Source organism: Streptomyces sp. NBC_01264 (assembly GCF_026340675.1).
GTDB lineage: Bacteria > Actinomycetota > Actinomycetes > Streptomycetales > Streptomycetaceae > Streptomyces.
Window position 1 is genome coordinate 6,364,754 of the sequence record NZ_JAPEOX010000001.1, and the last position, 55,368, is coordinate 6,420,121.

Genomic DNA, 55,368 nt, shown 5'->3' on the forward strand with positions numbered 1-55,368 from the left:
GCAGCATGGTGCTCTACCAGGGCAAGGTCGACTTCAGCTACAAGGGCGCGGGCTTCGCCGGCCGCGTCGTCGGCAACGCCACCGGCCAGGAGATGCAGCTGATGCGCTGCACCGGCCGCGGCCAGGTCTTCCTCGCGGAGAACGGCGCCCACCTGCACGCCATCGAGCTCCAGGGCGACGGCATCTGCGTCTCCGCCGAGAACGTCCTCGCCTTCGACGAGTCGCTCCAGCACGAGATCCGCCGCATCGAGGGCCACGGCATCCCGGGCGGCGCGCTGTTCACGATGCAGTTCCAGGGCACCGGCACGGTGATCGTCAAGACGCACGGCGTGCCCGTCGTCCTGCCCGTCACCCCGACCACCTTCGCGGACAGCAACGCCATAGTCGCGTGGTCCTCGGCCGCCCAGGTGATCATCTCCAGCCAGGTCCGGCTGCGCCGAAACGCCTACCCCGGCCACAGCGGGGAGACCGTGAACCTCCAGTTCCGCGGCGCCCCCGGCAACTTCATCGTCGTCCAGCCGTACGAGGTCTGAGGGAGCCCCACATGAATGCCATGAACGCTATGAACCAGCAGCTCGCGGGCTACGCCCCGACCCCCGTCACGGCCCGTATGGAGAACCACGGCCGCGCGATGCTCAAGGTCGCCATGCAGAGCGGCCAGGACCTCTTCGCGCGCACCGGATCGATGGTCGCCTACGAGGGCTTCGTGCAGTACGAGCCCAACCCGCCGGCCGTCCGCCAGATGGCCTCGCAGTGGATCACCGGCGAGGGCGCCCCGCTGATGAAGTGCACGGGCGACGGCCTGCTCTACCTCGCCGACTACGGCGCGGACGTCGTCGTGATCAACCTCAACAACGACTCGCTCTCCGTCAACGGCACCAACCTGCTCGCCTTCGACGCCCACCTCCAGTGGGGCGTCGAGCGGGTCAAGGGCCTGGCCAAGTTCGCCGGACAGGGCCTGTTCAACGTGTCGGTCGCCGGCACCGGCTGGGTCGCGATCACCTCGCGCGGCACGCCGATGGTGGTCGACTGCGGCCGCGGCGAGGACGAGACGTACGTCGACCCCGACGCGCTCGTCGCCTGGTCCCCGAACCTCAAGGTCAAGGGCAAGCGCAGCTTCAAGGCCTCGTCGATGATCGGCCGGGGCAGCGGGGAGGCCTACCAGATGGCCTTCTCCGGCCAGGGCATCGTCGTCGTACAGCCCAGCGAGGACAGCACCGACCGGCTCCGGGCCCGGGGCTGAGGGGGAGAAGACACACCATGCAGAGCTCACTTTTCGCCCACGCCGAGGCGCAGTCCCAGGAGCGGTACGCCGTCCAGAACCCGCAGCTGCTGCGGGTCTCGCTGAGCGGCTCCGACGACGTGCTCGCCCGCAAGGGCGCGATGGTCGCCTACCAGGGGATCATCGACTTCGACGGCGAGTACCAGAGCACCACCCAGCGCAATGCCCGCGCCCGCACCGGTGAGGGCCTCGACCTGATGCGCTGCTCCGGACAGGGCACGGTCTACCTGGCCAACCTGGCGCAGTACGTCCACGTCGTCGACGTGGACCAGGAAGGCCTCACGGTCGACAGCAGCTACGTGCTGGCCCTGGACTCCACCCTGCACACCGAGACCATCGCGGTGGACAGCCAGTACGGGATCTCCGGCTCCGGCAAGTACCAGCTCAACATCACCGGCCGCGGCAAGGTCGCGCTGATGACCTCCGGGCAGCCGCTGATGATGCAGGTCACGCCCGACAAGTACGTCAACGCCGACGCGGACGCCATCGTCGCCTGGTCCACCTCGCTGCGCGTGCAGATGCAGGCCCAGACGCACTCCACCGGCGTCTGGCGGCGGCGCGGCAACACGGGCGAGGGCTGGGAGCTGAGCTTCCTCGGCACCGGTTTCGCCCTGGTCCAGCCCAGCGAGGCGCTCCCGCCGCAGAACGCCCAGATCGGGCAGGGCGCGGCCGCGCAGTTCGGCATGGGCCAGCACGGCGCCCACGCGCAGAACCAGAACAACGCCTGGAACTGATCCGGGTACGGACGGAAAAGGGGGGGGCCCCGCATCGGCGGGGTCGCCCCTTACTCCTGTTCCCGCGGGCTCAGAGCCGAGCCAGGGTCGCCTCCAGCAGCCGCACCACCGAGGTGTCGGCCACCTCCGCCACCTCGGCGTACGGGAACCAGCGCAGGTCCAGCGACTCGTCGCTGATCGCTTCGAGGGCGCCGGCGGGCGCCAGCACCGCGTACTGCACGTCCAGGTGCCAGTTGCACGGAGCCGGGATCGGGTGCCGGTCCAGGCGCACCGGGCCACCGGGCACCAGGGTCAGCCCGGCGGTGATGCCGGACTCCTCACGGGCCTCTCGCAGGGCAGCCTCGGCGAGGGTGGCGTCATCCGGCTCGCAGTGCCCGCCCATCTGGAGCCACATGCCGAGCTTCTTGTGCAGGGTCAGCAGGACGCGCTCGCGCTCCGGGTCGATCACCAGCGCGCTGCCGGTGACGTGGCCCGCCTCGCAGGGCTTGTAGACCCCGTCCGGATGGGCCGCGAGGTGCTCCAGGTAGACGTCGCGCAGCTCGGGCTGGCCCTCGTACCCCTTGAGTACGAGGACCGCGTCTTCGTGCAGGCTCACTTCTTGTCGTCGCCGTTCTCGTCGGACTCGTTCTCGTTCTGGCTGTCGTCCCGCTCGTGCTTCTGGGCGGCCTCGCCGAGCATCTTGTCGATCTCGGAGAAGTCCAGCTGCTCGCGGTGCACGAACCCGTCCGGGTCGTCCAGGTCGGAAGCGGTCGGCAGCATGTCCGGGTGCTCCCACAGCCCGTCGCGACCGTCCACGCCACGCGCGTCGGTGAGCGAGGCCCACAGCCGGGAGGCGTCGCGCAGCCGGCGCGGCCGCAGCTCCAGCCCGATCAGCGTCGCGAAGGTCTGCTCCGCCGGGCCGCCCGAGGCGCGCCGCCGGCGCATGGTCTCGCGCATGGCATCGGCCGAGGTCAGCCGGGGCTTGGCCGCCTCGTGGACGACCGCGTCCACCCAGCCCTCGACCAGCGCGAGCGCCGTCTCCAGACGGGCCAGCGCGGCCTTCTGCTCGGGGGTGTCCTGCGGCTGGAACATGCCGCCCTGGAGGGCTTCCTGAAGCTGCTCCGGGTTCGACGGGTCGAGCTGGCCGACCACGTCCTCCAGCTTCGAGGTGTCGACCTTGATGCCCCGCGCGTACCCCTCGACCGCGCCGAAGAGGTGCGAGCGCAGCCACGGCACGTGCGCGAAGAGCCGCGCGTGGGCGGCCTCGCGCAGCGCCAGGTACAGCCGCACCTCGTCGGAGGAGACGCCCAGGTCCTTGCCGAAGCTCTCGATGTTCAGCGGCAGCAGGGCGGCCTTGCCGGCCGGGCCCAGCGGCAGGCCGACGTCGGTGGAGCCCACGACCTCGCCCGCGAGGGTGCCCACGGCCTGGCCGATCTGCTGGCCGAACATGGCCCCGCCCATGGAGCGCATCATGCCGAGCAGCGGGCCCGCCATGGCCTGCATCTCCTCGGGCAGGACGCTGCCCATGGCCGCGCCGACGCGCTCGGCGACCGGGTCGACGAGCTCCTTCCACACCGGCAGGGTCGCCTCGACCCATTCGGCGCGGCTCCACGCCACGGCCGTGGCGGCGCCCGACGGCAGCGAGGTGACGTCGTCGAGCCAGTGGTCGGCGAGGCGCACGGCCTCCTCGACCGCCGACTTCTCGGCGATGCCCACGCTGGCGTCCTTGACCCCGTCCGAGGTGCCCTGGGCCACGGTCTGGCGGGCGATGTCCTTGGCCATGTCCCAGTTGACCGGACCGCCCTCGTAGCTCAGCATCTGGCCGAGCTGCTGGAAGGCGGCGCCGAGGTCGTTCGGGTTCATGGAACCGAACATCGCGGCGAAGGGGTTGTCGGCGTCGCCCGGGCCACCGGAGCCACCGGGCAGGCCCGTGCCGAACCCGAACGGAATCGGGCCGCCCTGACCGCCCTGACCGCCCTGATTGCCCTTCTTCTTGCCCTCGTCGCCGTTGTCTGGCTCCTCGGGCGGAAGGCCGAATCCGAATGGGGTGTCGCTCACGGGTTTCCTCGGCTCGTAGGGCCGCCGGCGGGAGCCGGCGGGCAATGGGTCGACAACACCACCCAGCGTAGACACCAGACCCGCTTCCGGGCTCGGTGCTCCGCCGACTCCTGGGCTGCGGCAGGATGGACATCGACTGGTGGGTGCGCGCCACGGCGCGTCCCTACTGAAGACAACCGCTGGAGACGCCTGGTGAGTTCCCCAGATCCGCACGCTTTGGACGAGCAGGGCCCGGAAAACCGCCCTGAGCACGGCGAGGACGCCCAGGGCGTTCGCCGGACGCGAAACCCGGGCGGTTCCGCGCGCCGAGGCCCCGTGATCGCCGTGACCGGCGCCGCCTCGGGAGTCGGGGCGGCCCTGGTGACCAGGCTGGCCGCGTCCGAGGAGGTCAAGCAGGTCGTCGCGATCGACGAGCGGCGCGGGGACTGCACCGACGCGCAGTGGCACCTCCTGGACGTACGGGACCCCGCGATCGCGGAGAAGCTGCGCGGCGCGGACGTCGTGGTGCACCTGGCCCTCGACCTCGACCTGGAGACGGACCCGGCGGCCCGTACGGCGTACAACGTGCGGGGGACCCAGACCGTGCTCACCGCCGCCGCGGCGGCCGGAGTGCACCGGGCCGTGCTCTGCACCTCGGCCATGGTCTACGGGGCCCTGCCGGACAACGACATCCCGCTCTCCGAGGACGCCGAGCTGCGCGCCACCGCCGAGGCGACCGGAGTCGGCGACCTGCTGGAGATCGAGCGACTGGGCCGCCGGGCGCCGCGCGCGCACCCCGGCCTGAACGTCACCGTGGTCCGCCCGGCGGTCCTGGTCGGCGGTACGGACACCGCGCTGACCCGCTACTTCGAGTCCCCGCGCCTGCTGGTGGTGGCGGGCTCCCGCCCGACCTGGCAGTTCTGCCACGTCGAGGACCTGGTCAGCGCGCTGGAGTACGCGGCCCTGGAGAAGGTCGAAGGAGAGCTGGCGGTCGGCTGCGAGGGCTGGCTCGAACAGGAGGAGGTCGAGGAGCTGAGCGGGATCCGCCGCATGGAGCTCCCGTCGGCCGTGGCCCTGGGCGCGGCGGCCAGACTGCACCGCATCGGCCTCACCCCCTCACCGGCGGGGGACCTCGCGTACACGATGCACCCGTGGGTGGTCAGCGTCAGCCGGCTGCACGCGGCGGGGTGGCGGCCGCGCTGGAGCAACGAGGAGGTGCTGGCGGAGCTCCTCCAGGAGGTCGCGGGCCGGCACACCGTGGCGGGGCGCCGACTGGGACGCAAGGACGCGACGGCCGCGGGGGCGGCGGGAGCCACGGTCGCGCTGCTCGGCGCCGCCGCGGCGATCCGCGCCGCGCGCCGGCGCCGGGGCATCTGACCCGGGCGGGGTCGGGGCGCGGCCCCCGGTGCGGCGCCGTTCCCGGGGGCGCCGCCCCGGACCCCCGCTCCTCAAACGCCGGAGGGGCTGGGTTTCGCCGGTTTCTGTAGGAGGCTCCCAAGGGGGCCGGTGGGGCCCTGGTGAAACTGCTATTCCGCCGGGTCGGCGGCTAGGGCACGATGGAAGGTATGGCACCGCACTTCGACCACCCCGGCGAGCACGCCGCTCCGGACCCGATCCGGCTGCTCGAAATCCGTGAGACCCCGCTCTCGATCGACGAGGTCTTCCGGGCCGTCGGCGACGACGCGTCGGGCGGCACGACGCTCTTCGTCGGCACGGTGCGCAACCACGACAGCGGGGCGGACGTCGACCAGCTCGGCTACTCCTGCCACCCCTCGGCCGAGGCGGAGATGCGCCGCGTCGCCGAACGCGTCGTGGAGAAGTACCCCGTCCGCGCCCTCGCCGCCGTCCACCGCATCGGCGACCTGGCCGTCGGCGACCTCGCGGTGATCGTCGCCGTCTCCTGCCCACACCGCGGCGAGGCCTTCGAGGCCGCCCGCATGCTGATCGACGACCTCAAGCACGAGGTCCCGATCTGGAAGCACCAGACCTTCGCGGACGGCACGGAGGAGTGGGTCGGCGCCTGCTGACCCAGGGTCGGCGGGCAGGCCTGCGGCACTGAGGAGTGGGTCGGCGCCTGCTGAGCCGGCGGCCGGGGTCCGCGCATTGCCCCGTTCGGACGCGCAACACGCCCTCGATTTGCGTAACCCCCTCCCGGGCAGCAGCGTTGAAGCCACCAACAACATGTACTTCGGGGTAGGGAGACACGCCCATGGCGTCTTTGGCGTGGTTGCTGATTCCACTGTTCGCCGCGATCGGGGCGGCGATATGGGGCAGCTGGGCGGCACGCGACCGCACGGCCGGCGACATATCCGAGCTCGCGGGCTACGCGCGGTTCCGCGAGGCCATGGGCCAGAGCGGGCCGGGCGCGGTGAAGGCGGACGCGGACGCACAGCGCAAGAAGGACACCGTGGACTCCGTCTGACGCGGTGCCGGGCCCCCGTACGGACCGGCCCCGGAGGCCGCTCGTCAGGGCCGTCACGTACTGTCGATCCATGCCACGCCGCACTGCGACGATGCTCGCCTCCACCCTCATGCTCTTCGCGCTGCTCTGCGCGGGAGTGTTCATGAAGGCCCCGTACTCCGAGATGAGCCCGGGACCCACCGTGAACACGCTCGGGGACTCGCGCGGCGAGCCCGTCCTGAACATCTCGGGGCACAAGACGTACCCGACCACCGGGCACCTGAACATGACGACGGTCCGCGTCACCGGTGCGGATTACGACATGAACCTGCTGGAGGCCGTGTACGGGTGGGCCTCGGGCGACAACATCGTCGTACCGCACGAGAACCTGTATCCGGACGGCAAGACGGAGCAGGAGTCGACGCAGGAGAACGCCGAGGAGTTCAGCCAGTCGCAGGAGAGCGCCAAGGTGGCCGCCCTCAAGCAGATCGGCATCCCGGTCGCCGCCCGCGTGATCGTCGCCTCCGTGGTCAAGGACAGCCCCTCCGAGGGCAAGCTGCACGCCGGAGACGTCATCAAGGCCGTGGACGGGACCCCGGTCAAGGCCCCCGAGGACGTGGCCAAGCTGGTCACCAAGCACAAGCCCGGCGAGCCGGTCGTGTTCACCATCGTGCCCGCCGCGGAAGCGGCCGAGGCCGAGAAGGCGCACCTCGAGCCCACCGGCACGACGAAGGTCACGATCGCCGGCAAGGCGGAGGGCGACGGTCACGCCGTCGTCGGCATCCGGGCCGGGACCGACCACACCTTCCCGTTCACCATCGACATCAAGCTCGCCGACGTCGGTGGCCCCAGCGCCGGCCTGATGTTCGCGCTCGGCATCGTCGACAAGCTCACCCCGGAGAACCTGACCGGCGGCAAGTTCATCGCCGGCACCGGAACCATCGACGACGCGGGCAAGGTCGGCCCGATCGGCGGCATCCAGATGAAGACCATCGGCGCCCGCCAGGCCGGCGCCCAGTACTTCCTGACGCCCGCCGAGAACTGCGCCGCCGCCGCGGGCGACGTGCCCGACGGGCTGACGCTCGTGAAGGTCTCCACCATCGACGACGCCGTGAAGGCGCTGGAGAAGATCAGCAAGGGGGACACGGCCGGGCTGACGCGGTGCAGCGCCAAGCCCTGACCGTTGGCCCGTCGGTCCCGGCCTAGTCGAGGAAGGTCGCGGCCAGCGCCTCGGCGAGCCCCGGCACCAGCGTCGCGCCGGTCAGCACCTCGTTCGCGGAGTCCTTGTCCCGCAGCCGTACGGCGGACTCCCGCGACCCGTCGCGCAGGACGCCCACGGTCAGCCGCACCTCCTGGCGCTCCGGGTGGCCGGCGACCCACTTGGCGAGCTGCTTGTCGGTGAGCCCCTCCGGTACGGAGGACTCCGCCGACGGCGGCAGCATCAGCCGCTCCACGGTCAGCGCGCAGCCGAGGATCGAGGCGGGCCAGGCGATCGTTCCCAGGAACTTGTCCAGCGGGGTCCCGGCCGGCACCTCGTCCTGCTCGATCGGGGTGAGCTGGTTCTTGCCCGTGTCGTCCTGGTCGAGGCCGAGCTGGCGGGCGACGCCAGGCGCCTCCTTGCGGAGCTTGGCCGTGTCGACCAGGGCGAAGAGCCGGGCGGGCTTGTCCCAGCCGAGGGTGGAGGCGTACTCGTCGATTTCGAGGACGGCACGGGTCAGCGGGCTTGCCGCCATAGGGGTGCCGGGGGACGGCGAAAGGTTGGACATGGGCAACATCCTGCCTCCTTTCCACCCGATACCGGGAACTGACTAAAGCCTCAGTAAGTTCCATGAGTGGGCCCTACGATCGGGGGCCCATGCTTTGAAAACTCATCGCATCACTTACACACAGCGACTTTCGAGGTGCGCACCTTGGCTTTCCAGATGCCGGACCGCGGCGGAGGCCCCTCCGGGCCACGGATGAGAGTCGGCCGCCCGTCCCGGCGCGCCCGGACTCTTCTGATGACCTTGGGCGTGCTTGCCGTCCTGGCCATGGCGTTCATCATGTTCGCCGGCTTCTGGACGGACTGGCTCTGGTTCCGCTCCGTCAACTACTCCACCGTCTTCACCACCACCCTGTGGACCAAGGTCGGCCTCTTCGCCGTCTTCGGCCTCCTCATGGCCGGTGCCGTCGGGCTGAACATCTGGCTGGCCCACCGGCTGCGGCCGCCGCTCAGCGCGATGTCGATGGAGCAGCAGAGCCTCGACCGCTACCGGATGACCGTAGCGCCGTACCGCAAGTGGCTGCTGCTCGGCATCTCCGCGCTGGTCGGCCTGATCGCGGGCGCCTCGGCGGCGGGCCAGTGGAAGACCTGGCTGATGTACGTGAACGGGGTGCCCTTCGGCACGAAGGACCCCCAGTTCAACCTGGACGTGTCGTTCTACACCTTCGACCTGCCCTGGTACCGCTTCCTGCTCGGCTTCGGCTTCGCCGCCGTCGTGCTCTCGGTGATCGCCGCCGCCGTCGTGCACTACCTCTACGGGGGACTACGGGTCACCAGCCCGGGTGCGCGGGCCACCGCCGCGGCGACCGGCCACCTGTCGGTGCTGCTCGGTCTCTTCGTCACGCTCAAGGCGGTCGCGTACTGGCTCGACCGGTACGGCCTCGCCGTGAAGTCCAGCGACTTCAAGGCCGCGGACAACTGGACCGGCCTGCGCTACGTCGACGCCAACGCGTACCTGCCGGCCAAGACGATCCTCGTCGCCATCGCGGCCATCTGCGCGGTGCTGTTCTTCGCGACGCTGTGGCGCCGCACCTGGCAGCTCCCGGTCATCGGCTTCGGCCTGATGGTGCTCTCGGCGATCCTGATCGGCGGGCTGTACCCGGCGATCGTGCAGAAGTTCCAGGTCCAGCCGAACGAGCAGGCCAAGGAATCCCCGTACGTCCAGAAGAACATCAAGGCGACGCGCGACGCCTACGGGGTCGCCGACGCCTCCGTCAAGGACTACCCGGGCCTGCCGGACCCCAAGGCGGACAAGAAGGCGCTCCGCCAGGAGGCCAACTCCACGGCGAGCATCCGCCTGCTCGACCCGAACATCGTGTCCCCGGCCTTCCAGCAGCTCCAGCAGAACAAGGGCTACTACGGTTTCCCGGCCACGCTGGCGGTCGACCGGTACAAGGGCCAGGACACGGTCATCGGGCTCCGTGAGATCAACCTCGCGGGCATCCCGAAGAACAACTGGATCAACGACCACTTCCGTTACACCCACGGATTCGGTGTGGTCGCGGCCAAGGGCACCGAGGTGACCTCGAACGGCGAGCCGCTGTTCACCGAGTCGGGCCTGCCCGCGCGGGGCGACCTCGGGGAGTACGAGCAGCGGATCTACTACGGCGAGCAGACGAAGCAGTACTCGATCGTCGGCGGGCCGCAGAAGGAGCTCGACTACGCCAACGACTCGGGCGAGAAGGAGACCACCTACAAGGGCGACAGCGGGGTGAGCCTGGGCAACCCGGTCAACCGGGCCGCGTACGCCCTGGCCTTCAGCGAGCCGCAGATCCTCTACTCCGGCGCCATCGGCGACGGTTCGAAGATCCTCTACAACCGCACGCCCAAGGAGCGGGTCGAGGCGGTCGCCCCGTGGCTGACGATCGACGGAGCCGTCTACCCGGCGGTGATCGACGGCCGGGTCCAGTGGATCGTGGACGCCTACACCACGACCAACGGCTACCCCTACGCGTCCCGCACGCAGCTCGGGGACAGCACGGCGGACTCGCTGACCAACTCCCAGCGTGCGGTGGTCGCGCAGGAGAACCAGGTCAACTACATCCGCAACTCGGTGAAGGCCACCGTCGACGCCTACGACGGCACGGTGAAGCTGTACCAGTGGGACGCCAAGGACCCGGTCCTCAAGACGTGGATGAAGGCCTTCCCCGGCACGGTGAAGGACAAGAAGGAGATCTCGCCGGCCCTGATGGAGCACCTGCGCTACCCGCAGGACCTCTTCAAGGTGCAGCGTGAGCTGCTGACCCGCTACCACGTCACGGACCCGCAGACCTTCCTCAGCGGCAGCGAGGTCTGGTCGGTCCCGGACGACCCGACCACCAAGGCGGGCACGGCGGTTCCGCCGTACTACCTCTCCATGAAGATGCCGGGCCAGAAGGACCCCAACCAGGCCTTCTCGCTCACCACGACGCTCACGCCGAACGGCAGGGACAACCTGAGCGCCTTCATGGCGGTCAACGCCGATCCCACCACCGCGGACTACGGGAAGATCCAGCTGCTGAAGCTGCCCACCCAGAACCCGGTGGACGGCCCGAAGCTCGTCCAGGCGAGATTCAACTCCAAGCCGGAGATCGCCCAGGAGATCAACATCCTGAGCCGGGGCGATTCCCAGGTGGAGTACGGCAACCTGCTCACGGTCCCGCTCGACAAGGGAATGCTCTACGTCGAGCCGGTGTACGTGCGCGGCGGCGGCCTCAAGTACCCGCTGCTGAAGAAGGTCCTGGTGACCTACGGGGACCAGACGGCCTTCGAGGACACGCTGGAGAAGGCGCTGAACGTGGTGTTCGGGGCCGAGTCGGCGACCACGCCGCCGACCACTCCGCCGGGCGACGGGACCACCACCCCGCCGCCGACCAGCCAGGACCCGACGGTCAAGGCGGCCCTCGCGGACGCGCAGAAGGCGGTCGACGACGCCGACAAGGCGCTCAAGGCCGGCGACTGGGCGGCGTACGGAAAGGCCCAGAGCGATCTGCAGGCCGCGCTGAAGCGGGCGATCGACGCCGAGGCGAAGGTGACGGCTCCGGCGCCCACCGGATAGCGGTAATGGTTCCACCCCGCGTCGTGCTACTGTTGGTTTACCGACGCGGGGTGGAGCAGCTCGGTAGCTCGCTGGGCTCATAACCCAGAGGTCGCAGGTTCAAATCCTGTCCCCGCTACTAAAGACGAAGGCCCGGATCCGATGGATCCGGGCCTTCGTCATGCCCAATCGAGTTTTTCGCCGACTCGGGGTCACTGGGGAGGGTGAGTTGGGGTGTGAGCGTGTTTGACTTGTCTCTCTGTGGGCATGTCGACAAAACGCTGTAGTGACCTCACTGACTGCGACATACCAGGTGTACGCGGGTAGCAGGTGATGCGACGATGGGATTTATGGGGGACAGGTCAACTCTGCTGGAGACAGGGCGGTTTGTGAGGGCGGACTCCGAATCGGAACCGGAGGCCGATGGGGCGGCTCAGGCCGTTGACGTGCAGACCGCGATGACCACGCGGGCGGCACGGACCACGGCCACGGCGCCGACCACGCCGGACGTATCGGACGTGTCAGCCGCGTCGGTCGCGTCAGCCGTGTCAGCCGTGTCAGTCGACGAGTTGTTCGACGACGCGGTCTTCGCGCTGACCGACGCGGCCAGCGATGCCGCGCTGGAGGCCCGGCACCGGGTCGCCGCCGACAAGGGGGACCCGGGCGCGATGAGCGTACTCGGGGCCCTCCTGCTGCGCCGCGGCGACCTCGCGGGAGCCGAGCCGTACCTGCGCGGGGCGACCGGCGCGGGCGACCGCGCGGCCGCCAACAACCTGGGCGTCCTGCTGCACCAGCGCGGCTACCCCGAGGAGGCCGCCGGCTGGTGGCGGGTGGCCGCCGTGGCCGGATCCGCTCCCGCCGCGCACGCCCTGGGCCGCCACTACCGCGAGCGGGGCGACGAGCCCGCCGCCGAGTACTGGATGCGCCAGGCGGCGGAATCCGGCCACGCCCTGGGGGCCTACGGCCTCGCCGACCTGCTGGAGCACCGCGGGGACAAGGGTGTCGAGCGGTGGTTCCGCGCTGCCGCGGAACAGGGGCACCGCGAGGCCGCGTACCGGTTGGCCCGGCACCTGCGCAAGGGCGACCCGGCCGAGGCCGAGCAGTGGTACCGGCAGGCCGCCGCGCGCGGCCACCGGCGCGCCGGGCTGCACCTGGGCGCGCTGCTGGAGGCCCGAGGGGAGCTCAAGGAAGCCGGACGCTGGTACCTCACCTCCGCCAAGCAGGGCGAGGCGCGGGCGGCCTGCGCCCTCGGCTTCCTGCTGCGCGACGCCGGCGACGAGGAGAACGCCGCCACCTGGTGGCTCCGCGCCGCGCAGGACGGCGACGGCAACGCGGCGAACGCGCTCGGCGCCCTGCACGCCGCGCGCGGCGAGACCCAGACGGCCGAGAAGTGGTACCGGGCCGCGATGGACGCGGGCGACCAGAACGGTGCGTACAACCTCGCGCTGCTCTGCGCCGCGCAGGAGCGGACCGGGCCGGCCGAGCAGTGGTACCGGCGCGCCGCGTACGCGGGACACCGCGAGGCGGCCAACGCGCTGGCCATCCTGCTGCTGCAGGGCGGTGACGCGGAGGGCGCCGAGCCGTGGTTCTCGAAGGCGGCGGAGGCGGGCAGCGTGGACGCCGCCTTCAACCTGGGGATCCTCTTCGCCAGCCGGGACGAGGACCGCACCGCCCTCAAGTGGTACGAGCGGGCGGCGTCGGCGGGACACACCGACGCGGCGCTCCAGGTCGGCATCGCGCTGGTCCGCGACGGCGAGGAGCGGGCGGCCGAGCGGCACCTGCGCTGCGCGGCCGGTGGCGGCAGCGCGGAGGCGGCCTTCCGGCTGGCCGCGCTGCTGGAGTCGCTGGCCCCGCCGCCGGAGCCGGTGGCCCTGGGCGAGCCGGTGGGCGGAGCCGAGCGCACCGAGAGCGAGGAGTGGTACGAGCGGGCCGCCGAGCTGGGGCACCGGCGTGCCCAGGTCCGGGTCGGCATGCTGGCCGCCGCGCGGGGCGAGCTGGGGGCCGCGGCGCGGTGGTACCGGGAGGCGGCGGAGGCCGGCTCCCGCAACGGCGCCTTCAATCTGGGGCTGCTGCTGGCGCGCGAGGGCAACGAGCCCGAGGCGGCGCTGTGGTGGACCCGGGCGGCGGTGGCGGGCCACGGCCGGGCGGCGCTGCGGCTCGGCCTGCTCGCGGCCCGGCAGGGAGACCTGACGGAGGGGCAGAAGTGGTGCGTGCGCGCCATGGAACTGGGCCCCGCGGAGGTCTCCGAGCGGGCGGCCCGGCTGCGCGAGGCGCTGGCCGAGGAGCTGTCCGCGTAGACCCCGGTTAACCGATTTGCATCTGCTCGCCGTGCTCGCGTAGAGTCAGGTTTACCGACGCGGGGTGGAGCAGCTCGGTAGCTCGCTGGGCTCATAACCCAGAGGTCGCAGGTTCAAATCCTGTCCCCGCTACTGAAGAACCGAAGGCTCGGATCCTCTGGATCCGGGCCTTCGGTCGTTTCGCACGCTGAATGCGAAGGCGAAGGCGAGAACGCAGAAGGCCGGGAGCTCGATGAGCTCCCGGCCTTCTGCGTGGACTCGGTTCGTTACGCCCCGGCGCAGTTCGGGCACACGCCGCGGTACGTGACCTCGACCGTGGACACCGTGAAGCCGAAGCGCTCCGTGTCCGGCAGGTCGGCCAGCGGGTTGCCCGCCGGGTGCACGTCGCGGATCGCCCCGCACTGTGCGCACACCAGGTGCTGGTGGGGGCGGTGGGCGTTCGGGTCGTACCGCTTGGCGCGCCGGTCCGTGGAAACCTCCAGGACCTCGCCCAGGGTGACGAGCTCGCCCAGCGTGTTGTAGACGGTCGCGCGAGAGATCTCCGGCAGCCTGTCCACGGCGCGCGCGTGCACCTCGTCGGCCGTCAGGTGAACGTGGTCACCGTCGAGCACCTCGGCCACGACGCGCCGCTGTGCGGTCATGCGCCATCCGCGTCCGCGAAGTCGTTCCAGCAGGTCACTCATGTACGCAGCCTAACAGCGAGGGGATTCGGTGTAACTCCCGAATCAGTGTCGACTTGGATGCTTACTTGACTTAGACAAAGTCCATCGTAGGATCGGTTACGTTAGGGCGCAGGACAGGTTTGCAGCAAATTTACGCAGGAGGCACAGTGACGACGCAGGGACCGCTCACCACGGAGGCCGGAGCTCCGGTAGCTGACAACCAGAACAGCGAGACCGCCGGCATCGGCGGCCCCGCCCTGGTCCAGGACCAGCTGCTGCTGGAGAAGCTCGCGCACTTCAACCGCGAGCGCATCCCGGAGCGCGTGGTGCACGCCCGTGGCGCCGGTGCGTACGGCACGTTCACGCTGACCCGCGACGTCTCGCAGTGGACCCGGGCGAAGTTCCTGTCCGAGGTCGGCAAGGAGACCGAGACCTTCCTGCGCTTCTCCACCGTCGCCGGCAACCTCGGCTCCGCCGACGCCGTGCGCGACCCCCGCGGCTGGGCGCTGAAGTTCTACACCGAAGAGGGCAACTACGACCTCGTCGGCAACAACACCCCGGTGTTCTTCATCAAGGACGCCATCAAGTTCCCCGACTTCATCCACACCCAGAAGCGCGACCCGTACACGGGCTCGCAGGAGGCGGACAACGTCTGGGACTTCTGGGGTCTGTCGCCCGAGTCCACCCACCAGGTGACCTGGCTGTTCGGTGACCGCGGCATCCCGGCGTCCTACCGCCACATGAACGGCTACGGCTCGCACACGTTCCAGTGGAACAACGAGGCCGGCGAGGTCTTCTGGGTCAAGTACCACTTCAAGACCGACCAGGGCATCAAGAACCTCACCCAGGCCGAGGCCAACCAGCTCGCCGGCGAGGACCCCGACTCGCACCAGCGCGACCTGCGCGAGTCCATCGAGCGCGGCGAGTTCCCGTCCTGGACCGTGCAGGTCCAGATCATGCCGGCGGCCGAGGCGGCCGAGTACCGCTTCAACCCGTTCGACCTCACCAAGGTGTGGCCGCACGAGGACTACCCGCCGATCGAGATCGGCAAGCTGGAGCTCAACCGCAACCCGGAGAACGTCTTCGCCGAGGTCGAGCAGTCGATCTTCTCCCCGGCGCACTTCGTCCCCGGCATCGGTCCGTCCCCGGACAAGATGCTCCAGGGCCGTCTCTTCGGCTACGGCGACGCCCACCGCTACCGCGTCGGCATCAACGCCGACCACCTGCCGGTGAACCGTCCGCACGCCACCGAGGCGCGCACCAACTCCCGTGACGGCTACCTGTACGACGGCCGCCACAAGGGTGCGAAGAACTACGAGCCGAACAGCTTCGGCGGCCCGCACCAGACGGACCGTCCGCTGTGGCAGCCGGTCGCGCTGACGGGCGGCACGGGCAACCACGCGGCGCCCGTCCACTCCGAGGACAACGACTTCGTCCAGGCGGGCAACCTCTACCGCCTGTACTCGGAGGACGAGAAGACCCGTCTGGTCGAGAACCTCTCCGGCTTCATCGCCAAGGTCTCCCGCGACGACATCGTCGAGCGTGCGATCAACAACTTCCGCCAGGCGGACGGTGACTTCGGCAAGCGTCTCGAGGCCGCGGTCCAGGCCCTCCGCGCCTGACACCCCTTTGCGGCTAAACCGCCGCCGCTCTCGCGGATGTGGTTGCTCGCCGTAGGGGCATCTCAATTGATGGTTGCTCGCCGAAACAGGAGGGCCGGATTCCCGTCAGGGGGTCCGGCCCTCCCGGCGTTCAGCTCGCCAGCTCGGCCGTGCGGCGCCGGCTCGGGGCCCAGCAGCGGATGACATCGCGTACGGACACGATGCCCACCGGGCCGCCGTGCTCCAGGACGATCAGATGACGGAAGCCGCCGTGGGCCATCGCCTCGGCGGCTTCCTGCACGGTGGCGTCAGGGGTGCAGAAGACCACGTTGTTGGTGGTGTGCGCGCCCACGGACTCCCGGTCGGGATCGTGGCCCGCGCCGATCGAGTTGAGGATGTCGCGCTCGGTCAGGATGCCGATGCCGCTGTGTTCGGGATCGAGGACGACGGCGGCGCCGACGCGCCGGCCCGACATCAGGCAGGCCGCCTGCCGCAGGGTGTGAGTGGGGCCGAGGGTGAGGATCACGGTGCTCATGGCGTCACGGACGAGCATGAAGAGAGCCACCTCCTGGTGAGTCCCTCCGCTTGGGTGGGTGCGCACGCAGGGCCGCACTTAGAGAAGCCCTTCACAAGCGCACAAACGGAGGAGTCTCAGATTCCCACGCACACGGAGTGTCAGCAAGGAGGCGCGTAAGGCGCACATTCGGCACGGACGGGCGCAGGCCACCGGCGCGGCGGCGCGCACCCGTCCCGTGAACGTCAGCCGCGCGGGCGCAGCAGCTCCAGCATCTGTGCGTGCAGCAGCCCGTTGGAGGCCGCCGCGTTGCCGCCGTGCACGCCGTCCACCCCGTCGAGCGAGGTGAAGCGGCCGCCGGCCTCCTCCACCACGACCACCAGGGCCGCCATGTCCCACAGGTTCAGCTCCGGCTCGGCGCACAGGTCGAGCGAGCCCTCGGCGACCATCATGTACGGCCAGAAGTCGCCGTAGCCCCGGGTACGCCAGCACGCGCGGGTCAGGTCCAGGAAGCCGGACAGCCGCCCCTGCTCCTCCCAGCCGCTCAGCGAGGAGTAGGCGAAGGAGGCATCGGCGAGGCTCGCGACCTTGGAGACGCCGAGCGCGGTGGTCGCGCCGAGGGCGCCCCCGGTGAAGGCGCCCCGGCCGCGCGCCGCCCACCAGCGGCGGCCCAGCGCCGGCGCGGACACCACGCCGACGACGGGACGGAAGACGCCGTCGGCCTGCTCCTCCATGAGGGAGATCAGCGTCGCCCACACCGGAACGCCGCGCACGTAGTTCTTCGTACCGTCGATCGGGTCCACGACCCAGCGGCGCGGGCCGTCGCCCTTGAGGCCGTACTCCTCGCCCAGGATCGCGTCGGTGGGCCGCGAGGCGGCGATCCCGGCTCGGATGATCTCCTCGGTGGCGGTGTCCGCCTCGCTCACCGGGGTCATGTCGGGCTTGGTCTCGACCTTGAGGTCGAGGGCGCGGAACCGCTCCATCGTGGCGACGTCCGCCGCATCGGCGAGTTCGAGGGCAAGGCGCAGGTCATCGTCATACTCGGGCATGCCAGAACCCTACCGAGGAGGCCGGGGCGGCGGGGCGGGCGTCCACGGTGCGGCACGGGCGCCCTTGACAGGATCTGTCGGTCCGTCAACTCTGACGGAGATGCCGACCGGAGGCGTCACAGGGGAGGCGGCGGTGCCCACGGCCCGGGAGTCCTTGCTCGAAGCGGCGGGAGCGGCGCTCGTGGCGCGCCCGTGGCCCACCGTGCGGATGATCGACGTGGCGGCCGCCGCCGGGGTCTCGCGGCAGACCCTCTACAACGAGTTCGCGGGCAAGACGGGCCTGGGCCACGCCCTGGTCCGGCGGGACGCCGCCTGGTACCTGGAGGGGGTCGACCGGGCCCTGTCCGCCCCGGGCTCCGCGGCCGAGCGGCTGGCGGCGGTCGCGGAGTGGACCGTGCGCGCGGGCCGCGACCGCCCTCTCGTACGGGCCCTGCTGACGGGGTGCTGGAACGGCAACTTACCCGTCCCGGCCGGCCGCGGGGTCCGGCCGGGGCTGCCCGCGCTGGGGCCCGACGAGCTGATCCGCGGGGTCCGCGAGCGGGCCCGCGCCGCGTTCGGGGCGCAGGACGGGGCCGACGAAGGAGCCCAGCGGTGCGAGCTCGCCGTGCGGCTCGCGCTGTCCTACCTGATAGCCCCGGCCGAACCGCCGGGGACGGGCCGGGCCGGGCTGCTCCGGCTGCTCAGTGGGACGAGCCCGATCAGTGGGACGAGCCCGAGAGCTGGAGCCCGATGACGCCGAGGATCACCAGCGAGATCGAGACGAGCTTGAGGGTGGAGACCAGATCCCCGAGGAAGACCATCCCGTAGATCGCCGTACCGGCCGCCCCGATGCCGGTCCACACCGCGTAGGCCGGTCCCACGTCCAGCTTCTTCAGGGCCAGCGTCAGCAGACCGAAGCTGCCGAGCGCGAAGCACGCGAAGGCGATGGTCGGCCACAGCCGGGTGAAGCCGTGCGACAGCTTGAGGCAGACCGCGAACCCCGTTTCCAGGATCCCGGCGACCACGACCAGCAGCCACGCCATGGCGTATGCCTCCCCGCGTCATGTGACGCGCTCACGGGCCGGGCCCGAGCGTCACTTGGTGCGATTATGCATTTACCAGACATCGGGCGCGGCAAACCCCGCCGGTGCTTCACCCCTGGGATCAGTCGCCCTCGCGGCGCTCCCGCGTCTGCAGGAGCCGCCGCAGCGAGTACAGCCGCGCCGGATCCGCGTGGCCGTCCTCGACCCACTTGTCGAGCGCGCAGTCCGGCTCGTCGTGGCTGCACGCGCGCGGGCACCCCTCGGTCCCCGGCACCAGCTCCGGGAAGGCCAGGATGACCCGGGACGGGTCCACGTGGTGCAGGCCGAAGGACCGTACGCCCGGGGTGTCGATGACCCAGCCGTCCCCGCCCGGCAGCGGCAGCGCGAGCGCCGAGGTGGTGGTGTGCCGGCCGCGGCCGGTCACCGCGTTGACGACGCCGGTCGCGCGCTGGCGGCCCTCGGCGACCAGCGAGTTCACCAGCGTGGTCTTGCCGACGCCGGAATGTCCGACGAAGGCGGTGATCCGGCCGTTCAGGCGCTCGCGCACCCGCTCGGCCGCGTCGCCCGTCGCCAGCTCCTCGCGGTTGGTGACCACGTAGTTCAGGCCGAAGGTCGAGTAGATCTCCAGGATCTTGTCCGCGGAGGTCAGGTCGGACTTCGTGAGCACCAGCAGCGGTTCCAGCCCGGCGTCGTACGCGGCCACCAGGCAGCGGTCGATCATCCTGGGGCGCGGTTCCGGATCGGCCAGCGCCGTCACGATGGCCAGCTGGTCGGCGTTGGCGACGACGACGCGCTCGTACGGATCGTCGTCGTCGGCCGTGCGGCGCAGCACGGACTTGCGCGCCTCGATCCGCACGATGCGGGCGAGGGTGTCCTTCTTGCCGGACAGGTCACCGACGATCCAGACCCGGTCCCCGACCACCGCCGCCTTGCGGCCCAGCTCACGGGCCTTCATCGCGTGCACCGGACGGTCCTCGACCAGGCAGGTGAGCCGGCCGCGGTCCACGGTCAGGACGAATCCCTCGGCCGCGTCCTCGTGCTTGGGGCGGATGGTCGTACGCGGCCGGTTGCCCTTGGGGTTGGGCCGCTGGCGGATGTCGTCCTCGTCGGTGTGCTTCCCGTACCTGCGCATGACCGGCCCTACGCTCCCACGCCCGCCGGAGCCGCTTCGGCCCGGGCGAGCATGTCCGCCCACATCTTCGGGAAGTCCGGCAGGGTCTTCGCGGTCGTCGCCACGTTCTCGATGAGCACGCCCTCCACCGCCAGACCGATCACCGCGCCGGCCGTGGCCATCCGGTGGTCGTCGTACGTGTGGAACGTGCCGCCGTGCAGGGCGCGCGGCCGGATCCGCAGACCGTCCGCGGTCTCCGTGACATCGCCGCCCAGCCCGTTGATCTCCTTGGTGAGCGCCGCCAGCCGGTCCGTCTCGTGCAGCCGCAGGTGCGCGACTCCGCGCAGCACCGACTCCGAGTCGGCCAGCGCCGCGACCGCCGCGATGCCCGGGGTGAGTTCGCCGACCTCGCGCAGGTCCACGTCGATGCCGTGGATCTTGCCGGTGCCGGTGAAGACCAGGCCCGCGTCCGTCAGCTCGCAGGAGCCGCCCATCTCGGTGAAGATCCGGCGCAGCGCGTCACCGGGCTGGGTGGTGCGGCGCGGCCAGTCCGGGATGGTGACCGTGCCGCCGGTGATCAGGGCCGCCGCCATGAAGGGCTGCGCGTTGGACAGGTCCGGCTCCACGACCAGGTCGCGGCCGAGCAGGGCGCCGGGGGCGACCCGCCAGACGTTCTTCTCGCCGCCCGACTCGGGGGTGTCGACCTGGGCGCCCGCCGCGCGCAGCATCTCCACGGTCATCCGGATGTGCGGCATGGACGGCAGGTTGGTGCCCACGTGCCGGACCTCGACGCCCTGGTTGAAGCGCGGGGCGGAGAGCAGCAGCGCGGAGACGAACTGCGAGGAGTTGCTCGCGTCGATCTCGACGGTCCCGCCCTCCAGGGCCCCGCCGCCCTGGACGGTCAGCGGCAGCGCCCCGCGGCCGTCGTCGTCGATGCGGGCGCCGAGCGTGCGCAGCGCCGTGATGACCTGGCCGAGGGGGCGCTCGTAGGAGCGCGGGTCGCCGTCGAAGCGGATGTCGCCGGAGGCGAGGGTGGCGACGGGCGGGAGGAAGCGCATGACCGTGCCCGCGTTGCCGACGTCGACCGTGGCCGGTCCGTGCAACGCGGTCGGGATGACGCGCCAGGCCTCGCCGGCCTGGCCCTCGCCGGCGGAGCTGGAGGAAACCGTTTCCTCGATGCCGACGCCCAGCGCGCGCAGCGCGTCGGACATCAGCTGGGAGTCGCGCGAACGCAGCGGGCGGCGCACCCAGCCCGGCTCGGAGGCGAGCGCGGCGAGCACGAGGGCGCGGTTGGTGACCGATTTGGACCCGGGCACGGTGACGGTGGCCTGGACGGCGGTGTCGGCGAGCGGGGCGGGCCAGAGGGCGGGGAGCGCGGGGGTCTCGGTCATGGCCACCACTTTAGTGGCTTCCCATGGCCACAGATCTTGATCACCGGGGGAGTCTCGGCGGGCGGACGGCCGGGGGCCCGGGCCGGTCCGTGGGACGGCGGCGCCGGGGCAGCGGCCGGGCAGGGGCTGAGCTGCGGCCGGTCAGAGGGCGAGCAGCCAGCGGCCGCCGCCGATGAGCGAGCACAGCGCCACCACGTGGAAGAGCAGCAGCCACACCACCGGGTGCACATGGGTGAGCCGTCCGAGCTGGTCCGCGTCGGAGTCGGGCGCCGCGCCTCCCCGGCGCTTGGCCCCGAGCTCGAAGACCGGCCGGACGCCGCCGAGGAGCAGGAACCACACCACGGCGTAGGCGAAGACCGCCTGCACGTCCGCCGGGGCGAGCCAGGAGACCAGGACGAAGGTGGCGCCCGTGAGCACCACCGTCAGCAGCCCGTACGCGTTGCGGATCATCACCAGCACCGCCAGCAGCAGCGCGGTCGCCGCCCACAGCAGCAGGGTGATCCGGTGCGCGGAGAGCAGGGCCGCCCCGCCGAGACCGAGCAGGGAGGGCGCCGTGTACCCGGCGGCGGCCGTGAGGACCATGCCGAGGCCGGTGGGCTTGCCGCGGCTGACGGTGACCCCGCTGGTGTCCGAGTGCAGCCGGATCCCGTCCAGGCTGCGGCCGGTCAGCAGCGCCAGCAGGCCGTGGCCGCCCTCGTGCGCGATGGTGATCGCGTTGCGCGACAGCCGCCACACCGGCCGGGGGCCCACCGCGACGAGCGCCACCAGCCCCGTCGCGATCACCAGCCACTGGTCGGGCGCCGCCTGTATGCCGGTGAGCCGGTCCCAGAGGCCGGCCGCGGTGCTGGTGTTCATGAGGTGGCGGACTCCTTGTGGTGGCGATCGGGTGACATGGCAGTGTGGCAGCCATGTGCGGTAGGTATGCAGCGAGTCGTGGGCCGGAGGAGCTGGCCGAGGTCTTCGGGGTGGAGCGGTGGGAGCCGGAGGAGGTGCTGGCCCCGGACTGGAACGTGGCTCCGACGAAAGAGGTCCACGTGATCCTCGACCGTCCTCTGAAAGACGCTCCGAGCAGGCGTCCGGTTCGCCAGCTGAGGGTCCTGAAATGGGGACTGGTCCCGTCCTGGGCGCAGAACCCCGACGGCGCCGCCCGGATGATCAACGCCCGGTCCGAAACCATCGCCGAGAAGCCCTCCTTCCGCCGCCCCTTCGCGCAGCGCCGCTGCATCGTTCCCGCGGACGGCTACTACGAGTGGGTCACCGCCCACGACGAGCGGGAACTGGAGGTCGAGGGCAAGAGGAAGCGGGCGCGCAAGCAGCCCTACTTCGTCCTCCCCTCCGACGGCTCCGTCTTCGCCATGGCCGGGATATACGAGTTCTGGCGCGACCGGACCCTGCCCGACGAGCACCCGCTCGCCTGGTGGGCCACCTGCTCCGTGATCACCGCCGAGGCCGAGACCGGCCCGCTCGGCGTCGCCCCCGCCGAGGGACCGCGCTCGCTCGCCGACATCCACCCCCGGATGCCCCTGATGCTCACCCCGGACCGGTGGGACGCCTGGCTGGACCCGGCGCGGACCGACCCCGACGAGCTCCAGGCCCTGTTGGCCCCGCCGCCCGGCGGGCTGATGCGCGCCTATCCGGTGTCCACGGCCGCGAGCAACGTCCGCAACAACGGGCCCGAACTGCTGGCGGAACTGGACGGGCCGGAGGAGGGCACGCTCTTCTGACGGCCCGGGCGTCACCCGGGCGGCCGCCGCCGACCGGCATGATCGGGGCATGAGCAGCACGCGCGCCGAGCGCACCGAGACGATCGGCACCCCGGCGGGCGAGGCCCGCATCACCTGGCACCCGGCCCCGGCGGCCGGGGCCCGCCTGGTGCTCGCCCTGGGCCACGGAGCCGGCGGCGGGATCGAGGCCCGCGACCTCCGGGCCCTGGCCGCCGCCCTGCCCGCCCTGGGGATCACCGTGGCCCTGGCCGAGCAGCCCTGGCGGGTCGCCGGCAAGAAGGTCGCCGCCGCGCCCAAGGTGCTGGACGCGGGCTGGCACGCCCTGTGGCCCGCCTTCGCGGAGCCCGGGCTGCCCGTCGTCGCGGGCGGCCGCAGCGCCGGGGCCCGGGTGGCCTGCCGGACCGCAGCGGAGCTGGGCGCGGCCGGGGTGCTCGCGCTGGCCTTCCCGCTGCACCCGCCGGGCCGGCCGGAGAAGTCCCGGGCCGAGGAGCTGCTGGGCGCCGGGCGGCCGACGCTGGTGGTCCAGGGAGGCCGCGACGCCTTCGGGCGGCCGGAGGAGTTCCCGGCGCGGGGAGCGCGCGGAGCCTCGTACGAGCTGGTGGAGGTGGAGGGCGGGGACCACGGCTTCGCCGTGCCGAAGCGGACCGGTCCCACGCAGGAGGAGGCCCTGATGGTGATCACCGGGGCGGTGGCGGAGTGGCTCGGTCGGCTGCCGGTGTGACCTACGCCCCGGTCCCGTAGCGACTTTGGTCCGGAAACCGGGCCCCGCCGGGGAATGTGCCGCAGCGGCCCTCTGTTGTCCCGGATGTCGGTACGCACAGGAACACGTCGGAGGAGAGGCAACGCATGACCCAGGTCATCAGCCAGAACCGTCCGCAGGCCGCTGACCTGGACTGGACAGTGCTGCCCGCGCCCAAGCGCGGCACGGTTCGGGCGGCGGGCGACCGGGAAGGTCGACTATTCTCCGATTCGAGCGGGTCCGCTTTCGGAGTCGCCACGCAGTCGGAGGAGGTGGGTCCTGTCGCTGGGACCGACGAAGGCCACGCGGAGGAGACGACCCCGGAGCGCAATGCGCGCTTCGAGAGGGACGCCCTCGGCTACCTCGACCAGATGTACTCGGCCGCCCTGCGCATGACGCGCAATCCGGCCGACGCCGAGGACCTGGTCCAGGAGACGTACGCGAAGGCATACGCGTCCTTCCACCAGTTCCGCGAGGGCACCAACCTGAAGGCGTGGCTGTACCGCATTCTGACCAACACCTTCATCAACTCGTACCGCAAGAAGCAGCGCGAACCCCAGCGCAGTGCGGCCGAGGAGATCGAGGACTGGCAGCTCGCGCGCGCCGAGTCGCACATGTCGACGGGCTTGCGTTCCGCCGAGTCGCAGGCTCTCGATCACCTGCCCGATTCCGACGTGAAGGAAGCGCTCCAGGCCATTCCGGAGGAGTTCCGCATCGCGGTCTATCTTGCCGACGTAGAGGGCTTTGCGTACAAGGAGATCGCGGACATCATGGGTACACCCATCGGTACGGTCATGTCGCGACTGCACCGTGGACGCCGTCAACTCCGTGGAATGCTTGAGGACTACGCCCGTGAGCGCGGGCTCGTCCCGGCCGGCGCGGGGGAGTCGAACGACCTGAAAGGCTCGGGCTCATGAGCTGCGGAGACGCACACGAGACGGAGTGCTCGGAGGTCCTGGACCACCTTTATGAGTTCCTGGACCAGGAGATGCCCGACAGCGACTGCACGAAGTTCGAGGCGCACTTCGGCGAGTGCAATCCCTGTCTGGAGAAGTACGGCCTGGAGCAGGCCGTGAAGAAGCTGGTCAAGCGCTGCTGCGGCTCGGACGACGTGCCGACCGATCTGCGCTCGAAGGTGATGGGACGGATCGAGCTCATCCGTTCGGGGCAGGCCGTGCCGGATCATGACATCACGGCCGCCCCGCCCGAGCCGGCGGTCGCCGCCGAGCCCGTGCCGGGATCCGCGACGGGCTGAATGCCGAAAATCGGCCAGGTTCGCCGATGAAGTAGTGCCCGATTGAACAATCTTGAACGGCCGCCCCCGGAAGGCCACTTCCTTCACCCGAACGTGGTAATCCGGGGGCGTCCGCATGGCGCAATGCAAAAATGTGGCCCAGCTCGCTCCCGGCCCCACTTATTCTCCCCATTCGGTACTGGTTTGATTCGTACCTGACTTGCACGGCTCACGGGGGAGGAGAGCGCCATGCGGGTACTTCCGCCGTTGGCGCGCGCCTACGTACTGTGCGCCGTCCTCGCGGCCTGCTCGTGCATCGCCCCGGCCGTCGCCGGCTCCGCCACACCGTGGCCCTCCGTCGGCCTGCTCTCCGTGCTCTACCTCGGCTGCGAACTCGTCAAGGTCTGCCCGCTCATGGGCCGCCGGGTGCCCGAGGGACTCGGCTCCTTCTTCCCGGTGGTGCTGGCCGCCGTGTTCCTCCTGCCGCCGGCCGCCGCGGCCCTCGTCGCGCTCCCCGGCGGACTCGCCGGGACCGTGACGGCGCGGCCCGCCTGGGTGCGGCGCGTCTGGCACGGGGCGCAGCAGTCCATAGCCGCCTGGACCGCCGGGCAGGTCTACGGCCTGCTGGGCGGACCCGGGGCGCTGGGCACGGGCTCCTTCGGGGGGGCCGGACCGTCGGGCCCGGAGGAGGGGATCGCGGGAACGGCCGGACCGGCCGGACCGGCCGCCTGGGTCGCCGACTTCCCCTACGTGATGCTCCCCGCCGCCGCCGCGGCCGTCGCCTTCTGCCTGGTGCTGGCCGCCCTGGACGGCTGCATCCTGGCCGCCGCCGAACGCCGACCCGCCACCACCGCCTGGCGGGGCCTGCTGACCCGGTCCCTCGCCCCGCACTGCGTACACGGACTCGCCGGGCTGATGATGGCCGTGATGTGGCGCAGCCCGTACGGACTTCCGGCCGCACTGCTCGTCATGCTGCCGATGTACATCTCCTGCTGGGTCTTCGCCCAGTACCACCGCGAGCGCGCCGCCCACCAGGCCACCATCCGGGCGCTGGTCCAGGCCGTCGACATCAAGGACCGCTACACGCGCGGCCACAGCGAGCGGGTCGGACAGGCCTCGGCGATGATCGCCCGCGAACTCGGCATGGGCGAGGAACGCCTCGAAGTCGTCCGCATCGCCGGGATCCTGCACGACGTGGGCAAGCTCGGCGTCCCGACCCGGCTGCTGCGCAAAGACGGACCGCTGACCCCCGAAGAGCGCAGGATCATCGAACTCCACCCCGAGTACGGACACGAGATGGTGCGCGGCATCGGCTTCCTCGGAGAGGCCCGCGCGGCCATCCTGCACCACCACGAGCGCGTGGACGGCTCCGGCTACCCGTACGGGCTGACCGGGGAACAGATCCCGGTGCTCGCCCGGGTCGTGGCGGTCGCCGACGCCTTCGACGCCATGACCTCGACCCGCTCGTACAGCAGGGCCCGGCCGGTGCCGGTCGCCCTCGCCGAGCTGGAGCGGTGCGCGGGGGCCCAGTTCGACCCGGACATGGTGCGGGCGCTGGTCGAGGCGATCGGCCGCCAGGGCTGGCATCCGAAGGTGACCTCGGACGAGGACCTCCAGGTGATCCCGGCCGGCGCCGGTGCGTCCGCCGGCGAGTCCGCCGCCGGTGCGCAGGGGGCCGTACGGGAGCCCGTGCCCGCGGGCGCGGCGCTGACCGGACTGCCCGCGCAGGCAGCCCCGGGCACTGGCACGGGCACGGCCGCCGGGACGGCCAAGGCCGCGCCCCAGCCCCGCGGGGCCGGGAGCACGCTCCCCGGCGCCGGAACCGCGGATCCCTGCCACTGCGTGCCCGGGCCCGCCGCCGAGCCCGGAGCGGCCGGTCAGGGGGCCACGGGAACCCCGGGCTCCCCGTCGGCGCCCGCGGCGGGAGCCAACGCGTGAGGGGCTGGGCCGTCGGCGTCGTGCGCGGGGCCGCCGGGGTGCTGACCGTGGCCGCGCTCGGGCACACCGTGTGGAACGGCCTGACCGAACCGGGCATCGCCCTCGCCTTCGGCACCCTGATCACCATCGGCGAGCTCGCCCGCCGGGACAGCGGCGACGCCGCCCGGCAGCAGCCCGCGCCGCTCGGATCCGCGGGGGCGCTCGCGTACGCCCTGCTCGGGCAGAACGCCGGAGCCCCCACGCACCACGGGGTCCTGCAGATCGTCGCCGTGGTGGTCACCGCCGCGCTGCTCGGGATCGTCCCGCACATCGCCCGGGGCCACGGTCCCGCCCTCGACCACCTGGCCCGCCGGGTCCTCACCGTCACCTTCGCCGCCGTCTGCTTCCAGCCGCTCTACAACTCCGGGCAGCTGGAGCACACGGTCGGCCAGGGCCCGTACCTCGTGCTCTTCCTGGTCCTCGTCCTCGGGCTCACGGCCCTGTGCGACGCGGTCCTCGGCGCCGCCCTCGCCGGGGCCCGGACCGGCTGGCCGTTCGCCCCGCTGCTCCGCGACGAACTCCGCGCCCAGCTGGGCATCGGCGCCGCGATCTGCGCCACGGGCGTGGTCATGGCCCTCGGGGTCGCCGTCGCCGGGCTGTGGGCGGTGCCCGTCTTCAGCGTGCCGCTGCTCCTGACCCAGATGTCCTTCCACCGGATCACCGCCATCCGCACCACCTACCGCCAGACCATCACCTCCCTCGCCCGCGCCACCGAGATCGCCGGCTACACCCGGCCCGGCCACTCCCGCCGGGTCGCCGCGCTCAGCGTCGCCGTGGGGCGGGAGCTGGGCCTCTCCGAGCGGGAGATCACGGTGCTGGAGTACGCCGCCCTCATGCACGACATCGGCCAGCTCTCCCTCGTCGACCCGGTCCCGGCCGGGGCCACCGCCGAGCTGCCCGAGGCCGAGGCCCGCCGGATCGCCGGGCTCGGCGGGGAGGTGGCCCGCCAGACGGGGGTCCCGGCCGAGGTCGCGGTGGTGGTGGAGCTCCAGGCGGATCCGTACCGTGACCAGCCCGTCGCGGCCCGGATCGTGCGCGCGGTCAACGCGTACGACGATCTCGTCGGCGGTGCCCGTCACCCGGGCGGCTCACTGGAGGCCCTGGAGCGGCTGCGCCTGGGGACGGGGCACGACTTTCAGCCGGAGGTCGTGGAATGTCTCGCCAGGGTGCTCGCCCGGGGCGGACGTGCCAGAGTCGTACCCGCCCCACCTGGGTAACCCATGGGTAATGAGCGGCCGTCCGAGTGGGCATGGTTGGATGCCAGTGAGAGTGTTCCCAGCAGGAGTGTTCGCAGCAGGAGTGTCCCCAGCAAGAGTGTCCGGCAGGCGGGAATCGTGAGGATCTTCGGGAAGGTACGGCACCGGCCCTCCGCCTCGTGGCGGCAGGCCACCGACCGCGCGTTCACCTTGATCGGCGACGGTCGGTACGAGGACGCGGGCGCGCTCCTGACCAGAGCGGCGGACCTGGAACCCTGGCTGTCCGAGTCCTGGTTCAACCTGGCGCTGCTCCACAAGTTCCGCCACGACTGGGAGCAGGCGAGGGCCGCCGGGCTGCGCGCCGTGGCCCTGCTCGACCGGGAGACCGGCGCCCCGGACTGGTGGAACGTGGGCATCGCGGCGACGGCGCTGCAGGACTGGCCGCTGGCCCGCCGCGCCTGGCAGGCGTACGGGCTGAAGGTGCCCGGAGACCCGCACGGCGCGGGCGGCGGCGCCCATGCCAACGGCGAACCGGTCGGCATGGAGCTCGGCAGCGCGGCCGTACGGCTGTCGCCCGAGGGCGAGGCCGAGGTGGTCTGGGGCCGACGGCTGGACCCGGCCCGCATGGAGGTCCTGTCGATCCCGCTGCCCTCCTCGGGGCGGCGCTGGGGCGAGGTCGTCCTGCACGACGGGGTCCCGCACGGCGAGCGCGTCACCGCGGCCGGGCCCTCGTACCCCGTCTTCGACGAGATCGAGCTGTGGGCGCCCTCCCCGGTACCGACCTGGGTGGTGCTCCTGGAGGCGGCCACCGAGGCCGACCGCAACGCCCTGGAGCAGCTGGCCTCCGACGCCGGCTTCGCCGCGGAGGACTGGTCCTCCTCGGTGCGGCTGCTGTGCCGGACCTGCTCGGAGAGCGCGATGCCGAGCGGCGAGGGGGACGGCGAGCACCTGGACCCGCACGACCACAGCGAACCGGGTCATCCCGGCCCGCTGGGCCACCGTACGGCCGGGTCGGGATCCCTGTGGGTGCCCGAGCGGGAGTGCGGGATCGCGGCGCCGGCCGGCCTGGTGCGCGGGCTGCTCGACGGCTGGGTCGCGGACAGTCCGGACACCCGGGAGTGGCGGGATCTCGAAGAGGTCTGCTGAGCCGGGGCCGTAGTCTGTACCGGCACATCGGTGACTGGTGGACTTACGGAAGGCGTACGGCGGACATGGCGCAGCAGGAGAACGACGTGGTCGGGGTCGAGGCCGAGGTGAACGACGGGTACGTCGTGGACACCGAGGACTGTGAGGCGCGCGAGCTCGCCCACCGCGAGCGCGGCACCGCCCGCCCGATCACGGTGGTCGGCAACCCGGTCCTGCACCGGGAGTGCAAGGACGTCACCGAGTTCGGCGACGAGCTGGCGCAGCTGATCGACGACATGTTCGCCAGCCAGAAGGCCGCCGAGGGCGTGGGCCTCGCCGCGAACCAGATCGGCGTGGACGCCAAGGTCTTCGTCTACGACTGCCCGGACGACGACGGCAACCGCCACACGGGCGTGGTGGTCAACCCGAAGCTCGTCGAGCTGCCGGCCGCCGCCCGGATCCTGGACGACTCGAACGAGGGCTGCCTGTCGGTCCCGACCGCCTACGCCTCGCTGGCCCGCCCGGACTACGCCGAGGTGACCGGCCAGGACGCGCAGGGCAACCCGATCAAGGTGCGGGGCACCGGCTACTTCGCGCGCTGCCTCCAGCACGAGACCGACCACCTGTACGGCTACCTGTACATCGACCGGCTCTCCAAGCGGGACCGCAAGGACGCGCTGCGGCAGATGGAAGAGGGCACCCCGCGCTACGAGACGGTTCCGAACGCCTAGCCGTCCCGCCCCTTCCGTACGCTCGCGAAAGGCGCCCCGCTCCGGTCAGGAGCGGGGCGCCTTCCGTGTGAGCGGCGGGGCTAGTCCCAGCCGAAGTCGCTGCGGCGCGTCACGAGAGCCCCCTGTGTAGTCAGAACCTCCAAACCCTATCGAGAATGATCAAGGTCGGGGAGCCCTCCACCCCTCGGGCCGCCGGTGGGCCGTCAGGCCGCGTACGGTCCCCGGAACGTGCGGCGGAAGGCGTTCGGGGTGGTGCTCAGCGTCCGCAGGAAGTGGTGGCGCAGGGCGGCCGCCGTACCGAACCCGCAGCGCCCCGCGATCGCGTCGACCGTCTCGTCGGTGGTCTCCAGCAGCTCCTGAGCCAGCAGGACCCGCTGGCGCAGCACCCACTGGTACGGGGTGGTCCCCGTCTCCTGCAGGAAGCGCCGGGCGAAGGTCCGCGCGGACATGTGGGCCCGCTCCGCGAGCTGCTCGACGGTGATCTCCTCCTCCAGGTGGCGGGCCATCCAGCCGATCACCTCGCCCACCGTGTCGCAGGAGGTGCGGGGCAGCGGACGCTGGATGTACTGCGCCTGCCCGCCGTCCCGGTGCGGCGGTACGACCATCCGCCGGGCGATGGTGTTGGCCACCTCGGCGCCCTGCTCCTGGCGGACGAGGTGCAGGCACGCGTCGATCCCGGAGGCGGTGCCGGCCGAGGTGATCACCTGGCCCTCGTCCACGTAGAGCACGTCGGGGTCGACCCTGGCCCGCGGGAAGCGGCGGGCGAGGGCCGGGGCGTGCATCCAGTGCGTGGTGCAGCGCCGGTCGTCCAGCAGCCCGGCCGCGCCGAGCAGGAAGGCCCCGCTGCACACGCTCAGCACCCGGGCGCCCCGGTCCACGGCCCGCCGCAGGGCCTCCAGGATCGGCTCCGGGTACTCGCGGGTGGGGGCGTCGCGGTCGGCGGGCAGGCAGATCAGGTCCGCTTCCTCCAGCCGCTCGGGCCCGTGGGGGAGCGTGAGGCCGTAGTGGCCGTCGCCGACGGTGACCGGGTTCCCCTCCATCGCGCAGACGGCGAAATCGTAGGTCGGCAGGCCCATGGCGCTGCGGTCGATGCCGAAGACCTCGCAGAAGATGCCCATCTCGAAGGGGGCGACCCCGTTCACCACGGCCACGGCCACGTTGCTGAGGGAGGAAGGCTTCACCATGTCCCCAGTGTGGCAGTAATTCGCCCTTCCATGACAGTCCTGCCACTGTCCGGTTTCGGCCGCCCTGGCGAGAGTGGAGTCATGAACACCTTCCTCGACTACCTCGTCGTCCTGGCCGTCGCCGCCTTCCTGCTCGCCCCCGCCCTCTACGGAGCCCTGCGCGAACGCCGCCTCGACCGCCAGATCCGCGCGGCCCACGCGTCGGGGGCCGTCGCGGCGCCGGGAACGGCGAAGCGCCCCCGCCCGACGTCTTGGTCACCCAAGTCGATCTCCCCGTGGGCGGGGACGCTGTCACGCGGTGCACCGAGCGGTGCACCGAGCGGTGCACCGAGCGGTGCACCGAGCGGTGGTGCCGGCCGGACCTAGAAGTCCTCGTCCAGGTCGACCGTGCCCTCGACCGCGACCTGGTAGGCCGACGGGCGGCGCTCGAAGAAGTTCGTCAGTTCCTGGACGCCCTGGAGCTCCATGAAGGAGAACGGGTTCTGCGAGCCGTAGACCGGTGCGAAGCCGAGGCGGACCAGGCGCTGGTCCGCGACGCACTCCAGGTACTCGCGCATCGACTCGGTGTTCATTCCCGGCAGGCCGTCACCGCACAGGTCGCGGCCGAACTGCAGTTCCGCCTCGACGGCCTCCTTCAGCATGTCGACGACCTGCTGCTGGAGGGCGTCGTCGAAGAGCTCCGGCTCCTCCTTGCGGACGGTGTCCACGACCTCGAACGCGAAGTTCATGTGCATGGTTTCGTCCCGGAAGACCCAGTTCGTCCCCGTCGCCAGGCCGTGCAGGAGGCCGCGCGAGCGGAACCAGTACACGTACGCGAAGGCGCCGTAGAAGAACAGGCCCTCGATGCACGCCGCGAAGCAGATCAGGTTCAGCAGGAAGCGGCGCCGGTCGGCGGCCGTCTCCAGGCGGTCGATCTTCTCGACCGAGTCCATCCAGCGGAAGCAGAACTGCGCCTTCTCGCGGATCGACGGGATCTCCTCGACCGCGTCGAAGGCGGCCGCGCGGTCGTCCGGGTCGGGCAGATAGGTGTCGAGCAGCGTCAGATAGAACTGGACGTGCACGGCCTCCTCGAAGAGCTGGCGCGACAGGTACAGGCGCGCCTCCGGGGAGTTGATGTGCTTGTAGAGGGTCAGGACCAGGTTGTTCGAGACGATCGAGTCGCCCGTCGCGAAGAACGCGACCAGCCGGCCGATCATGTGCTGCTCGGACGGGGTCAGCTTCGCGAGGTCCGCGACGTCCGAGTGGAGGTCGACCTCCTCGACGGTCCAGGTGTTCTTGATCGCGTCCCGGTAGCGCTCGTAGAAGTCCGGGTAGCGCATGGGGCGCAGGGTCAGTTCGAAGCCCGGGTCGAGCAGGTTCTTGTTGGTGGAGCTCATTACTGGCAGGCCTCGCAGGACTCGGGGTTCTCAAGGGAGCAGGCCAGCGCGTCGGCGTCGACGGCCTGCGGGAGCGGGGTGGCGGCGGCCGGGACGGCGCTGCCGGACGCGGCGCGGGCGATCTTCGTCGCCGGGCGCGAGCGCAGGTAGTACGTGGTCTTCAGACCCTGCTTCCAGGCGTACGCGTACATCGAGCTGAGCTTGCCGATGGTGGGCGTCTCCAGGAACAGGTTCAGCGACTGCGACTGGTCGAGGAAGGGGGTGCGGGCGGCCGCCATGTCGATCAGTCCGCGCTGCGGGATCTCCCACGCCGTGCGGTACAGGTCGCGGACCTCCGCCGGGATCCAGCCGAAGCCCTGGACCGAGCCGGAGGATTCGCGCAGCGCCTCGCGGGTCTGGGCGTCCCAGACGCCGAGCCGCTTGAGCTCCTGCACCAGGTAGCCGTTGACCTGGAGGAACTCCCCGCTCAGGGTCTCGCGCTTGAAGAGGTTGGAGACCTGCGGCTCGATGCACTCGTACACGCCCGCGATGGAGGCGATGGTCGCCGTCGGGGCGATGGCGAGGAGGAGCGAGTTGCGCATCCCGGACTTCGCGACGCGGGCGCGCAGCGCGTCCCAGCGCTCCGGCCAGTTCAGCTCCACGTCGTAGTGGTCGGGGTGCAGGACGCCGCGAGCGGTGCGGGTCTGCTCCCACGCGGGGAGCGGGCCGCTGCGCTCGGCCAGGTCGCACGAGGCCTCGTACGCCGCGAGCATGATGCGCTCGGAGAGCTTGGTGGACAGGGCCTTCGCCTCGGGGGAGTCGAAGGGCAGCTTCAGCTGGAAGAAGACGTCCTGCAGGCCCATCGCGCCCAGGCCCACCGGACGCCAGCGGGCGTTGGAGCGGCCGGCCTGCTCGGTCGGGTAGAAGTTGATGTCCACGACGCGGTCCAGGAAGGTGACCGCGGTGCGGACGGTCTCGTCCAGCCGCTCCCAGTCGATCTCGCTGGATTCGGCCAGGACGAAGGCGCCGAGGTTGACCGAGCCGAGGTTGCAGACGGCCGTCTCGCCGTCGTTGGTGACCTCGATGATCTCGGTGCAGAGGTTCGAGGAGTGGACGACGGTGCCCGGCTCGGCGGTCTGGTTCGCCGTGCGGTTGGAGGCGTCCTTGAAGGTCATCCAGCCCTGGCCGGTCTGCGCGAGGGTGCGCATCATCCGGCCGTACAGGTCGCGGGCGGGCATGGTCTTGCGGGCCAGGCCCGACTCCTCGGCCTTGCGGTACGCGGCGTCGAACGCGTCGCCCCACAGGTCGACCAGCTCGGGGACGTCGGCCGGGGAGAACAGCGACCAGTCGGCGTCGGCGTTCACGCGGCGCATGAACTCGTCCGGCACCCAGTGGGCCAGGTTCAGGTTGTGCGTGCGGCGCTGGTCCTCGCCGGTGTTGTCGCGGAGCTCCAGGAACTCCTCGATGTCCGCGTGCCAGGTCTCCAGGTAGACCGCGGCGGCGCCCTTGCGGCGGCCGCCCTGGTTCACGGCGGCGACGGAGGCGTCCAGCGTCTTCAGGAACGGCACGATGCCGTTGGAGTGGCCGTTCGTGCCGCGGATCAGCGAACCGCGGGCGCGGATGCGGGAGTACGAGAGGCCGATGCCGCCGGCGTGCTTCGACAGGCGCGCGACCTGGTGGTAGCGGTCGTAGATCGAGTCCAGCTCGTCCAGCGGGGAGTCCAGCAGGTAGCAGGAGGACATCTGCGGGTGCCGGGTGCCGGAGTTGAAGAGGGTGGGGGAGGAGGGGAGGTAGTCGAGGCGGCTCATCAGCCGGTAGAGCGAGGCCACTTCCTCGACGGCCTGCACGCTCTCGTTCTCGGCGAGGCCGCAGGCCACGCGCAGCATGAAGTACTGCGGGGTCTCGATGACCTGGCGGGTGATCGGGTGGCGCAGCAGGTAGCGGCTGTGCAGGGTGCGCAGGCCGAAGAAGCCGAAGCGGTCGTCGGCGCCCTCGGCGAGCGCGTGCGCGACCAGCGCGTCGAGCCGGCTCGCGTGCAGGCGTACGAAGTCGGCGGTGCGGTCGGCGATCAGGCCCTCACGGTGGCCGACCTCGACCGACTCGGAGAAGGAGGCGGAGCCCTGGCCGGCGGCCTCGTCGCGGACGGCCAGCGTCAGCAGGCGCGCGGCGAGGCGGGAGTAGGCCGGGTCCTCGGAGATCAGCCCGGCGGCCGCCTCGGTGGCGAGCGTACGGAGCTCCGCCTCGTCGGCGGCGGCGCTGCGGCCGCGCAGCGCTGCGGCGGCGACCCGGCCGGGGTCGGTGTCGGGCAGGTCGGCGGTCAGCTCGGTGAGCGTGCGCAGGAGCGCGGCCCCCGGACCCTCATAGGCGGACGGGTCGGACTCGGCGCGCGGTGCGGAAGGCGCGATGGTCACGGGGGGAGCTCTCCCTCGCTCGGCTCCGGGAACACCTTTGGTGCGGGGCGCGAGGGGGCGCACGTGGGGAGCGCGTGCCTGGCAGGGCTGTGCGCATGCGCCACGTGGCGTCCACCGGCCCAACCGCGAGGCCCGGACGTGTCTGCACCCGGTTCGGTCGAGCCGGGCGCACTGTCGACAGGTCCTCGGACTTGCGGATGCACCGAGCGAGTCGGTGCATTTCATACCGTTGCGGGACAGTTCCGGATTCTCACCGGATTCCCCTGCGACGACAGCGAGCATGAGCATACATGTGGGGGCCGGTCCTTGCGTGAGCCCCCACATGTTGTGTCGCTCCCCGAGGCGGTCCGTGACTTACAGCTCCAGGCGGTACGTGAGCAGGGGCAGGCCCGGAACCGGGTACCAGTCCCGCTCCGGTGTCCGCACGAAGCCCAGCCGGTCGTAGATCCGGTGCGCCCCGAGCATCTTCTCCGTGGTCGACAGCACCAGATGGCCCACGCCCTGCAGCTCCCGGGCGCGGCTCACGCAGGCCCGTACGAGGGCTTCGCCCGCGCCGCGGCCGCGGGCGGCGGGGGAGACGGCCAGCATCCGGAACTCCGCCTCGCCGGGGCCCGCGATATCGCACAGCGGGCTGCCGGGAGGGGCGAAGGTCACACCGCCGAGCAGCGTGCCCTCGTACTCCGCGACGAGCACCTCGCCGTCGGGGGCCCGGCCGGCGACATCGCGCAGCCGGCTCAGGTAGGGGTCGTCCTCGGCGAAGTCCAGCAGTCCGTCGTCGAGGTAGGCCCGTGCGGTGATCTCGCCGAGCTCTTCGTATTCGGCGGGCGCCGCCGTCCTGATGATGATGTCCATGGCACCGAGTGTGCGTCAGGGCGCGAAAAGAGGCCGCCGCGTTCCGTCGGGTGGACGGCGTACGCGGCGGCCTCGGGGACCCACGGGTTCAGCAGCAGCGGAACCCTTCGCGCGGATCGCCCTCGCGGGCGTCCGTACGGGCCCGTTCGAAGGCCCGGCGCGACTGGACCGGCGCGTCCGGATCGTGCGTACGGGCGTGGGCGACGTAGCGGTCGTAGGCCGCCTCGCCCGAGAACTCCCGTACGAAGAACCGGGCGCGGCCCAGCACGTGGCGCAGGCGCGTCACGCGGGTTCCCGTACGGAGTCCTGCACGCGCCCCCCGCCCGAGTCGAGGCCGGCGGCGGCGAGTTCCGCGCGCTCCTCGGCGGTGGGGATCAGCCCGGCCGGGGCGATCAGCTTGGACTCGGTCCACGGGACCTCGGCCATGGTGACCGACTCCGGCGTGCGGATGGCCTTGAGGCAGGTCCGGGCCGCGTCGACGAGCACGATGATGATCAGCAGGGCGAAGAACACCGACAGCACGCCGTCCACCGTGGCGTTGGTGACCACGGTGTGCATCTCGTCCATGTTCTTGGCGGGCTTGAGGACCGTGCCCGCGTCGATCCCGTCCTGGTAGACGTCCCGCTGCGCGAAGAAGCCGATCTTCGGGTTGTCGGAGAAGATCTTCTGGTAGCTGGCGGTGAGCGTGACGGCCAGGTCCCAGGCCAGCGGAACGCCCGTCACCCAGGCCCACTTGAGCCGGCCGGACTTGATCAGCAGGGTGGTGCAGACGGCCAGGGCGACCGCCGCGAGCAGCTGGTTCGCGATGCCGAACAGCGGGAAGAGCTGGTTGATGCCGCCCAGCGGGTCCTTGACGCCGACCCAGAGGAAGTAGCCCCAGCCGCCGACGACGACCGCGCTGGCGAACCAGACGCCCGGCTTCCAGCTGATGTCCTTGAAGGACTTGTGCACGTTGCCGAGGGAGTCCTGGAGCATGAAGCGGCCCACGCGGGTGCCGGCGTCCACGGTCGTCAGGATGAACAGGGCCTCGAACATGATCGCGAAGTGGTACCAGAATGCCTTCATCGATCCGCCGCCGATCACGGCCGAGAAGATCTCCGACATTCCGAGTGCGAAGGTCGGCGCGCCGCCCGTACGGGACAGCAGGCTGGTCTCCTCCACGTCCTTCGCGGCCTGGGTGAGGGCCTCGGGGGAGATGGCGAAGCCGAAGTTCGTGACCGCCTGCGAGGCCGTCTCGACGGTGGCGCCGACGACTCCGCCGGGGGAGTTGATGGCGAAGTACAGGCCGGGATCGATGATGCAGGCCGCGATGATCGCCATGATGGCGACGAAGGACTCGGTCAGCATCGCGCCGTACCCGATGACCCGGACCTGGGTCTCCTTCTGGATCATCTTCGGGGTGGTGCCCGAGGAGACCAGGGAGTGGAAGCCCGACAGGGCGCCGCAGGCGATGGTGATGAAGACGAAGGGGAACATCGAGCCGGCGAAGACAGGGCCGTCGCCGCGCGAGGCGAACTCGGTGACCGTCGGCATCTTCAGCGTCGGCATGGCGATGACCACGCCCACGGCCAGCAGCCCGATGGTGCCCACCTTCATGAAGGTGGAGAGGTAGTCGCGCGGGGCGAGCAGCATCCACACCGGCAGGACGGACGCCACGAAGCCGTAGGCGATCATCCAGATGACCAGCGTCTCCTTCTCCAGGGTGAAGGTGTCCGCCAGCGAGGACTCGGCGACCCAGCCGCCCGCGACGATGGCGAGCAGCAGCAGCGCGACACCGACGACGGAGACCTCGGTGACCTTGCCCGGGCGCAGGACGCGCAGGTAGAAGCCCATGAAGAGGGCGATCGGGATGGTCATGCCGATGGAGAAGACGCCCCAGGGCGAGTGCGCCAGCGCGTTGACGATGACCAGGGCCAGCACGGCCAGCAGGATGATCATGATGGCGAAGACGCCGACCAGCGCGGCGGCGCCGCCGACCGGGCCGATCTCGTCCCGGGCCATCTGGCCGAGCGAACGGCCGTTGCGCCGGGTGGAGAAGAAGAGCGTGACCATGTCCTGGACGGCGCCCGCGAAGATCACGCCCACGACGATCCAGATGGTGCCGGGCAGGTAGCCCATCTGCGAGGCGAGTACGGGACCCACGAGCGGTCCGGCGCCGGCGATGGCGGCGAAGTGATGGCCGAAAAGCACGCGTCGGTCGGTCGGGTGGAAGTCGACACCGTTGTCGAGGCGTTCGGCGGGGGTGGCGCGGGTCTTGTCCACCTTCAGTACGCGGTGGGCGACGAAGCGCGCGTAGAAGCGGTAGCCGATCGCGTACGAGCCCAGGGCGGCGGCGAGCAGCCAGGCGGCGGAGATCTCCTCGCCGCGCGAGAGCGCCAGCACGCCCCAGCCGATGGCCCCCACGAGCCCCACCAGCACCCACACGGCCACGGCCTTGGGGGACATGCCCCCTGATGGAGAAGGCGAGCCCGGCGTGGTGCCCGGACTCGCCGCGTTCCGTACCGCCCCTGTGGTGTCCGGCTGTGTGGCTTCCGGTCCTGGTTCCGTCATGATCCGTCGTCCCCTCGTCGATCATCTGCGTAATGGCGCAGGGAATCTACGGGGGACCGCCCGCTGGACGTAACCCCCCGTCCGTATAGCGGAACGAGAGTCAACTACGAATCAGACGGCGGGACGCTGGAGTCGGGCGACGAACTTGTAACGATCGCCGCGGTATACGGAACGCACCCACTCGACGGGCTCCCCGTCGGTGTCCAGCGAATGGCGTGAAAGCAGCAGCATCGGCAGTCCGACGTCGGTGCCGAGCAGCCCGGCCTCCCGGGGAGTGGCCAGCGAGGTCTCGATGGTCTCCTCCGCTTCGGCGAGGCGCACGTCGTACACCTCGGCGAGGGCGGTGTAGAGGGAGGTGTACTTGACCAGCGAACGGCGCAGCGCGGGGAAGCGCTTGGCCGACAGGTGCGTGGTCTCGATGGCCATCGGTTCCCCGCTGGCCAGGCGGAGCCGCTCGATGCGCAGGACCCGCCCGCCAGTGGCGATCTTGAGGAGCCCGGCGAGGGTGTCGTCGGCCGTCACGTAGCCGATGTCCAGCAGCTGGGAGGTCGGCTCCAGTCCCTGGGCCCTCATGTCCTCGGTGTACGAGGAGAGTTGGAGCGGCTGGGAGACCTTCGGCTTGGCGACGAAGGTTCCCTTGCCCTGGATCCGTTCCAGCCGGCCCTCGACGACGAGCTCCTGGAGAGCCTGTCGCACCGTGGTGCGCGAGGTGTCGAACTCGGCCGCGAGCGTGCGCTCGGGGGGCACGGGTGTACCGGGTGGAAGGGTTTCGGTCATATCGAGCAAGTGGCGCTTGAGTCGGTAGTACTTGGGCACGCGTGCCGTGCGGGTGGCCGCCCCGCTGTCCGGCTCCGTGATCGCCCCTTCGGTGGCCATCGCCGCCCGCCTTCCCGACTCCAGTTTCGTTGCCGTCACCGGCTCCTCCGATATGTGCGGTCACATCGTGACACGGGAGGGAGGGCAGGCCTCCTCCCTCCCCCAGGTGTCGGTCCGATAACGGACCGAGCACCCGCTCATTAGACCCTTGACACCCCTAAAGGTCTAGGCCAAGCTCCAGCTACTGGTCTACACCAATATGGATCGGATCCCGGCCCCACGGGCAGTACTTGGTGCTTTTTGAGTCACCGCGGCGGGCAAGGGAAGTTGCAGGCAGCATCCCTGAGGAGGGTGGCGTGAAGCGCAAGCTCATCGTGGCGGTCAGTGTCGTTGGCATGATGGCCGGACTCGCGGCGTGCGGTAACGGCGACGACGGCAAGGCCAAGGCCGATGCGGGCCCCAAAGAGATCACCGTCTGGGTGATGGACGGCTCTGCGCCGAAGGCATGGATCGACGCGGTCAACGCGGAGTTCTCGGCCAAGCACCCCGGTGTCACGGTCAAGGTCGAGACGCAGCAGTGGAAGGGCATCCAGGAGAAGGTCACCACGGCCCTCTCCGAGGACACCCCGCCGGACGTCCTGGAACTCGGCAACACCCAGACCGCCGGTTACGCGGTCACCGGTGGCCTCGCCGAGCTGACCAAGGACAAGGCGAAGCTCGGTGCGGACGCCTGGGCGAAGGGCATGCTGGCCTCGGCCGAGATCGACGGCAAGCTCTACTCCGCTCCGTGGTACGCGGCCAACCGTGTCGTCGTCTACGACAAGAAGGCCTACGCGAAGGCCGGCGTCACCCCGCCGACCACCCGCGACGAGTGGGTCGCCGGTCTGGAGAAGCTGAAGGCGGCCGACCCGAAGTCGCAGCCGATCTACCTGCCCGGCCAGAGCTGGTACGTCCTCGCGGGCTTCGTCTGGGACGAGGGCGGCGACCTCGCCACCAAGGACGGCGACAAGTGGAAGGGTGGCCTCGCCACCCCGCAGGCCGCTTCCGCGATGGAGTTCTACAAGAAGCTCCAGTCCTTCTCCACCGCTCCGAAGGACAAGGACGAGGCCACCCCGCAGCAGTCCACCGACATCGTTCCCAAGGGCGGCGTCGCGTCCTGGATCGGTCTCGGCTGGGAGGCCGGCGGCGCGGAGAAGGCGCTGAAGGACGCGGGCAAGGAAGCCGACTTCGGCTACTTCCCGATCCCGGGCAAGACCGCCGACAAGCCGGGCACCGTCTTCCTCGGTGGCTCGAACCTGGCGATCGCCGAGCGTTCCAAGAACAAGGACCTCGCCAAGGAGTGGCTGGCCCTCGCCGCAGGCAAGGACCAGATGACCAAGTACGCCGCCGAGACCAAGGGCGCGCTGCTCCCGAACCAGGTGGGCGCGAACTTCGCCCCGCCCGCGGGCTCCTTCGCCGAGGCCATGGCCAAGGCCGGCGCCAACGGCAAGATCACCCCGGTGACCCCGGGCTGGGCGAACGTCGAGACCGAGCCCAACCCGATCAAGGACTTCATGACCAAGGTCCTGAACGGCACCGACCCGGCCAAGGCCGGCGCGGAAGCCGACACCGAGATCGCGAAGCGCATCAACAAGTAACACCAGGCGTCACCTGAAGTACCCGAAGTACCGCAGTACCAGTAGTGATCGCACCGGGGGGTGCGGCGGGCGCCCCGAGCGCCCGCCGCGCCCCCGGTCGCGCATTGACAGAAGTAAGCGCCGCCTGCTCCGAGCGGGGAAGCGGGTGCGGGTCGCCACAGTCAACCGCGAGGAAGCCAGACATGACCGTGCACTCCCAGGGAGCGGCGACCTCCGCTCCACAGGACGCACCACAGAAGTCCGTCGGGGTGGCCAAGACACCGCCGCCCGCCGGAGCCAAGGCAGCGTCCAAGTCTCCTCGCGGGGGCAGAAAGTCGCTCCCGGCAGGGTGGTGGCCCTACATCCTGGTCGGACCGGCCGTGCTCAGCATGGCCGTCCTGCTGCTGTATCCGCTGGTCAAGAACATCATCCTGTCGTTCCAGACCGTCGACAAGATCGAGTTCATCCAGCGGAAGGCGCCGTTCGCCGGCCTGGACAACTACACCCAGCTGCTGGGCGACTCGCAGTTCTGGACCGTCGTGGTCCGAAGCTTCGCCTTCACCGCCGCCAACGTCGCGCTGATCATGATCATCGGCAGCCTCATAGGCATCCTGCTGAACAAGCTCGGCAAGTGGATGCGCCTGGTCCTGTCGATGGCGCTGGTGATGGCCTGGGCCATGCCGATCGTCGCCTCCGTGACCGTCTTCCAGTGGCTGTTCGACGAGCAGTTCGGCGTCATGAACTGGCTGATGCGCACGCTCGGCTTCTCCGGCTACGACCAGCACAACTGGTTCGGGACCGGCTTCTCCACCCTCGTGATCGTGACGGTCCTGGTGGTCTGGGGCTCGATCCCCTTCGTCGCCCTCAACATGTACGCCGGTCTGACCACGGTCAGCAGCGAGCTGTACGAGGCCGCCCGGATGGACGGCGCCAACGGATGGCAGACCTTCTGGAAGGTCGTCTTCCCGAACCTGAAGTCGTTCTTCCTCGTCACCACGTTCCTCGAGGTGATCTGGGTCTTCAAGGCCTTCACCCAGGTGTACGCGATGAAGGCAGGCGGTCCCGACCGCGGCTCGGAGATCCTGCCCGTCTTCGCCTACGTCGAGGGTCAGAGCCAGTTCCACTACGGCCTGGCCGCGGCGATCTCCGTCCTGACGATCCTGATGCTCGTGATCGTCATGTCCTTCTACTTCCGTCTGATCCTGAAGCAGGAGGAGGAGCAGTGACCACGACCACCGCCCCGAAGCCCGCGACGTCCGCGAAGCCCGCCCAGGTGAAGAACCGCCGGCCGGTCCGCCCCGGCGCCGTCGCCAAGAACCTCGGCGCCCTGCTCCTGGCCGTCGTCTTCATCTTCCCCGTCTACTGGATGTTCTCCTCGGCGCTCAAGCCGTCCAGCGAGATCCTCTCCAAGGACCCCGTCTTCGTCTTCACCCCGACGCTGGACAACTTCACCAAGGCCACTGGCGTCGACCTGTTCTGGACCTACGTCACGAACAGCCTGATCGTCACCGTCGGCGCCGTCGCGCTGGCCCTGCTCGTCGCCCTCGCCGCGAGCTTCGCCATCGCCCGGATGAAGTTCAAGGGCCGCAAGGGCCTCGTCCTCGCCGTGATGCTGGCCCAGATGGCGCCCTGGGAGGTCATGGTCATCGCGATGTACATGATCGTCCGCGACGCCGAGATGCTGAACAACCTCGGCGTGCTGACCGCGATCTACTTCGTGATGGTCCTCCCCTTCACCATCTGGACCCTGCGCGGCTTCATCGCCGCCGTCCCGGTGACCCTGGAGGAAGCCGCCCAGATCGACGGCTGCACCCGCGGCCAGGCCTTCCGCAAGGTGATCTTCCCGCTGCTGGCCCCCGGCCTGATGTCCACCTCGCTCTTCGGCTTCATCACGGCCTGGAACGAGTTCGCGATGGTCCTGATCCTGCACAAGGACAAGACCGCGCAGACCCTGCCGCTGTGGCTCACCCAGTTCCAGACGGCCTTCGGCAACGACTGGGGCGCCACCATGGCCGCTTCCTCGCTCTTCGCGGTCCCGGTGCTGCTCATCTTCGTCTTCCTCCAGCGCAAGGCCGTCGGCGGCATGACCGCCGGCGCCGTGAAGGGATAACGGCCCATGACTGTCCTTGCGCACCGCACAGACACGCTCACCCGGGACGCCCTCGCGGTCCTCCAGCCCGGCTTCGAGGGCACCACCGCCCCCGCCTGGCTGCTCCGCCAGGTCGCCGAAGGCCTCACCGCCGTCGGCCTCTTCGGCCGCAACATCACCTCGCCCGAGCAGCTCGCCGCGCTGACCGCGCAGCTGCGCGGCGAGCGGGACGACGTCCTCGTCGCCATCGACGAGGAGGGCGGCGACGTCACCCGCCTGGAGGTCCGGGGCGGCTCCTCCTTCCCCGGCAACCTGGCCCTCGGCGCCGTGGACGACGTGGACCTGACCCGCGACGTCGCCCGTGAGCTGGGCCGCCGGCTCGCCGAGTGCGGGGTCAACCTCAACTGGGCCCCGTCCGCGGACGTCAACTCCAACCCGGACAACCCGGTCATCGGTGTACGGTCCTTCGGCGCCGACACCCACCTCACCGCCCGGCACACCGCCGCGTACGTCGAAGGCCTCCAGGCCGTCGGCGTCGCCGCCTGCACCAAGCACTTCCCGGGCCACGGCGACACCAACGTCGACTCGCACCACGCGCTGCCGCGCATCGACGTGGACCTCGAGACGCTGGCCGCGCGGGAACTCGTACCCTTCCGGGCCGCCATCGAGGCCGGCACCAAGGCCGTCATGAGCGCCCACATCCTGGTGCCCGCCCTGGACCCGACCCGCCCGGCCACGCTCAGCCCGCAGATCCTGACCGGTCTGCTGCGCAAGGAGCTCGGCTACGAGGGCCTCATCGTCACCGACGGCATGGAGATGCACGCCATCGCCGGGACGTACGGCATCGAGCGCGGCTCGGTGCTGGCCATCGCGGCCGGCGCCGACGCGATCTGCGTCGGCGGCGGGCTCGCCGACGAGGGCACCGTGCTGCGCCTGCGCGACGCGCTGGTCGCGGCCGTCCGCGAGGGCTCGCTCCCGGAGGAGCGCCTCGCCGAGGCCGCCGCCCGGGTCCGCTCGCTGGCCGAGTGGACCCGCCAGGTCCGCCGCGGCGCGCGGCCGGAGGGGAGCAGCGCGCCCGGCATCGGACTGGCGGCGGCCCGCAGGGCGGTGGTCGTGACGGGATCGCCCAAGGCGGCCGCCCCGGTGAACGCCCCGTACATCGCCACGCTCACCCCGGTGGCGAACATCGCCGTCGGCGACGAGACCCCGTGGGGGGTGGCCGGGGAGGTGTCCGCGCTGATCCCGGGCACCGACTCCGGCGTGTTCCCGCGGGGCTCGACCGCCGCCGACGTCCTGGCCGCCGCGGGGAGCCGTACCGTCGTCGCGGTGGTCCGCGACGCGCACCGCCACCCCTGGATGACCGAGGCCCTGGACGCGCTCGTCGCGGCGCGGCCGGAGACGATCGTGGTCGAGATGGGCCTGCCGCGGGCCGAGCCGCGGGGTGCGCTGCACATCGCGACGCACGGGGCCGCCCGGGTCTGCGGCAGGGCTGCCGCTGAGGTCATCGCCGGGGTGTGACGGCCCCCTGCGGCCCGGCTGCCGGGGCTCCGCCCCGGACCCCACGACTCAAACGCCGACGGGGCTGGACTTTCCAGCCCCGTCGGCGACTTGCGGCCCGGTACGCGATGAAGGGCCGGACTCCCCTGGGGGAGTCCGGCCCTTCATCGCGTACCGCTACGGCTTACAGACCCTGCCAGGCGGGCTTGTTGGCGTAGGTGTGGCGGAAGTAGTCCGCGAGCTTCAGCTTGGACGCGGCGGCCTCGTCCACGACCACCGTGGCGTGGCGGTGCAGCTGGAGCGCCGAGGCCGGTACGAGGGCGGACAGGGGGCCCTCGACGGTCTGCGCGACGGCCTCCGCCTTGCCCTCGCCGGTGGCCAGCAGGACCAGGTGGCGGGCGTCGAGGATGGTGCCGATGCCCTGGGTGATGACGTGGTGGGGCACCTGCTCTATGTCGTTGTCGAAGAAGCGCGCGTTGTCCACGCGGGTCTGCTCCGTCAGCGTCTTGATGCGGGTGCGGGAGGCGAGCGAGGAGCAGGGCTCGTTGAAGCCGATGTGCCCGTCCGTGCCGATGCCGAGGAGCTGGAGGTCCACGCCGCCGGCCGCGGCGAGCGCCCGGTCGTAGGCGTCGCAGGCGCCGACGATGTCCTCGGCCGAGCCGTCCGGGCCCATGAAGGAGGCCTCGGACAGGCCCAGCGGCTCCACGACCTCGCGCAGGACGACGGCGCGGTAGGACTCCGGGTGCCCGGCCGGCAGGCCGACGTACTCGTCGAGCTGGCAGACCCGCGCCTTGGAGGCGTCGACCTGACCGGCCTTGACCTTGGCGGCGAGCGCCTCGTAGATGGGCAGCGGGGTAGAGCCGGTCGCCACACCGAGCAGCGCGTCGGGCTTGCGGCGGACCAGGGCGGCCATGGCCTCCGCGATGAGCTCGCCGCCTGCCTTGGCGTCCGGGACGATGACAACTTCCACGCGGGGCCTGCCGATCTGGAGTGTGACGTTGTGGTATAGACCAATCTAGCAGAGGCGAGGCCCCGTTGCCGGGTCTTCGCGCACACTCCATGGTGGGCCGGATCGGCCGCTCCGGCCTCCCGGGCCGGCCCCGCGCGCTGCCGGGCGTCGCGGGTCCGGCAGGATCCGGAAGAGACGGCCTAGAGCAGCGAGAGCTGGAGTCCGCCGGTGACGGGGACGTGCTGGCCCGTGACCCAGCGGGAGTCCGGGGAGGCCAGGAAGGCGACCACGTCCGCCACCTCCTGCGGGGTGCCGAGCCGGCCGAAGACGGACCGGGAGGCGGCGTGTGCGCGGGCCGCCGGGTCCGCGAGCCAGGCCGCGTTCAGGTCGGTCTCCATGATCCCGGGACCCACCGAGTTCACCGTGATGTTCCGGGGCGCGAGTTCGGCGGCCAGCGAGACCGTCAGCGCGTTCACCGCGCCCTTGGCCATGACCGTGGCGAGGATCGCGGGCAGGGCGATGTCCGGGGTGCCGGTCACGTTCACGATCCGGCCGCCGTCCCGCAGCCGCTCCAGGCCGTGCCGGATCACGAAGAACGGCGCCTTCGCGTTGAGCGCGTGCACCCGGTCGTACGCCTCCTCGTCGGTGGAGCCGATGCCGGCGAAGGTGGCCCCGCCCGCGTTGTTCACCAGTACGTCGATCTTCTCGGTGGCCAGCGGGTGGGCCGCGTACGCCGCCCAGAGGGCCAATGCGCCGCCCGGGACGCCGAGGTCCGCCCCGACCGCGAAGGCGCGGCCCCCGGCCGCCTCGATGGCGCCCACGGTCTCCCCGGCCGCCGCCTCGTTGGATCCGTAGGCCACCGCGACCAGCGCCCCGTCGCGGGCGAGCCGCTCCGCGACGGCCCGCCCGATGCCCCGGCTGCCGCCCGTGACCAGTGCCGTCTTCCCCTTGAGCACGCCCATGGCGCGCCCCCCTTTCAATAATGGTCGCTACAGAAAGGACCGTATCAGATTTCATAGTGAGCGCTATAGAATGAGTGCATGGTGACCGGACAGCGCGGCAGGCCCCGCTCCTTCGACCGCGACGCGGCCCTCGACAAGGCGATGTTCGCCTTCTGGGAGCGCGGCTACGAGGCGACGTCGATCTCCGACCTGACCGCCTCGCTCGGGATCAGCGCCCCGAGCCTCTACGCGGCCTTCGGCGACAAGCGCAAGCTCTTCGACGAGGTCGTGGTGGTCTACGGAGGCCGCTACGGGGACTTCGCGGCCGTCGCCCTCGCCGAGGAGCCCACCGCCATGGCGGCGCTGGGGCGGATCCTGCACGAGGCGGCGGAGGTCTACACCGACCCCGCCCACCCGCCGGGCTGCATGGTGATCAGCGCGGCCGTCAACACCACCTCGGATGAGGTGGCACAGGCCCTGCGGGTGCGGCGCGAGGCCAACCTGGTGGCCTTCGAGAGCCGCATCCGGGCCGATGTCGCCGCGGGGGTCCTGCCGGCCGGTACGGATACGTGGGCGCTGGCGCGCTACGCCGGAGCGGTGCTGCAGGGGATGTCCCAGCAGTCGCGCGACGGCGCGGGCCGGGAGGAGCTGGAGGCGGTGGCGGAGCTCGCGATGCGGGCCTGGCCGCAGTAGGGGGGCGTCACCCCGGGGCACGTGTTCCTCTGGATGTGTTCCTCTGGGCCACGGTGCCGAACGGGACCCTCAGCCCGCCCGGCACCGTAGCCCGGAGTACTTACGGCCGTCGGGTGTGCGGTGCCCGACAGCCGGTGGGAGGTGACGCGCGGTCAGGGCAGAGCGCGCGGCTTACCTCGATCCGTCCTCCTGTGCGGGGAGGGCGGAAGCTTGACGCAATTGTGGACTAGACCAATCTGTTCTGTCCATCCAATGGCAGGACCCTGGTTCCCGTCACTTCCTCCAAGCGTACGCGGAAGCGGGGTCTCCTGGATACTCCGGAGTATCGCGCTGAGGAAAGTCATGGCCCGTACCCGGGGTACGCTCGCCACGTGCCCTCCATGAACGACCTCGTACGCCAGCACACCGCTCTCAGTGAAACCGACCTGGAGTGGCTCCACCTGCTGGTCTCGGAGTGGCAGCTGCTCTCCGACCTCTCCTTCGCGGACCTCGTGCTGTGGGTTCCCACCCTCGACGGCAGCCGCTACGTCTCGGTCGCGCAGATGCGCCCGAACACCGGCCCCACCTCGTACCAGGACGACATGGTCGGCCACCTGGTCCCGCGCGGCCGCCGCCCGCTGCTCGACGCCGCGCTCGACGAGGGCCGCATCGTGCGCGAGGGCGACCCGGAGTGGCGCGAGGAGGTGCCGGTGCGCGTCGAGTCGATCCCCGTGCGCCGCGAGGGCCGGGTCCTCGGAGTGATCGCACGCAATACCAATCTGCTCACTGTGCGTACACCCAGCCGGCTGGAGCTCACCTACCTCCAGTCCGCCTCCGACCTGGCCCAGATGATCGCGGCGGGCTCCTTCCCGTTCCCCGGCCAGCAGGTCGACATGGACGCCTCCCCGCGCGTCGGCGACGGCCTGATCCGGCTCGACGCCGAGGGCGTGGTGACGTACGCGTCCCCGAACGCGCTCTCCGCCTACCACCGGCTCGGGCTCGCCTCCGACCTGGTCGGCCAGCACCTGGGCACGATCACCTCCGAACTCGCGCCCTCCCGCGGCCCGGTGGACGAGGCCCTGGTCAAACTCGCCAGTGGCTGGGCCCCGCGCGAGACCGAGGCCGAGGGCAGCGGCGGGGTCATCCAGCTGCGGGCCATCCCGCTCAAGCCCAAGGGCACCCGGATCGGCTCGCTCGTCCTGTGCCGCGACGTCACGGAACTGCGCCGTCGCGAACGTGAATTGATCACCAAGGACGCGACGATCCGGGAGATCCACCACCGGGTCAAGAACAACCTCCAGACGGTGGCCGCGCTCCTGCGCCTGCAGGCCCGCCGAATGGATTCGCCGCAGGGGCGCGAGGCGCTGAACGAAGCCGTCCGCCGCGTCGGTTCGATCGCGATCGTGCACGAGACGCTGTCTCAGAACCTGGATGAGCGGGTCGAGTTCGACGAGATCGCCGACCGCGTGATCGCGATGGTCGCCGAGATCTCCCCGGGCAAGGTCGCCTGCCGGCGCACCGGCCGCTTCGGAATCCTGGACGCGGAGGTCGCCACCCCGCTGTCCATGGTGCTGACGGAGATCCTCCAGAACGCCCTGGAGCACGCCTTCACCCAGGGGGAGGGCGGCACCGTGGAGGTGTCGGCGGCCCGCTCGGGCAGTGGCCGGGACGACGCCCGGCTGCTGATCTCGGTGGTCGACGACGGCTGCGGTCTGCCCGAGGGGTTCGACCCCCAGCGGGCCGGCAACCTCGGGCTGCAGATCGTACGGACCCTGGTGGAGGGGGAGCTCGGCGGGACCTTCGACATGGTCGCGTCCGAGCCGCGCGGCACCAAGGTCGTCCTCGACATACCGGCCAGCCCGCAGAAGTAGCGCGCCGGTCCGGTCACTCAGGGTGATGTCATGGGGTGCTCGTCGGCCCCGGACAGCACTGAACCCCGTACCGAATGGTTTTCGGTACGGGGTTCAAGAGCACGTTGCTGAGCGCTTATATGGGTACTACGCGCTGCGGCTCGAGGCTCGAAAGTCGATGTCAGGCGGTTGCGTTGCGCGCCCGATTGCGAGCGGCGCGGCGCTTCATCGCGCGGCGCTCGTCCTCGCTGAGACCGCCCCAGACACCGGAGTCCTGACCGGACTCGAGCGCCCACTGCAGGCACTGCTCCATGACGGGGCAACGGCGGCAGACGGCCTTGGCTTCCTCGATCTGCAGCAGCGCAGGACCGGTGTTGCCGATGGGGAAGAAGAGTTCCGGGTCTTCCTCGCGGCAAACGGCGTTGTGACGCCAGTCCATGGCTGCTCCATCTCCTTGTATTGCGGGCAGGTTGCTTGTGAATGTGAACGCTTTCACGAATCCCTTCGTGAGGGAAGGGAGACCGCCCAGTTTGGGGGAAAACTCGCCCTGGGCTGCCGGAGATTCGTGGAAGGGTTCTGGCGGTCTGTGTGGGTGCCGGGTTCTGCGGGCTGTCCCGATCGCCATGAAGAGATTCGCAAACCTCGGACGGGGATACAACCCCTTCCGGAAAGTTTTTTTTGATTCGTCGGTGTCTACTAGGTCACAGCCCTACTTCCTAGGGGTGGACCGGCGTGTAAACGTTCGAGTGGAAGGACTTTCGGCCCTTCCACTCACACAATCACACGCAGTGCACGGCGTACGCCTGTGAACCGAACGCTGGTGCGCAACCCGAGGTGGTCTCCGTCCATCTGGAACGGAAGCGGCACCTTCGAATGCAAGGTGAAGTCCGTCAGATCGTGCAGAGACACCGCATGCTTGCCGTGCGGACCGCGCTCAGGAGTCGAGGTCAGGAGCTGTGTCGCGTAGCGGGCGACCGCCGGAGTTGACAAACGGTCCAGTGCCAATACGTCAAGCGCGGTATCGAACGACGCCTCCGGGGAGGCGTAGAGCGGCCGGTTGCCCAGGTATGTCCAGGGTGACGTGTTGCACACTATCGACAGCACCAGGTCCGTCACCGGATCCGCGCCGGGCCGCTCCAGCGTCACCGTGCCGTGCCGGCGGTTGGGCTCTTCCCAGAACTGGCGCATCAGCTGTCGCACGTACAGGGCATGGGTCGAACGTTTGCCCCGTTCCCGCTGCTGTTCCACCCGGCCCACGACACCCGCGTCGAAGCCGAAGCCCGCGCAGAAGGTGAACCAGCGCGCCGGGACCGACTCGTCCTCCGTGCCCGGGGTGCCGGCCGCGAGCCCGAGGCCGACCGTCCGTTCGCGCCGCTCGCGCAGTGCGTCCAGCAGGGCGCCGGTCGCCTCGACGGCGTCGTTGGGCAGCCCGAGCGCCCGGGCGAAGACATTGGTGGAGCCGCCGGGGACCACCGCGAGTCCGGGCAGCCGGTCCGGATCGGGTCCCTCGTGCAGCAGGCCGTTGACCACTTCGTTGACGGTGCCGTCACCGCCCAGGGCCACGACCAGGTCCACACCGGTCTCGGCGGCCCTGCGGCCCAGGTCCCGGGCGTGGCCGCGGTACTCGGTGGTGACCGCCTCCAGCTTCATCTCGCTGGCGAGCGCGTGGGTCAGGACGTCGCGCGTGCGCGCACTGGTCGTCGTCGCTGCTGGGTTGGCCACGAGGAGTGCACGCATGGGCGTCAGCCTACCGACCCGTCCGGACGCGTCTCATACTGGCCGTCCCCTTCGGTGCGGGAGGGGCGCCGCTACGCTGCTGGGGTGAGTACGAAGCCCAGCCCCACCGTGTCCGCCGTCCCCGTCCCGCTGCCCCGCCGGCTGACCGCGGCCGCCGCGCTGACCGCGCTGGAGGGGCTGGCCCTGGCCGGGCCCGGCGTGGCCGACCTCTACACGGCCGTCCTCGGCGGCGGCGACTCCCTGCAGGCCGCGACCGGCGGGGTCACCCTGCTCGTCCTGGCCGCGCTGCCGCTGGTCGCGGCGCGCGGGCTGCTCCTGCGCCGCCGCTGGAGCAGAGGCCCGGCGCTGATCACCCAGCTGATGTCGCTGCCGGTCGCCTGGATGCTGTGGGGCGCGGAAGGGGCGATGAAGGCCGCCGCCGTGGGCCTGGCCCTGGGCGCAGTGGCCGTCACCGCCCTCCTGGTGAACCCGAAGGCCACCGAGGCACTGGGCATCGGGCCCTCGGAGCAGGCCCGATAGCCCGTACGGCCAGCTCTTCCCGTCCCCGACTACTCCTCGACCAGGAGCTTTTCGCGGAGCTGGGCCAGGGTGCGGGCCAGCAGCCGGGAGACGTGCATCTGGGAGATGCCGACCTCCTGGGCGATCTGCGACTGGGTCATGTTGCCGAAGAACCGCAGCAGCAGGATCCGCTTCTCCCGCGGCGGCAGCCCTTCGAGCAGCGGCTTCAGGGACTCGCGGTACTCGACGCCCTCCAGCGCCTCGTCCTCCGAGCCCAGGGTGTCCGCGACCGCCGGCGACTCGTCGTCGGTGTCCGGGACGTCCAGCGAGAGCGTGCTGTAGGCGTTGGCCGATTCCAGCCCCTCCAGCACCTCCTCCTCGGAGATCCCCAGCCGTTCGGCCAGTTCGTGCACCGTGGGGGAGCGGCCGTGCTGCTGGGACAGTTCCGCCGTCGCCGTGGTCAGCGAGAGCCGCAGCTCCTGCAGGCGCCGGGGGACGCGTACCGCCCAGCCCTTGTCGCGGAAGTGGCGCTTGATCTCGCCGACCACCGTGGGCGTGGCGTACGTGGAGAACTCGACCCCGCGGTCCGGGTCGAAGCGGTCCACCGACTTGATCAGGCCGATGGTGGCGACCTGGGTCAGGTCGTCCAGCGGCTCGCCGCGGTTGCGGAAGCGCCGGGCCAGGTGCTCGACCAGGGGCAGGTGCATCCGTACGAGCCGGTTGCGCAGCTCCGCCTTCTCCGGCGAGCCGTCGGGCAGCTCCCGGAGCTCGATGAACAGGGCCCGCGCCCCGCTGCGGTCGCGCGGATCCGGCAGGGGAGCCGGAGCCGTGAACACCGGAGCCCGCAGGGCTTCGGCGGCCTCCACGGCCGGGGTTGCGTCCGCGGCCGGGGCCGCCGGCGGGGCCGTGGCAGCGGCCCCCGGTGGCTGGACCGGCAGTGTTTGGTCGTGCTGGTTCTCGCTCACAGGGCCCGCCCGTCGCTCCGCCGAGTCCAAAAAGCCGTTTTCCGCATCCGTGTCAGCCGGGTGCGGCCGGGCGTGCTGCTGCTCCGGAATGCCGCCGTCGACCTCATGTCGTGCCCGGGGCCGATCCCCGCCCCGCACCGGGACCTCCCCGCCGCTCACGCCGGGCCTGGTCCCGCGCCGCGCTGTTTGTAGAGGCTGATGCTCACCGTCTTGTTCTCCTCGACCGTGGCCTCGACCTTCCCGGCGAGCGCCGAGAGGACCGTCCACGCGAACGTGTCGCGCTCCGGGGCCCGGCCGTCGGTGGTCGGGGCGGAGACGGTCACCTCCAGCGAATCGTCCACCAACCGGAAGACGCAGCTGAGGACGGAGCCGGGCACGGCCTGCTGGAGCAGGATCGCGCAGGCCTCGTCCACCGCGATGCGGAGGTCCTCGATCTCGTCGAGGGTGAAGTCCAAACGTGCCGCGAGGCCGGCCGTGGCCGTCCGCAGCACAGACAGGTAGGCACCCGCAGCGGGCAGCCGGACTTCCACGAAGTCCTGGGTCCCGGGCTCGCCTGCGATCTGGGACACCCTCACCTCCAAGGTGGTACGAGCTCTGTTCGCCGGTGACGCTATCGCGATCCGGGCGATCGTGTCGCGGCACCCCTGTCGAAGGGTGCAGAACCCTTTTGAACTTAGCCGCACATGGCCGGCCGAAAGGCCGCACCTGCGACCAGTGACTGATGGTAAGCCCATGGGGACGCACAGTGGCTAGGGGTCTGCGGGCCCAAATCAGGGGAACCGGCGGAGGGTTGATCTACCCCGCTTCAGACGATCGAACCGTCGACAAAACACCAACGCCAGGTCTCGCCCGGTTCGAAGCTGCGCATCACCGGATGTCCGGTCTCCCGGTGGTGCGCCGTGGCGTGCCGGTGGGGGGAGGAGTCGCAGCAGCCGACGTGCCCGCACCCCAGGCACAGTCGGAGCTGGACGGGATGGCTTCCGTCCGCCAGACATTCGGGGCAGGTCTGGGCAAGCGGGGCCGGCTCGGGGCGCGGCAGTTCGGCAACGTGCGTGCACTCGCTCATGATGGCCAGCGTACTGAGGTACGGGCGCCCGGGATGACATGACTCAAGCGAGGATGATCTTCGATGGAGGTATTGCCGCTGGTGGCGTTGGTCGCCGGCTGTGCGGTCGTCGCGGGCCTGGCCCGCCGCACCCCGGTGCCCGCGCCACTGATGCTGGTCGCCGCCGGGCTGGCCGCGGCCTACGTGCCGGGCGTGCCCGAGTACGACCTGGACCCGCACATCGTGCTGCCGCTGCTGCTCCCGCCGCTGCTCTACACGGCCGCGGTGGACAGCTCGTACCTGGACCTGCGGGCGAACATCCGGCCCGTGGCGCTGCTCTCGGTGGGGTACGTGCTCTTCGCGACGCTCGTCGTGGGGTACGCGGCGTACCTGGCGGTGCCGGACCTCTCGCTGCCGGTGGCGCTGGTGCTGGGGGCGGTCATCGCCCCGCCCGACGCGGTCGCGGCGACGGCCATCGCCCGCAAGCTCGGGCTGCCGAACCGGATCACGACCATCCTCCAGGGTGAGTCCCTGGTCAACGACGCCACCGCGATCACCGCGTACAAGGTGGCGCTGGCGGCGGCGGTCGGGGCGAGCGCCGGCTGGGCGGGCGGGATCAGGGAGTTCCTGCTGGCCTCGGTGGGCGGCGTCGCGATGGGTCTGCTGCTGATGGTCCCGATCCACGTGCTGCGCAAGCGGCTGCGCGAACCCCTCCTGCAGAACACCCTGTCGCTGCTGATCCCCTTCGTGGCCTACGCGGCCGCCGAGCGGGTGCACGCGTCGGGAGTACTGGCGGTGGTGGTGGTCGCGCTCTACCTCGGACACCGCAACTGGCAGGTCGACTTCGCGACCCGGCTCCAGGAGGAGGCGGTCTGGAAGGTGGTCGCCTTCATCCTCGAATCGGTGGTCTTCGCGCTGATCGGACTCCAGCTGCCGGTGGTCCTGAAGGGGCTGGGGGAGTACGAGGGCCTGGCGGCGGCGGGCTACGCCGTGGTGGTGTTCCTCGTGGTGGTGGCGGCCCGCTTCGCGTGGGTGTTCCCGGCGACGTTCCTGCCGAGGCTCTCGCCGCGGATCCGGGCGCGCGAGCCGGAGACGAGCTGGAAGGCTCCGGTCGTCGTGGGATGGGCGGGCATGCGGGGCGTGGTCTCGCTGGCGATCGCCTTCTCCGTGCCGATGAGCGTGCCGCACCGGAACCTGATCCTGTTCCTGACCTTCACCACGGTGATCGGCACGCTGGTGGTCCAGGGCCTGACCCTGCCGCCGCTGATCCGGCTGCTGCGGCTGCCGGCCAAGGACGGCCACGCCGAGACCCTGGCCGAGGCCCAGGCCCAGAGCGAGGCCTCGCGGGCGGCGGAGGACCGCCTGACGGAACTCCTGGCCTCCCCGGCGAACGCCCTCCCGCCGCCGTTGGCGGACCGGCTGCGCACGGTGCTGGAGCGGCGGCGCAACGCCGTGTGGGAGCGGCTGGGGGAGGTCAACGCGGTGACGCGCGAGTCCGCGGACGACGTCTACCGCCGCCTGGCGGGGGAGATGATCGCGGCGGAACGCGAGGTCTTCGTCTCCCTGCGCGACGCCCGCCGCATCGACGACGAAATGCTCCGGGCCCTGTTGCGCCGTCTGGACCTGGAGGAGGCGGCGGCGTACCGGGAGGAGTCGGCGTAGCGAAGCCCCGGGGTCTGCGCGGTCCGGGCGGCGGGTCCGGGGAACGGTGGAAGGGCGGGTAGGGGGGGCAGCCCCGCAGGGCGGCCCCCGGCTACGGGCGACCCGTGACGACCGCTGCCAGGGTGGTGCCCCTGGGGAAGGCCCCCTCGCGGGTCAGGTCGAGCAGGGCCCACAGCAGCTTCGCCACGTAGATCCGCTCCACCGCCAGGCCGTGGCGGGACCCGAAGTCCGCAGCGAACCGCTCCAGCTCGGCGGGGACCCGGGCGTAGCCGCCGTGGGTGTAGCCCTCGGCCAGCGACCAGTGGCCCGCCGGACCGCCGAAGGCGGCCGTCTGGAGGGAACGTATCTCCGCCTCCAGGAAGCCGCCCCCGACCACCGGGACTCCCAGCGCCCGCCGGTCCGCGCCGAGTCCCGCGGCCAGCCCGGCCAGCGTGCCGCCGGTCCCGCAGGCCACGGCGGCCACGTCGCAGGCACCGCTCAGCTCGCGGCCCAGCTCGGCGCAGCCGTGCAGCGCGAGGGCGTTGCTGCCGCCCTCGGGGATCACGTAGGCCCCCTCGGCGCCCGCCAGCGCGGGCAGTGCGGCCTTGTCCCGGTAGGCCGACCGGGTGACGAAGTGGAGCCGCATGCCGTCCGCGGCGCACCGGGCCAGCGAGTCGTTCAGCGGCCGCCCCGCGAGCTCGTCGCCCCGTACGATCCCCACCGTCGCCAGCCCGAGCAGCCGGCCGGCCGCGGCGGTGGCCCGCAGGTGGTTGGAGTAGGCCCCGCCGAAGGTCACGAGCTCCGGGTACCCGCCCGCGACGGCGGCCCGCAGATTCGGCGCGAGCTTGCGCCACTTGTTGCCGGGCAGCTCCGGATGGACCAGGTCGTCCCGCTTGAGCAGCAGCCGTACGCCCTGCGCGGCGAACCGCTCGTCGCGGACCTCCCGCAGCGGCGAGGCAGGCCGGGGGCTCAGGATCGGGTCGGGGTCGACTGGGTGTTCCACCCGCCCATTGTGTGCCGCGGCCGGGGCGGGGCGCTTCGGGCCCTACTTCAGGTGCTCCTCGACGCGGGTGCGCATCGAGGCCATCGTGAACCCCTTCGGGTCGATCTTGCCCG

54 protein-coding genes, 2 tRNA genes and 1 riboswitch (2 of these 57 only partly in view) are annotated in these 55,368 nt (G+C 71.1%); of the genes, 30 read left to right on the forward strand and 26 right to left on the reverse strand.

Features of this window, described 5'->3' with window-relative positions:
* The 3 genes in view from OG435_RS29900 to OG435_RS29910 are tightly spaced (at most 29 nt apart) and all read left to right on the forward strand, a layout consistent with a single transcriptional unit that may run on beyond the window.
* Positions 1-533, forward strand: the 3' end of a protein-coding gene (locus OG435_RS29900; protein ID WP_266881037.1) for a TerD family protein. The gene continues 1,072 nt to the left of window position 1, outside the view; the window shows 533 of its 1,605 coding nt (coding positions 1,073-1,605); the start codon falls outside the window, past its left edge; it ends in the stop codon at positions 531-533.
* A gap of 29 nt (positions 534-562) precedes the next feature.
* Complete coding sequence (locus OG435_RS29905) at positions 563-1,243, forward strand: AIM24 family protein (protein ID WP_266882196.1); 681 nt, start codon at positions 563-565, stop codon at positions 1,241-1,243.
* Positions 1,244-1,260: 17 nt separating this feature from the next.
* On the forward strand, positions 1,261-2,016 hold the full coding sequence (locus OG435_RS29910) for an AIM24 family protein (RefSeq protein ID WP_266881038.1): 756 nt from the start codon (positions 1,261-1,263) through the stop codon (positions 2,014-2,016).
* A 70-nt stretch (positions 2,017-2,086) separates the two neighbouring features.
* On the opposite strand, the gene OG435_RS29915 is transcribed toward OG435_RS29910, so the two are convergent.
* Both OG435_RS29915 and OG435_RS29920 read right to left on the reverse strand, forming a co-directional pair.
* Complete coding sequence (locus tag OG435_RS29915) at positions 2,087-2,611, reverse strand: NUDIX hydrolase (RefSeq protein ID WP_266881039.1); 525 nt, start codon at positions 2,609-2,611, stop codon at positions 2,087-2,089.
* Positions 2,608-4,053 (reverse strand): zinc-dependent metalloprotease, encoded by a 1,446-nt coding sequence (locus OG435_RS29920; protein ID WP_266881040.1) that lies wholly within the window; start codon positions 4,051-4,053, stop codon positions 2,608-2,610. The genes OG435_RS29915 and OG435_RS29920 overlap by 4 nt, the downstream gene beginning before the upstream one ends.
* Before the next feature lie 192 nt (positions 4,054-4,245).
* On the opposite strand from OG435_RS29920, the gene OG435_RS29925 reads away from it, so the two are divergent.
* From OG435_RS29925 to OG435_RS29940, 4 genes are all read left to right on the forward strand, one after another.
* Positions 4,246-5,409 carry an SDR family oxidoreductase gene (locus OG435_RS29925; protein WP_430625713.1) on the forward strand — a complete coding sequence of 388 codons (1,164 nt, stop codon included), beginning with the start codon at positions 4,246-4,248 and terminating at the stop codon, positions 5,407-5,409.
* 188 nt (positions 5,410-5,597) lie between these two features.
* Positions 5,598-6,059, forward strand: a complete 462-nt coding sequence (locus tag OG435_RS29930; RefSeq protein ID WP_266881041.1) for a molybdenum cofactor biosynthesis protein MoaE — start codon at positions 5,598-5,600, stop codon at positions 6,057-6,059.
* A 182-nt stretch (positions 6,060-6,241) separates the two neighbouring features.
* Positions 6,242-6,454, forward strand: a complete 213-nt coding sequence (locus tag OG435_RS29935; RefSeq protein WP_266881042.1) for a hypothetical protein — start codon at positions 6,242-6,244, stop codon at positions 6,452-6,454.
* A gap of 70 nt (positions 6,455-6,524) precedes the next feature.
* Complete coding sequence (locus OG435_RS29940; RefSeq protein WP_266881043.1) at positions 6,525-7,613, forward strand: YlbL family protein; 1,089 nt, start codon at positions 6,525-6,527, stop codon at positions 7,611-7,613.
* A gap of 22 nt (positions 7,614-7,635) precedes the next feature.
* Here OG435_RS29940 and OG435_RS29945 read toward each other — a convergent pair whose 3' ends face one another.
* Positions 7,636-8,208, reverse strand: a complete 573-nt coding sequence (locus tag OG435_RS29945) for a PPA1309 family protein (protein ID WP_266881044.1) — start codon at positions 8,206-8,208, stop codon at positions 7,636-7,638.
* 147 nt (positions 8,209-8,355) lie between these two features.
* Here OG435_RS29945 and OG435_RS29950 point away from each other — a divergent pair, with 147 nt between their 5' ends.
* From OG435_RS29950 to OG435_RS29965, 4 genes are all read left to right on the forward strand, one after another.
* Entirely contained in the window at positions 8,356-11,232 is a 2,877-nt protein-coding gene (locus OG435_RS29950; protein ID WP_266882200.1) for a UPF0182 family protein, read from the forward strand.
* Between the two features lie 44 nt (positions 11,233-11,276).
* Positions 11,277-11,350: transfer RNA gene (locus OG435_RS29955), tRNA-Met, on the forward strand.
* Between the two features lie 202 nt (positions 11,351-11,552).
* Positions 11,553-13,508 (forward strand): tetratricopeptide repeat protein, encoded by a 1,956-nt coding sequence (locus OG435_RS29960; protein ID WP_266881046.1) that lies wholly within the window; start codon positions 11,553-11,555, stop codon positions 13,506-13,508.
* Positions 13,509-13,566: 58 nt separating this feature from the next.
* Positions 13,567-13,640, forward strand: a tRNA-Met gene (locus OG435_RS29965).
* A gap of 134 nt (positions 13,641-13,774) precedes the next feature.
* Here the strand turns inward: OG435_RS29965 and OG435_RS29970 are convergent.
* A complete protein-coding gene (locus OG435_RS29970) occupies positions 13,775-14,191 on the reverse strand; it encodes a Fur family transcriptional regulator (protein ID WP_266881047.1) in 417 nt (138 codons plus the stop codon).
* A gap of 146 nt (positions 14,192-14,337) precedes the next feature.
* Here OG435_RS29970 and OG435_RS29975 point away from each other — a divergent pair, with 146 nt between their 5' ends.
* A complete protein-coding gene (locus OG435_RS29975) occupies positions 14,338-15,792 on the forward strand; it encodes a catalase (protein ID WP_266881048.1) in 1,455 nt (484 codons plus the stop codon).
* Between the two features lie 130 nt (positions 15,793-15,922).
* Here the strand turns inward: OG435_RS29975 and OG435_RS29980 are convergent, their stop codons facing one another.
* Together OG435_RS29980 and hisN are read right to left on the reverse strand one after the other, a co-directional pair.
* Complete coding sequence (locus OG435_RS29980; RefSeq protein ID WP_266881049.1) at positions 15,923-16,324, reverse strand: CBS domain-containing protein; 402 nt, start codon at positions 16,322-16,324, stop codon at positions 15,923-15,925.
* A gap of 206 nt (positions 16,325-16,530) precedes the next feature.
* Positions 16,531-17,334 (reverse strand): histidinol-phosphatase, encoded by an 804-nt coding sequence (gene hisN, locus OG435_RS29985; RefSeq protein WP_266881050.1) that lies wholly within the window; start codon positions 17,332-17,334, stop codon positions 16,531-16,533.
* Between the two features lie 133 nt (positions 17,335-17,467).
* Here hisN and OG435_RS29990 point away from each other — a divergent pair, with 133 nt between their 5' ends.
* Positions 17,468-18,067 carry a TetR/AcrR family transcriptional regulator gene (locus OG435_RS29990; protein WP_266881051.1) on the forward strand — a complete coding sequence of 200 codons (600 nt, stop codon included), beginning with the start codon at positions 17,468-17,470 and terminating at the stop codon, positions 18,065-18,067.
* On the opposite strand, the gene OG435_RS29995 is transcribed toward OG435_RS29990, so the two are convergent.
* From OG435_RS29995 to OG435_RS30010, 4 genes are all read right to left on the reverse strand, one after another.
* The gene (locus tag OG435_RS29995; RefSeq protein ID WP_112447780.1) at positions 18,033-18,356 is read right to left on the reverse strand and encodes a DMT family transporter; all 324 of its coding nucleotides are present in this window, start codon (positions 18,354-18,356) and stop codon (positions 18,033-18,035) included. The two genes, OG435_RS29990 and OG435_RS29995, sit on opposite strands and share 35 nt — an antisense overlap.
* Before the next feature lie 121 nt (positions 18,357-18,477).
* Positions 18,478-19,488 (reverse strand): ribosome small subunit-dependent GTPase A, encoded by a 1,011-nt coding sequence (gene rsgA, locus OG435_RS30000; RefSeq protein ID WP_250750325.1) that lies wholly within the window; start codon positions 19,486-19,488, stop codon positions 18,478-18,480.
* Between the two features lie 8 nt (positions 19,489-19,496).
* Complete coding sequence (aroA, locus tag OG435_RS30005) at positions 19,497-20,858, reverse strand: 3-phosphoshikimate 1-carboxyvinyltransferase (protein ID WP_266881052.1); 1,362 nt, start codon at positions 20,856-20,858, stop codon at positions 19,497-19,499.
* 141 nt (positions 20,859-20,999) lie between these two features.
* A complete protein-coding gene (locus tag OG435_RS30010) occupies positions 21,000-21,713 on the reverse strand; it encodes a M50 family metallopeptidase (RefSeq protein ID WP_266881053.1) in 714 nt (237 codons plus the stop codon).
* A gap of 53 nt (positions 21,714-21,766) precedes the next feature.
* On the opposite strand from OG435_RS30010, the gene OG435_RS30015 reads away from it, so the two are divergent.
* The 8 genes from OG435_RS30015 (at position 21,767) to def (ending at position 29,584) form a co-directional block, all read left to right on the forward strand.
* Positions 21,767-22,582, forward strand: coding sequence for an SOS response-associated peptidase (locus OG435_RS30015; RefSeq protein WP_266881054.1), 816 nt, complete (start codon positions 21,767-21,769; stop codon positions 22,580-22,582).
* A 49-nt stretch (positions 22,583-22,631) separates the two neighbouring features.
* Positions 22,632-23,303 (forward strand): alpha/beta hydrolase family protein, encoded by a 672-nt coding sequence (locus OG435_RS30020; protein ID WP_266881055.1) that lies wholly within the window; start codon positions 22,632-22,634, stop codon positions 23,301-23,303.
* Between the two features lie 290 nt (positions 23,304-23,593).
* Complete coding sequence (locus tag OG435_RS30025) at positions 23,594-24,238, forward strand: sigma-70 family RNA polymerase sigma factor (protein WP_008741505.1); 645 nt, start codon at positions 23,594-23,596, stop codon at positions 24,236-24,238.
* Positions 24,235-24,576 (forward strand): mycothiol system anti-sigma-R factor, encoded by a 342-nt coding sequence (gene rsrA, locus OG435_RS30030; protein ID WP_266881056.1) that lies wholly within the window; start codon positions 24,235-24,237, stop codon positions 24,574-24,576. Before OG435_RS30025 ends, rsrA begins: the two co-directional genes overlap by 4 nt.
* A 228-nt stretch (positions 24,577-24,804) precedes the next feature.
* A complete protein-coding gene (locus OG435_RS30035) occupies positions 24,805-26,493 on the forward strand; it encodes an HD-GYP domain-containing protein (RefSeq protein ID WP_266881057.1) in 1,689 nt (562 codons plus the stop codon).
* A complete protein-coding gene (locus OG435_RS30040) occupies positions 26,490-27,749 on the forward strand; it encodes an HD-GYP domain-containing protein (protein ID WP_266881058.1) in 1,260 nt (419 codons plus the stop codon). Before OG435_RS30035 ends, OG435_RS30040 begins: the two co-directional genes overlap by 4 nt.
* Before the next feature lie 117 nt (positions 27,750-27,866).
* Positions 27,867-28,874 carry a tetratricopeptide repeat protein gene (locus OG435_RS30045; protein WP_266881059.1) on the forward strand — a complete coding sequence of 336 codons (1,008 nt, stop codon included), beginning with the start codon at positions 27,867-27,869 and terminating at the stop codon, positions 28,872-28,874.
* 65 nt (positions 28,875-28,939) lie between these two features.
* On the forward strand, positions 28,940-29,584 hold the full coding sequence (def, locus tag OG435_RS30050) for a peptide deformylase (protein ID WP_266881060.1): 645 nt from the start codon (positions 28,940-28,942) through the stop codon (positions 29,582-29,584).
* A 203-nt stretch (positions 29,585-29,787) separates the two neighbouring features.
* Here the strand turns inward: def and OG435_RS30055 are convergent, their stop codons facing one another.
* On the reverse strand, positions 29,788-30,768 hold the full coding sequence (locus OG435_RS30055) for a helix-turn-helix domain-containing protein (RefSeq protein WP_266881061.1): 981 nt from the start codon (positions 30,766-30,768) through the stop codon (positions 29,788-29,790).
* A gap of 81 nt (positions 30,769-30,849) precedes the next feature.
* Here OG435_RS30055 and OG435_RS30060 point away from each other — a divergent pair, with 81 nt between their 5' ends.
* Positions 30,850-31,134: a hypothetical protein gene (locus OG435_RS30060; protein ID WP_266881062.1), complete on the forward strand. Its 285-nt coding sequence runs from the start codon at positions 30,850-30,852 to the stop codon at positions 31,132-31,134.
* Here the strand turns inward: OG435_RS30060 and OG435_RS30065 are convergent.
* From OG435_RS30065 to OG435_RS30090, 6 genes are all read right to left on the reverse strand, one after another.
* A complete protein-coding gene (locus tag OG435_RS30065) occupies positions 31,131-32,144 on the reverse strand; it encodes a ribonucleotide-diphosphate reductase subunit beta (protein WP_266881063.1) in 1,014 nt (337 codons plus the stop codon). The genes OG435_RS30060 and OG435_RS30065 overlap by 4 nt on opposite strands.
* Positions 32,144-34,534: a ribonucleoside-diphosphate reductase subunit alpha gene (locus tag OG435_RS30070; RefSeq protein WP_266881064.1), complete on the reverse strand. Its 2,391-nt coding sequence runs from the start codon at positions 34,532-34,534 to the stop codon at positions 32,144-32,146. Before OG435_RS30070 ends, OG435_RS30065 begins: the two co-directional genes overlap by 1 nt.
* A 159-nt stretch (positions 34,535-34,693) precedes the next feature.
* A riboswitch (cobalamin riboswitch) is annotated at positions 34,694-34,822 on the reverse strand.
* 66 nt (positions 34,823-34,888) lie between these two features.
* Positions 34,889-35,386, reverse strand: a complete 498-nt coding sequence (locus tag OG435_RS30075; protein WP_266881065.1) for a GNAT family N-acetyltransferase — start codon at positions 35,384-35,386, stop codon at positions 34,889-34,891.
* An 88-nt stretch (positions 35,387-35,474) separates the two neighbouring features.
* Complete coding sequence (locus tag OG435_RS30080) at positions 35,475-35,672, reverse strand: YbdD/YjiX family protein (RefSeq protein ID WP_266881066.1); 198 nt, start codon at positions 35,670-35,672, stop codon at positions 35,475-35,477.
* The gene (locus OG435_RS30085) at positions 35,669-37,831 is read right to left on the reverse strand and encodes a carbon starvation CstA family protein (RefSeq protein WP_266881067.1); all 2,163 of its coding nucleotides are present in this window, start codon (positions 37,829-37,831) and stop codon (positions 35,669-35,671) included. Before OG435_RS30085 ends, OG435_RS30080 begins: the two co-directional genes overlap by 4 nt.
* Before the next feature lie 216 nt (positions 37,832-38,047).
* The gene (locus OG435_RS30090; protein WP_243336098.1) at positions 38,048-38,812 is read right to left on the reverse strand and encodes a GntR family transcriptional regulator; all 765 of its coding nucleotides are present in this window, start codon (positions 38,810-38,812) and stop codon (positions 38,048-38,050) included.
* Positions 38,813-39,108: 296 nt separating this feature from the next.
* On the opposite strand from OG435_RS30090, the gene OG435_RS30095 reads away from it, so the two are divergent.
* The 4 genes from OG435_RS30095 (at position 39,109) to OG435_RS30110 (ending at position 43,975) form a co-directional block, all read left to right on the forward strand.
* Positions 39,109-40,389, forward strand: a complete 1,281-nt coding sequence (locus OG435_RS30095; RefSeq protein ID WP_266881068.1) for an extracellular solute-binding protein — start codon at positions 39,109-39,111, stop codon at positions 40,387-40,389.
* Between the two features lie 182 nt (positions 40,390-40,571).
* Entirely contained in the window at positions 40,572-41,594 is a 1,023-nt protein-coding gene (locus OG435_RS30100; protein WP_266881069.1) for a carbohydrate ABC transporter permease, read from the forward strand.
* A 101-nt stretch (positions 41,595-41,695) separates the two neighbouring features.
* A complete protein-coding gene (locus OG435_RS30105) occupies positions 41,696-42,478 on the forward strand; it encodes a carbohydrate ABC transporter permease (protein ID WP_403712615.1) in 783 nt (260 codons plus the stop codon).
* A 6-nt stretch (positions 42,479-42,484) separates the two neighbouring features.
* Positions 42,485-43,975 (forward strand): glycoside hydrolase family 3 protein, encoded by a 1,491-nt coding sequence (locus OG435_RS30110; protein ID WP_266881070.1) that lies wholly within the window; start codon positions 42,485-42,487, stop codon positions 43,973-43,975.
* 163 nt (positions 43,976-44,138) lie between these two features.
* On the opposite strand, the gene nagB is transcribed toward OG435_RS30110, so the two are convergent.
* Both nagB and OG435_RS30120 read right to left on the reverse strand, forming a co-directional pair.
* Positions 44,139-44,924 carry a glucosamine-6-phosphate deaminase gene (gene nagB / locus OG435_RS30115; RefSeq protein ID WP_254384086.1) on the reverse strand — a complete coding sequence of 262 codons (786 nt, stop codon included), beginning with the start codon at positions 44,922-44,924 and terminating at the stop codon, positions 44,139-44,141.
* Between the two features lie 179 nt (positions 44,925-45,103).
* Positions 45,104-45,865: an SDR family oxidoreductase gene (locus OG435_RS30120; protein ID WP_266881071.1), complete on the reverse strand. Its 762-nt coding sequence runs from the start codon at positions 45,863-45,865 to the stop codon at positions 45,104-45,106.
* A gap of 78 nt (positions 45,866-45,943) precedes the next feature.
* On the opposite strand from OG435_RS30120, the gene OG435_RS30125 reads away from it, so the two are divergent.
* Together OG435_RS30125 and OG435_RS30130 are read left to right on the forward strand one after the other, a co-directional pair.
* Complete coding sequence (locus tag OG435_RS30125) at positions 45,944-46,537, forward strand: TetR/AcrR family transcriptional regulator (RefSeq protein WP_266881072.1); 594 nt, start codon at positions 45,944-45,946, stop codon at positions 46,535-46,537.
* A 380-nt stretch (positions 46,538-46,917) separates the two neighbouring features.
* Positions 46,918-48,387 carry a sensor histidine kinase gene (locus OG435_RS30130; RefSeq protein ID WP_266882204.1) on the forward strand — a complete coding sequence of 490 codons (1,470 nt, stop codon included), beginning with the start codon at positions 46,918-46,920 and terminating at the stop codon, positions 48,385-48,387.
* Positions 48,388-48,547: 160 nt separating this feature from the next.
* On the opposite strand, the gene OG435_RS30135 is transcribed toward OG435_RS30130, so the two are convergent.
* Both OG435_RS30135 and OG435_RS30140 read right to left on the reverse strand, forming a co-directional pair.
* On the reverse strand, positions 48,548-48,805 hold the full coding sequence (locus OG435_RS30135; protein ID WP_004937597.1) for a WhiB family transcriptional regulator: 258 nt from the start codon (positions 48,803-48,805) through the stop codon (positions 48,548-48,550).
* A gap of 332 nt (positions 48,806-49,137) precedes the next feature.
* Positions 49,138-50,103, reverse strand: a complete 966-nt coding sequence (locus tag OG435_RS30140; RefSeq protein WP_266881073.1) for a diacylglycerol/lipid kinase family protein — start codon at positions 50,101-50,103, stop codon at positions 49,138-49,140.
* Positions 50,104-50,187: 84 nt separating this feature from the next.
* Between OG435_RS30140 and OG435_RS30145 the strand changes: the two genes are divergently transcribed.
* A complete protein-coding gene (locus OG435_RS30145) occupies positions 50,188-50,622 on the forward strand; it encodes a hypothetical protein (protein ID WP_266881074.1) in 435 nt (144 codons plus the stop codon).
* A 29-nt stretch (positions 50,623-50,651) separates the two neighbouring features.
* On the opposite strand, the gene OG435_RS30150 is transcribed toward OG435_RS30145, so the two are convergent.
* The 3 genes from OG435_RS30150 to OG435_RS30160 form a co-directional block, all read right to left on the reverse strand.
* Complete coding sequence (locus OG435_RS30150; RefSeq protein WP_266881075.1) at positions 50,652-51,725, reverse strand: RNA polymerase sigma factor SigF; 1,074 nt, start codon at positions 51,723-51,725, stop codon at positions 50,652-50,654.
* Positions 51,722-52,135: an anti-sigma regulatory factor gene (locus OG435_RS30155; RefSeq protein ID WP_214949331.1), complete on the reverse strand. Its 414-nt coding sequence runs from the start codon at positions 52,133-52,135 to the stop codon at positions 51,722-51,724. The genes OG435_RS30150 and OG435_RS30155 overlap by 4 nt, the downstream gene beginning before the upstream one ends.
* A gap of 236 nt (positions 52,136-52,371) precedes the next feature.
* On the reverse strand, positions 52,372-52,632 hold the full coding sequence (locus OG435_RS30160; protein ID WP_266881076.1) for a UBP-type zinc finger domain-containing protein: 261 nt from the start codon (positions 52,630-52,632) through the stop codon (positions 52,372-52,374).
* A 63-nt stretch (positions 52,633-52,695) separates the two neighbouring features.
* Between OG435_RS30160 and OG435_RS30165 the strand changes: the two genes are divergently transcribed.
* A complete protein-coding gene (locus OG435_RS30165; RefSeq protein WP_266881077.1) occupies positions 52,696-54,273 on the forward strand; it encodes a Na+/H+ antiporter in 1,578 nt (525 codons plus the stop codon).
* Positions 54,274-54,364: 91 nt separating this feature from the next.
* On the opposite strand, the gene OG435_RS30170 is transcribed toward OG435_RS30165, so the two are convergent.
* Positions 54,365-55,255 carry a 1-aminocyclopropane-1-carboxylate deaminase/D-cysteine desulfhydrase gene (locus OG435_RS30170; protein WP_266881078.1) on the reverse strand — a complete coding sequence of 297 codons (891 nt, stop codon included), beginning with the start codon at positions 55,253-55,255 and terminating at the stop codon, positions 54,365-54,367.
* 42 nt (positions 55,256-55,297) lie between these two features.
* Positions 55,298-55,368: the final stretch of an N-acetylmuramoyl-L-alanine amidase gene (locus OG435_RS30175; RefSeq protein WP_266881079.1), read on the reverse strand. Its footprint extends 520 nt past the window's final position; the window shows 71 of its 591 coding nt (coding positions 521-591); its start codon lies off the right edge, out of view; its stop codon occupies positions 55,298-55,300.

What these genes read in the sequence shown, in the direction of transcription:
- OG435_RS29980 (WP_266881049.1), bottom strand. Translation starts at nt 16,324, where the DNA reads ATGCTCGTCCGTGACGCCATGAGCACCGTGATCCTCACCCTCGGCCCC.
- OG435_RS30085 (WP_266881067.1), bottom strand. Translation starts at nt 37,831, where the DNA reads ATGTCCCCCAAGGCCGTGGCCGTGTGGGTGCTGGTGGGGCTCGTGGGG.
- OG435_RS29930 (WP_266881041.1), top strand. Translation starts at nt 5,598, where the DNA reads ATGGCACCGCACTTCGACCACCCCGGCGAGCACGCCGCTCCGGACCCG.
- OG435_RS29960 (WP_266881046.1), top strand. Translation starts at nt 11,553, where the DNA reads ATGGGATTTATGGGGGACAGGTCAACTCTGCTGGAGACAGGGCGGTTT.
- OG435_RS30020 (WP_266881055.1), top strand. Translation starts at nt 22,632, where the DNA reads ATGAGCAGCACGCGCGCCGAGCGCACCGAGACGATCGGCACCCCGGCG.
- OG435_RS30015 (WP_266881054.1), top strand. Translation starts at nt 21,767, where the DNA reads ATGTGCGGTAGGTATGCAGCGAGTCGTGGGCCGGAGGAGCTGGCCGAG.
- OG435_RS30010 (WP_266881053.1), bottom strand. Translation starts at nt 21,713, where the DNA reads ATGAACACCAGCACCGCGGCCGGCCTCTGGGACCGGCTCACCGGCATA.
- hisN (WP_266881050.1), bottom strand. Translation starts at nt 17,334, where the DNA reads ATGCCCGAGTATGACGATGACCTGCGCCTTGCCCTCGAACTCGCCGAT.
- OG435_RS29995 (WP_112447780.1), bottom strand. Translation starts at nt 18,356, where the DNA reads ATGGCGTGGCTGCTGGTCGTGGTCGCCGGGATCCTGGAAACGGGGTTC.
- OG435_RS29935 (WP_266881042.1), top strand. Translation starts at nt 6,242, where the DNA reads ATGGCGTCTTTGGCGTGGTTGCTGATTCCACTGTTCGCCGCGATCGGG.
- OG435_RS30140 (WP_266881073.1), bottom strand. Translation starts at nt 50,103, where the DNA reads ATGCGTGCACTCCTCGTGGCCAACCCAGCAGCGACGACGACCAGTGCG.
- OG435_RS29950 (WP_266882200.1), top strand. Translation starts at nt 8,356, where the DNA reads ATGCCGGACCGCGGCGGAGGCCCCTCCGGGCCACGGATGAGAGTCGGC.
- def (WP_266881060.1), top strand. Translation starts at nt 28,940, where the DNA reads ATGGCGCAGCAGGAGAACGACGTGGTCGGGGTCGAGGCCGAGGTGAAC.
- OG435_RS29910 (WP_266881038.1), top strand. Translation starts at nt 1,261, where the DNA reads ATGCAGAGCTCACTTTTCGCCCACGCCGAGGCGCAGTCCCAGGAGCGG.
- OG435_RS30075 (WP_266881065.1), bottom strand. Translation starts at nt 35,386, where the DNA reads ATGGACATCATCATCAGGACGGCGGCGCCCGCCGAATACGAAGAGCTC.
- OG435_RS30110 (WP_266881070.1), top strand. Translation starts at nt 42,485, where the DNA reads ATGACTGTCCTTGCGCACCGCACAGACACGCTCACCCGGGACGCCCTC.
- OG435_RS30060 (WP_266881062.1), top strand. Translation starts at nt 30,850, where the DNA reads ATGAACACCTTCCTCGACTACCTCGTCGTCCTGGCCGTCGCCGCCTTC.
- aroA (WP_266881052.1), bottom strand. Translation starts at nt 20,858, where the DNA reads ATGACCGAGACCCCCGCGCTCCCCGCCCTCTGGCCCGCCCCGCTCGCC.
- OG435_RS30160 (WP_266881076.1), bottom strand. Translation starts at nt 52,632, where the DNA reads ATGAGCGAGTGCACGCACGTTGCCGAACTGCCGCGCCCCGAGCCGGCC.
- OG435_RS29945 (WP_266881044.1), bottom strand. Translation starts at nt 8,208, where the DNA reads ATGTTGCCCATGTCCAACCTTTCGCCGTCCCCCGGCACCCCTATGGCG.
- OG435_RS30120 (WP_266881071.1), bottom strand. Translation starts at nt 45,865, where the DNA reads ATGGGCGTGCTCAAGGGGAAGACGGCACTGGTCACGGGCGGCAGCCGG.
- OG435_RS29905 (WP_266882196.1), top strand. Translation starts at nt 563, where the DNA reads ATGAACCAGCAGCTCGCGGGCTACGCCCCGACCCCCGTCACGGCCCGT.
- OG435_RS30035 (WP_266881057.1), top strand. Translation starts at nt 24,805, where the DNA reads ATGCGGGTACTTCCGCCGTTGGCGCGCGCCTACGTACTGTGCGCCGTC.
- OG435_RS30065 (WP_266881063.1), bottom strand. Translation starts at nt 32,144, where the DNA reads ATGAGCTCCACCAACAAGAACCTGCTCGACCCGGGCTTCGAACTGACC.
- OG435_RS30055 (WP_266881061.1), bottom strand. Translation starts at nt 30,768, where the DNA reads ATGGTGAAGCCTTCCTCCCTCAGCAACGTGGCCGTGGCCGTGGTGAAC.
- OG435_RS30130 (WP_266882204.1), top strand. Translation starts at nt 46,918, where the DNA reads ATGAACGACCTCGTACGCCAGCACACCGCTCTCAGTGAAACCGACCTG.
- rsrA (WP_266881056.1), top strand. Translation starts at nt 24,235, where the DNA reads ATGAGCTGCGGAGACGCACACGAGACGGAGTGCTCGGAGGTCCTGGAC.
- OG435_RS29970 (WP_266881047.1), bottom strand. Translation starts at nt 14,191, where the DNA reads ATGAGTGACCTGCTGGAACGACTTCGCGGACGCGGATGGCGCATGACC.
- rsgA (WP_250750325.1), bottom strand. Translation starts at nt 19,488, where the DNA reads ATGCGCAGGTACGGGAAGCACACCGACGAGGACGACATCCGCCAGCGG.
- OG435_RS29940 (WP_266881043.1), top strand. Translation starts at nt 6,525, where the DNA reads ATGCCACGCCGCACTGCGACGATGCTCGCCTCCACCCTCATGCTCTTC.
- OG435_RS30125 (WP_266881072.1), top strand. Translation starts at nt 45,944, where the DNA reads ATGGTGACCGGACAGCGCGGCAGGCCCCGCTCCTTCGACCGCGACGCG.
- OG435_RS30135 (WP_004937597.1), bottom strand. Translation starts at nt 48,805, where the DNA reads ATGGACTGGCGTCACAACGCCGTTTGCCGCGAGGAAGACCCGGAACTC.
- OG435_RS30090 (WP_243336098.1), bottom strand. Translation starts at nt 38,812, where the DNA reads ATGGCCACCGAAGGGGCGATCACGGAGCCGGACAGCGGGGCGGCCACC.
- OG435_RS30100 (WP_266881069.1), top strand. Translation starts at nt 40,572, where the DNA reads ATGACCGTGCACTCCCAGGGAGCGGCGACCTCCGCTCCACAGGACGCA.
- OG435_RS30165 (WP_266881077.1), top strand. Translation starts at nt 52,696, where the DNA reads ATGGAGGTATTGCCGCTGGTGGCGTTGGTCGCCGGCTGTGCGGTCGTC.